This window comes from Mesorhizobium sp. MC2-1-1, assembly GCF_057597255.1.
Genome location: NZ_CP195205.1, coordinates 1 through 56602 on the forward strand (window position 1 = coordinate 1; position 56602 = coordinate 56602).

Annotated in this window: 51 protein-coding genes and 5 pseudogenes; 30 read left to right on the forward strand and 26 right to left on the reverse strand. The window is 62.6% G+C overall.

All coding sequences use genetic code 11. The features are described from left to right. The first annotated feature begins 154 nt into the window (after nucleotides 1-154). Nucleotides 155-1354, forward strand: a complete 1200-nt coding sequence (locus ACR64R_RS00005; protein WP_292591592.1) for an IS256 family transposase — start codon at nucleotides 155-157, stop codon at nucleotides 1352-1354. Between the two features lie 350 nt (nucleotides 1355-1704). On the opposite strand, the gene ACR64R_RS00010 is transcribed toward ACR64R_RS00005, so the two are convergent. Continuing rightward, nucleotides 1705-1968 carry a hypothetical protein gene (locus ACR64R_RS00010; RefSeq protein ID WP_487359662.1) on the reverse strand — a complete coding sequence of 88 codons (264 nt, stop codon included), beginning with the start codon at nucleotides 1966-1968 and terminating at the stop codon, nucleotides 1705-1707. Nucleotides 1969-2316: 348 nt separating this feature from the next. Here ACR64R_RS00010 and ACR64R_RS00015 point away from each other — a divergent pair, with 348 nt between their 5' ends. Both ACR64R_RS00015 and ACR64R_RS00020 read left to right on the forward strand, forming a co-directional pair. Beyond that, on the forward strand, nucleotides 2317-2544 hold the full coding sequence (locus ACR64R_RS00015; RefSeq protein WP_487359663.1) for a polymerase: 228 nt from the start codon (nucleotides 2317-2319) through the stop codon (nucleotides 2542-2544). 653 nt (nucleotides 2545-3197) lie between these two features. Next, the gene (locus ACR64R_RS00020; protein ID WP_487359664.1) at nucleotides 3198-3389 is read left to right on the forward strand and encodes a hypothetical protein; all 192 of its coding nucleotides are present in this window, start codon (nucleotides 3198-3200) and stop codon (nucleotides 3387-3389) included. A 1422-nt stretch (nucleotides 3390-4811) separates the two neighbouring features. Here ACR64R_RS00020 and ACR64R_RS00025 read toward each other — a convergent pair. Beyond that, a complete protein-coding gene (locus ACR64R_RS00025) occupies nucleotides 4812-6224 on the reverse strand; it encodes a helix-turn-helix domain-containing protein (RefSeq protein ID WP_487359665.1) in 1413 nt (470 codons plus the stop codon). A 119-nt stretch (nucleotides 6225-6343) separates the two neighbouring features. Between ACR64R_RS00025 and ACR64R_RS00030 the strand changes: the two genes are divergently transcribed. Genes ACR64R_RS00030 through scpA form a run of 5 tightly spaced genes read left to right on the forward strand, consistent with a single transcriptional unit; the run spans nucleotide 6344 to nucleotide 12838 of the window. Beyond that, nucleotides 6344-6919, forward strand: coding sequence for a biotin transporter BioY (locus ACR64R_RS00030; RefSeq protein WP_487359666.1), 576 nt, complete (start codon nucleotides 6344-6346; stop codon nucleotides 6917-6919). Continuing rightward, the gene (locus ACR64R_RS00035; RefSeq protein WP_487359667.1) at nucleotides 6919-8451 is read left to right on the forward strand and encodes an acyl-CoA carboxylase subunit beta; all 1533 of its coding nucleotides are present in this window, start codon (nucleotides 6919-6921) and stop codon (nucleotides 8449-8451) included. Before ACR64R_RS00030 ends, ACR64R_RS00035 begins: the two co-directional genes overlap by 1 nt. Nucleotides 8452-8457: 6 nt before the next feature. Beyond that, on the forward strand, nucleotides 8458-8700 hold the full coding sequence (locus ACR64R_RS00040) for a hypothetical protein (RefSeq protein WP_487359668.1): 243 nt from the start codon (nucleotides 8458-8460) through the stop codon (nucleotides 8698-8700). Further along, nucleotides 8700-10703 carry an acetyl-CoA carboxylase biotin carboxylase subunit gene (locus tag ACR64R_RS00045; RefSeq protein ID WP_487359669.1) on the forward strand — a complete coding sequence of 668 codons (2004 nt, stop codon included), beginning with the start codon at nucleotides 8700-8702 and terminating at the stop codon, nucleotides 10701-10703. Before ACR64R_RS00040 ends, ACR64R_RS00045 begins: the two co-directional genes overlap by 1 nt. After that, entirely contained in the window at nucleotides 10703-12838 is a 2136-nt protein-coding gene (gene scpA / locus ACR64R_RS00050) for a methylmalonyl-CoA mutase (RefSeq protein WP_487359670.1), read from the forward strand. Before ACR64R_RS00045 ends, scpA begins: the two co-directional genes overlap by 1 nt. 109 nt (nucleotides 12839-12947) lie before the next feature. Here the strand turns inward: scpA and ACR64R_RS00055 are convergent, their stop codons facing one another. Then, nucleotides 12948-13562 (reverse strand): class I SAM-dependent methyltransferase, encoded by a 615-nt coding sequence (locus ACR64R_RS00055; protein WP_487359671.1) that lies wholly within the window; start codon nucleotides 13560-13562, stop codon nucleotides 12948-12950. A gap of 275 nt (nucleotides 13563-13837) precedes the next feature. Here ACR64R_RS00055 and ACR64R_RS00060 point away from each other — a divergent pair, with 275 nt between their 5' ends. Continuing rightward, on the forward strand, nucleotides 13838-14086 hold the full coding sequence (locus ACR64R_RS00060; RefSeq protein ID WP_487359672.1) for a hypothetical protein: 249 nt from the start codon (nucleotides 13838-13840) through the stop codon (nucleotides 14084-14086). Between the two features lie 88 nt (nucleotides 14087-14174). Here the strand turns inward: ACR64R_RS00060 and ACR64R_RS00065 are convergent, their stop codons facing one another. After that, entirely contained in the window at nucleotides 14175-14492 is a 318-nt protein-coding gene (locus ACR64R_RS00065; protein WP_127234358.1) for a YMGG-like glycine zipper-containing protein, read from the reverse strand. Nucleotides 14493-14665: 173 nt separating this feature from the next. Further along, on the reverse strand, nucleotides 14666-14926 hold the full coding sequence (locus tag ACR64R_RS00070) for a type II toxin-antitoxin system HicB family antitoxin (RefSeq protein WP_487359673.1): 261 nt from the start codon (nucleotides 14924-14926) through the stop codon (nucleotides 14666-14668). Nucleotides 14927-14991: 65 nt separating this feature from the next. On the opposite strand from ACR64R_RS00070, the gene ACR64R_RS00075 reads away from it, so the two are divergent. Together ACR64R_RS00075 and ACR64R_RS00080 are read left to right on the forward strand one after the other, a co-directional pair. Next, on the forward strand, nucleotides 14992-16557 hold the full coding sequence (locus tag ACR64R_RS00075; protein ID WP_487359674.1) for a recombinase family protein: 1566 nt from the start codon (nucleotides 14992-14994) through the stop codon (nucleotides 16555-16557). Next, nucleotides 16554-17429: a plasmid partitioning protein RepB C-terminal domain-containing protein gene (locus tag ACR64R_RS00080; protein WP_487359675.1), complete on the forward strand. Its 876-nt coding sequence runs from the start codon at nucleotides 16554-16556 to the stop codon at nucleotides 17427-17429. Before ACR64R_RS00075 ends, ACR64R_RS00080 begins: the two co-directional genes overlap by 4 nt. A gap of 124 nt (nucleotides 17430-17553) precedes the next feature. On the opposite strand, the gene ACR64R_RS00085 is transcribed toward ACR64R_RS00080, so the two are convergent. From ACR64R_RS00085 to ACR64R_RS00120, 8 genes and pseudogenes are all read right to left on the reverse strand, one after another. After that, complete coding sequence (locus tag ACR64R_RS00085; RefSeq protein ID WP_487359676.1) at nucleotides 17554-18867, reverse strand: DUF2130 domain-containing protein; 1314 nt, start codon at nucleotides 18865-18867, stop codon at nucleotides 17554-17556. A gap of 394 nt (nucleotides 18868-19261) precedes the next feature. Next, nucleotides 19262-19548 (reverse strand): annotated as a pseudogene (locus ACR64R_RS00090) (prolipoprotein diacylglyceryl transferase family protein); the annotation flags it as partial. Between the two features lie 142 nt (nucleotides 19549-19690). Then, entirely contained in the window at nucleotides 19691-20242 is a 552-nt protein-coding gene (locus tag ACR64R_RS00095) for a Spy/CpxP family protein refolding chaperone (RefSeq protein WP_487359677.1), read from the reverse strand. A 1138-nt stretch (nucleotides 20243-21380) separates the two neighbouring features. Then, the gene (locus ACR64R_RS00100; protein ID WP_487359678.1) at nucleotides 21381-22646 is read right to left on the reverse strand and encodes an NAD(P)/FAD-dependent oxidoreductase; all 1266 of its coding nucleotides are present in this window, start codon (nucleotides 22644-22646) and stop codon (nucleotides 21381-21383) included. Between the two features lie 29 nt (nucleotides 22647-22675). Continuing rightward, entirely contained in the window at nucleotides 22676-23653 is a 978-nt protein-coding gene (locus ACR64R_RS00105; protein WP_487359679.1) for a branched-chain amino acid ABC transporter permease, read from the reverse strand. After that, nucleotides 23650-24558 (reverse strand): branched-chain amino acid ABC transporter permease, encoded by a 909-nt coding sequence (locus ACR64R_RS00110; RefSeq protein WP_487359680.1) that lies wholly within the window; start codon nucleotides 24556-24558, stop codon nucleotides 23650-23652. The genes ACR64R_RS00105 and ACR64R_RS00110 overlap by 4 nt, the downstream gene beginning before the upstream one ends. Beyond that, nucleotides 24555-25304, reverse strand: coding sequence for an ABC transporter ATP-binding protein (locus tag ACR64R_RS00115; protein WP_487359681.1), 750 nt, complete (start codon nucleotides 25302-25304; stop codon nucleotides 24555-24557). The genes ACR64R_RS00110 and ACR64R_RS00115 overlap by 4 nt, the downstream gene beginning before the upstream one ends. Next, the gene (locus ACR64R_RS00120) at nucleotides 25301-26101 is read right to left on the reverse strand and encodes an ABC transporter ATP-binding protein (protein WP_487359682.1); all 801 of its coding nucleotides are present in this window, start codon (nucleotides 26099-26101) and stop codon (nucleotides 25301-25303) included. Before ACR64R_RS00120 ends, ACR64R_RS00115 begins: the two co-directional genes overlap by 4 nt. A gap of 149 nt (nucleotides 26102-26250) precedes the next feature. On the opposite strand from ACR64R_RS00120, the gene ACR64R_RS00125 reads away from it, so the two are divergent. The 15 genes and pseudogenes from ACR64R_RS00125 (at nucleotide 26251) to ACR64R_RS00195 (ending at nucleotide 38675) form a co-directional block, all read left to right on the forward strand. Next, nucleotides 26251-26985 (forward strand): GntR family transcriptional regulator, encoded by a 735-nt coding sequence (locus tag ACR64R_RS00125; protein WP_487359683.1) that lies wholly within the window; start codon nucleotides 26251-26253, stop codon nucleotides 26983-26985. Next, nucleotides 26982-27470, forward strand: a complete 489-nt coding sequence (locus tag ACR64R_RS00130) for a DUF3830 family protein (protein ID WP_487359684.1) — start codon at nucleotides 26982-26984, stop codon at nucleotides 27468-27470. Before ACR64R_RS00125 ends, ACR64R_RS00130 begins: the two co-directional genes overlap by 4 nt. A 1-nt stretch (nucleotide 27471) precedes the next feature. Next, nucleotides 27472-27831, forward strand: coding sequence for a TIGR04076 family protein (locus tag ACR64R_RS00135; RefSeq protein WP_487359685.1), 360 nt, complete (start codon nucleotides 27472-27474; stop codon nucleotides 27829-27831). Beyond that, nucleotides 27828-28883 (forward strand): aldo/keto reductase, encoded by a 1056-nt coding sequence (locus tag ACR64R_RS00140; RefSeq protein WP_487359686.1) that lies wholly within the window; start codon nucleotides 27828-27830, stop codon nucleotides 28881-28883. Before ACR64R_RS00135 ends, ACR64R_RS00140 begins: the two co-directional genes overlap by 4 nt. Then, nucleotides 28880-29314: a DUF4440 domain-containing protein gene (locus ACR64R_RS00145; protein ID WP_487359687.1), complete on the forward strand. Its 435-nt coding sequence runs from the start codon at nucleotides 28880-28882 to the stop codon at nucleotides 29312-29314. The genes ACR64R_RS00140 and ACR64R_RS00145 overlap by 4 nt, the downstream gene beginning before the upstream one ends. A 49-nt stretch (nucleotides 29315-29363) precedes the next feature. Continuing rightward, nucleotides 29364-30626, forward strand: coding sequence for an ABC transporter substrate-binding protein (locus ACR64R_RS00150; RefSeq protein ID WP_487359688.1), 1263 nt, complete (start codon nucleotides 29364-29366; stop codon nucleotides 30624-30626). A gap of 375 nt (nucleotides 30627-31001) precedes the next feature. Then, a pseudogene (locus ACR64R_RS00155) lies at nucleotides 31002-31292 on the forward strand (ABC transporter substrate binding protein); the annotation flags it as partial. A 43-nt stretch (nucleotides 31293-31335) separates the two neighbouring features. Next, nucleotides 31336-31869 carry an ABC transporter substrate-binding protein gene (locus ACR64R_RS00160; protein ID WP_487359689.1) on the forward strand — a complete coding sequence of 178 codons (534 nt, stop codon included), beginning with the start codon at nucleotides 31336-31338 and terminating at the stop codon, nucleotides 31867-31869. 7 nt (nucleotides 31870-31876) lie between these two features. Then, complete coding sequence (locus ACR64R_RS00165) at nucleotides 31877-32827, forward strand: ABC transporter permease (RefSeq protein WP_487359690.1); 951 nt, start codon at nucleotides 31877-31879, stop codon at nucleotides 32825-32827. Next, nucleotides 32808-33653: an ABC transporter ATP-binding protein gene (locus ACR64R_RS00170; RefSeq protein ID WP_487359691.1), complete on the forward strand. Its 846-nt coding sequence runs from the start codon at nucleotides 32808-32810 to the stop codon at nucleotides 33651-33653. Before ACR64R_RS00165 ends, ACR64R_RS00170 begins: the two co-directional genes overlap by 20 nt. A gap of 19 nt (nucleotides 33654-33672) precedes the next feature. Further along, a complete protein-coding gene (locus tag ACR64R_RS00175) occupies nucleotides 33673-34428 on the forward strand; it encodes a TetR/AcrR family transcriptional regulator (protein ID WP_487359692.1) in 756 nt (251 codons plus the stop codon). A 19-nt stretch (nucleotides 34429-34447) separates the two neighbouring features. Beyond that, nucleotides 34448-35704 (forward strand): annotated as a pseudogene (locus tag ACR64R_RS00180) (aminotransferase family protein). Further along, nucleotides 35686-35811 (forward strand): hypothetical protein, encoded by a 126-nt coding sequence (locus ACR64R_RS00185; protein ID WP_487359693.1) that lies wholly within the window; start codon nucleotides 35686-35688, stop codon nucleotides 35809-35811. The pseudogene ACR64R_RS00180 and the gene ACR64R_RS00185 overlap by 19 nt, the downstream one beginning before the upstream one ends. Before the next feature lie 61 nt (nucleotides 35812-35872). Beyond that, entirely contained in the window at nucleotides 35873-37042 is a 1170-nt protein-coding gene (locus ACR64R_RS00190) for an acetyl-CoA acetyltransferase (RefSeq protein ID WP_487359694.1), read from the forward strand. Continuing rightward, a pseudogene (locus ACR64R_RS00195) lies at nucleotides 37039-38675 on the forward strand (acyl-CoA synthetase). The gene ACR64R_RS00190 and the pseudogene ACR64R_RS00195 overlap by 4 nt, the downstream one beginning before the upstream one ends. A gap of 446 nt (nucleotides 38676-39121) precedes the next feature. Here the strand turns inward: ACR64R_RS00195 and ACR64R_RS00200 are convergent. From ACR64R_RS00200 to ACR64R_RS00255, 12 genes and pseudogenes are all read right to left on the reverse strand, one after another. Beyond that, the gene (locus tag ACR64R_RS00200) at nucleotides 39122-40141 is read right to left on the reverse strand and encodes an ROK family protein (RefSeq protein WP_487359695.1); all 1020 of its coding nucleotides are present in this window, start codon (nucleotides 40139-40141) and stop codon (nucleotides 39122-39124) included. Next, entirely contained in the window at nucleotides 40141-40863 is a 723-nt protein-coding gene (locus tag ACR64R_RS00205; protein ID WP_487359696.1) for a ribulose-phosphate 3-epimerase, read from the reverse strand. Before ACR64R_RS00205 ends, ACR64R_RS00200 begins: the two co-directional genes overlap by 1 nt. After that, nucleotides 40860-41687 (reverse strand): alpha/beta fold hydrolase, encoded by an 828-nt coding sequence (locus ACR64R_RS00210; RefSeq protein WP_487359697.1) that lies wholly within the window; start codon nucleotides 41685-41687, stop codon nucleotides 40860-40862. Before ACR64R_RS00210 ends, ACR64R_RS00205 begins: the two co-directional genes overlap by 4 nt. Then, on the reverse strand, nucleotides 41687-42505 hold the full coding sequence (locus tag ACR64R_RS00215; RefSeq protein ID WP_487359698.1) for a sugar phosphate isomerase/epimerase family protein: 819 nt from the start codon (nucleotides 42503-42505) through the stop codon (nucleotides 41687-41689). The genes ACR64R_RS00210 and ACR64R_RS00215 overlap by 1 nt, the downstream gene beginning before the upstream one ends. After that, nucleotides 42505-43581 carry a Gfo/Idh/MocA family protein gene (locus ACR64R_RS00220; protein WP_487359699.1) on the reverse strand — a complete coding sequence of 359 codons (1077 nt, stop codon included), beginning with the start codon at nucleotides 43579-43581 and terminating at the stop codon, nucleotides 42505-42507. Before ACR64R_RS00220 ends, ACR64R_RS00215 begins: the two co-directional genes overlap by 1 nt. 4 nt (nucleotides 43582-43585) lie before the next feature. Then, nucleotides 43586-44408, reverse strand: a pseudogene (locus ACR64R_RS00225) (sugar phosphate isomerase/epimerase family protein). Nucleotides 44409-44435: 27 nt separating this feature from the next. Continuing rightward, nucleotides 44436-45278 carry a carbohydrate ABC transporter permease gene (locus ACR64R_RS00230; RefSeq protein WP_487359700.1) on the reverse strand — a complete coding sequence of 281 codons (843 nt, stop codon included), beginning with the start codon at nucleotides 45276-45278 and terminating at the stop codon, nucleotides 44436-44438. Between the two features lie 5 nt (nucleotides 45279-45283). Beyond that, on the reverse strand, nucleotides 45284-46180 hold the full coding sequence (locus ACR64R_RS00235; RefSeq protein WP_487359701.1) for a carbohydrate ABC transporter permease: 897 nt from the start codon (nucleotides 46178-46180) through the stop codon (nucleotides 45284-45286). 134 nt (nucleotides 46181-46314) lie between these two features. After that, nucleotides 46315-47562, reverse strand: coding sequence for an ABC transporter substrate-binding protein (locus ACR64R_RS00240; protein ID WP_487359702.1), 1248 nt, complete (start codon nucleotides 47560-47562; stop codon nucleotides 46315-46317). Nucleotides 47563-47673: 111 nt separating this feature from the next. After that, a complete protein-coding gene (locus ACR64R_RS00245) occupies nucleotides 47674-48819 on the reverse strand; it encodes an ABC transporter ATP-binding protein (protein WP_487359703.1) in 1146 nt (381 codons plus the stop codon). Nucleotides 48820-48908: 89 nt separating this feature from the next. Further along, entirely contained in the window at nucleotides 48909-49859 is a 951-nt protein-coding gene (locus ACR64R_RS00250) for a PfkB family carbohydrate kinase (protein ID WP_487359704.1), read from the reverse strand. 3 nt (nucleotides 49860-49862) lie between these two features. After that, nucleotides 49863-50663, reverse strand: coding sequence for an aldolase (locus ACR64R_RS00255; RefSeq protein WP_487359705.1), 801 nt, complete (start codon nucleotides 50661-50663; stop codon nucleotides 49863-49865). Nucleotides 50664-50841: 178 nt separating this feature from the next. Here ACR64R_RS00255 and ACR64R_RS00260 point away from each other — a divergent pair, with 178 nt between their 5' ends. Next, entirely contained in the window at nucleotides 50842-51990 is a 1149-nt protein-coding gene (locus tag ACR64R_RS00260) for a Gfo/Idh/MocA family protein (protein ID WP_487359706.1), read from the forward strand. 14 nt (nucleotides 51991-52004) lie between these two features. Next, nucleotides 52005-53000: an alpha/beta hydrolase gene (locus ACR64R_RS00265; RefSeq protein ID WP_487359707.1), complete on the forward strand. Its 996-nt coding sequence runs from the start codon at nucleotides 52005-52007 to the stop codon at nucleotides 52998-53000. Here ACR64R_RS00265 and ACR64R_RS00270 read toward each other — a convergent pair. Next, a complete protein-coding gene (locus tag ACR64R_RS00270; RefSeq protein ID WP_487359708.1) occupies nucleotides 52988-54010 on the reverse strand; it encodes a LacI family DNA-binding transcriptional regulator in 1023 nt (340 codons plus the stop codon). The genes ACR64R_RS00265 and ACR64R_RS00270 overlap by 13 nt on opposite strands. A gap of 223 nt (nucleotides 54011-54233) precedes the next feature. Between ACR64R_RS00270 and ACR64R_RS00275 the strand changes: the two genes are divergently transcribed. Further along, nucleotides 54234-55181 (forward strand): sugar kinase, encoded by a 948-nt coding sequence (locus ACR64R_RS00275; RefSeq protein WP_487359709.1) that lies wholly within the window; start codon nucleotides 54234-54236, stop codon nucleotides 55179-55181. Then, on the forward strand, nucleotides 55178-56464 hold the full coding sequence (locus tag ACR64R_RS00280; protein WP_487359710.1) for a D-tagatose-bisphosphate aldolase, class II, non-catalytic subunit: 1287 nt from the start codon (nucleotides 55178-55180) through the stop codon (nucleotides 56462-56464). Before ACR64R_RS00275 ends, ACR64R_RS00280 begins: the two co-directional genes overlap by 4 nt. The last annotated feature ends 138 nt before the right edge of the window (nucleotides 56465-56602 follow it).

Sequence of the window (56602 nt, forward strand, 5' to 3'; positions counted from 1 at the left end):
TCGTGTCCCATCAGGTGGTGTAGCTGAGGGTTATGAAGCCGCTCGCGAGCGCGCCGTTAGTTGTGCTGTAGCGAGTGAGCGGCCTGTCGGTGGTCATCGGCGCTTTCCGGTAGGGTTTGGTTGTTGACGCCAACCCATTTCGGAAGGACCACCGATGACCGACGACATGATGAACCTGCGCACGCTCGTGGAGAAGACCCCGGATGCCGATCTGCTGCGCGAGATGATCGGCTTTGCCGCCGAGCGGCTGATGGAGTTGGAGGTGGGCGCGGCCACCGGTGCCGGCTATGGCGAGAAGACCCCGTTGCGGCTCGCTCAACGCAACGGCTATCGCGAGCGGGATTGGGAAACGCGAGCGGGAACCGTCGAACTTCGCATTCCCAAGCTCAGGAAGGGTTCTTACTTCCCGGGCTTCCTCGAACCGCGCCGCATGGCCGAGAAGGCGCTCACCGCCGTCATCCAGGAAGCCTATGTGCAGGGCATCTCGACGCGCTCGGTCGACGACCTGGTCAAGGCGATGGGCATGAGCGGCATCTCCAAGAGCCAGGTCTCGCGGCTGTGCGAGGAGATCGACGGCAAGGTGAAAGCCTTCCTCGAGCGGCCGATCGAGGGCGATTGGCCATACTTGTGGATCGATGCCACTTACCTAAAGGTGCGCCGCGGTGGGCGCATCGTATCGGTCGCCGTCATCATCGCCGTCGGCGTCAACGCAGACGGCCGGCGCGAGGTGCTTGGCATGGAGATCGGCGCCTCGGAGGCCGAGCCGATCTGGACCGAGTTCCTGCGCAAGCTCACCCGCCGCGGCCTGCGCGGCGTCAAGCTCGTCGTCTCAGACGCACATGAAGGTCTCAAGGCGGCCGTCACCAAGGTGCTGTGCGCCACTTGGCAGAGATGCCGCGTCCACTTCATGAGGAACGTGCTGGCGCACGCCGGCAAGAGCGGCCGCAGGGTCGTCTCGGCCTTCATCGCCACCGCCTTCGCCCAGGAAACGCCCGAGGCCGCGAGCACCCAATGGCGCGCCGTCGCTGATCAGATCCGGCCCAAGGTCCCTAAGCTGGCGACAATCATGGATGACGCCGAGCCCGACGTGCTGGCCTATATGACCTTCCCGAAGGAACATCGCGCCAAGCTCCACTCGACGAATCCGATCGAGCGTCTCAACGGCGAGATCAAGCGACGCACCGAGGTCGTCGGAATCTTCCCGAACGACGATGCGATCGTGCGCCTCGTCGGGGCGCTGCTGCTCGAACAGAATGATGAGTGGGCCGTCCAGCGAGCCCGCTATATGACCCTTGAGACGATCAGCCAGATGAGTGATGATCCCCTCATCAGCCTGCCAGCCGTGGCGCGCTGATCAGCCCGGCCCATGCCGGAGAGCTCGGCGACCAATGCCGCCAGCTACACCACAGCCCGGGACATGATCCGGTATCCCTCTGTCAGGAAATTTCGAACTGAGACACCCCGACGGCAGGTCGGTTGTTAGATCGTGACAAAGTGCTAAGGTCGGCGATGTCCGCTTTGACGACGCCCTTAATTCGAAAGCTCGAAAGCCTGGGTCCGCTGTCACAGGTTACCTCAACCTGCGAGACTCGCCTTACCTGGATTTGACGCCAGCAGCCGGCCGTTAGCCGACCCCAGGTGCAACGGAAATGGATGCGTCCGCCGACCTGCCAGACGTCCCTGACCGTCTCGCCATGTCATCAATCAGCTTCTCTTGAAAGTTTGGGGCGGCACGAGGCCTGAGATCGGTGCGGCGTGCGGTCGCTGATAGTCGATCGGCCGGTCTCTCAACAGGTTCACCGCCTCGCGCATCTGCTGCTTGAGCACGCCGATGGCGTCATAGTGCGGGCGAAACGGCGTCAGCGACAGGCTGGCGGCATCGAGGGCCATGTCGAGGCTGTGCATCTTTTGCTCGATGGCCCAAAGATGGCCTTCCGAAATGTCGTCGTGACGCCGCCGACGGGGCATGGATTTCGTTCTCCCTTTTGGAGAACGAAATGAGAACAAATTCCTTGCCCGTCAAGCCGGTCCGTGGAATCTTTTTGATTTGAGTAGATGTCGGGCCGCCGCTGCGACATGGCGGAGCGTTCAAACCAGCTCGTCGCGTTCGGTCCGGGTGGCTGCCCAAAGCGCGGTTCACAGAGCCGCTTTCGGACGAAAGTCGGGCGAGAGCGCGCATTGGTCCCAATGCTGAAAACATACCGCCTTATATCCCATTTGAAATCGAAGGCTGGCGAGCATCGTCCCTCTTGTCGGCAATTTCAAACAAGCGCCCGCCGCAACCTGCGAGGCGGCGGCTCATCCGGAAAGCGCCGCATGCAGCTTGGCGAAATAATTGCAAATGTGTTCGCCGCCCTGCTCCTGTTTTTCGTGCTTGCGGCCGTCATCGTCGTTGCTAACGAGCCACTTTGGCCGGAGCATCATAAGGGAAGGATGGTCATTCTGATTCCTCGCGATGCAATCACCACAGGATCGGTCAAGGCAACTGCGCATGCCCATTTGCCGAACGTGGTCGACGGAAGTCTTGTACAGCCGAGACCTTAGCGGCATTGAGCTGCCACCGATTTACCACTCGTTCACGATATTAGCCCATCCTAAACCAAGGTCATGCTTGTACCGATTACATGCCCAAGCCCTGGCGCCGATCCCCCTCAGCGCCGGGGCTTTTTGCGAATGATCCATTCGACGATGCTGTGGTCAACGTCGCCGGTCATGAGGCGGACAAGCTTAGTCGCTCGCGGTCGCCACCGGTCTTCAGGGGCTTAATCTTCGTCTACCCAGCGCTGAAATGCGGCGCGCATAGGGCTATTTCATACCGCTGCTTCGATTTTTTTGTGTGAATGTCGTCTGCGGTGAAACAGATCTTAACGACGCGCTGGTCTTCGACCCGCACGCCGTCGCTTTGTAGCGGACCTGAGAATATTCACTTCGACGCGCCTCGCACAGGTTGAAAAAATGGATTAGCTGGAAAGCGAAAAAGAAAGCCCGTCGCAGCTAATAAGCGTAAGCGACGGGCTTCCCGCGATTATTTGCGGCTGACATCTCTAGGACCGACCGCGACTAAACAACTAAAGCAAGCTGAGTTGGTTGCATACAATTTTAAAGGAAGCAGGCTCAAAGGCTTTCAGCCCCGGTCCCGAGCCGGAACAAGCCTTTGTGATCCTCGTTGGGTTCCGTGACCCAAAGGGACGTCGTGCATGAAGAAATACGAGGTAGAAGAGATGGCTGGCGACACGCCAGTGTCCCGTATCACCGTAATCGCCAATACGCCGTGGGAGGCTGCGACCATCGCCACAAGGAAAGAGGTTCAGGTGCGTAGAGATGAACCATCTTGGGTTCGCGTCACCGAGGAAAGCAGCCGCGGGGTCTATAAGTACGCGTTCAAGTAGACGTGGTGGGTAACACTCCCCTTATCAGGCGCGCAACTTTCCCAACTCCAAGCATGGCACAACCTACCACGGCTTTTGCAGAAGGTGGGAACGTACCTCTCGTGCTGCCTGTCAATGCGTGCCTTTCATGAAACGCGCTTCTCTCACGAGCGAGCTCCAATCGGCTGTCCGAGAAGCTTGATCAGCTCGCGGGCCTCATTTTCCGGGATGTTGGCCTCTTTAGCCAACCGAGGCACCAACAGGTCGGCTTGCCCCTCATTGTGGTCTATGCCGTCGCGGCCCACCACACCGACTCCGTGATCCTTCGGATTAACTCACGGTTGAGGGTCAAGGTCTCGCTGGAGCGTCGGCTGAACAGAACGTAAAAAACCCGCCAGCCGAAGCCGGAGGCCAAGCAGGGGTCTCGGCCCCGCCAGGACCGACCCCATGATCGCCCACAAGTCGGGCAAGACGCCTTTACAAATGTTAAGGCGCCATTTTTTTGGGGCTTCAACATGTGGACGGCGGGCGGAACAAAGGCCTCTCGAAAACGGGCGTACAGAGTATTATTTCACGCCGCGCGGGGAATGCTTTCGCCCCCGCCTAGGGTGAGGGAAGAACCATGGCGAATTCGACTTTGTCGGCAGTGGATGCCGAAATCCTGAAATCTGTTTTCCGAAACGAGATACGCGACAACAGACGCCGGAAAGCGAATGGCGCGCGTTGGCAACGAAGCTGATCCAGTCGTACAGCGGCTCCCAGTCGGTCGATCCAAATTTGCTCGAATGGATCGTGCGGAGGTGAGCGGATCCGGCCCGTTATGGCGATGCTTGTTTATCCCGCAGTTCGTGTATCTGGCGTCATCCAGGACATGAAGCGCCACTCGTTGCGAGTGACCGCCCCTGTGCGCAGGTCGATGATCGCGCCTTCCATTCGCTAGCGGTCCTCGACCCCACGCTGAGCCCGCCAATCCATTTCCTGCCTGGATACCTTGTTCGCGGCGAGTTGCTGAATCGCCTTGCTGGTTTGCGCTGAGGCTGGATAAGTCGACCTGTCTCGATATACTGGGCCTTGAGATCGTTGGTGCTCTCACGGATTGGCCAGTAAACTAACCCGCCAAAGCACGACCTCGACCCGACAGCGCTCCAGCCAAAGCATGTCACTCAATGGCTACTCCCTATAAGTTGATCTGCAAGGTCTTGGCCTTTCGGCCTGAAAGTTCTCGGCCACTGACGCCGCTTGCCCTCGACTCTACAGGAGAGCGCAGCTCTTCTGGGCGATTGGAAGGCTAGGTGTAGAGACCCGCCCTCGGCACGTCGAGCCGAGCTCCATGCGGAACTTGGCCTATTGATCATTCTTTGATCGGGAAGAGAAGGATGGTTCAATAAATCAGAGAAAAAACTATTGAGGTTTGTAACGTCATCAGTTCGACTTCAAACAGCTTCAGACGATTGAATAAGGCAAGACGGCGCGCATGTCGGGGTGGATCCGCAATCGCCGCTTAAGGGGTGGCACTGCGCGTTGACCGCAGTCAGCCCGTTCACAGATACGGCAGGAGATTCCGATGGGCTGGAAGCCTGCGCGGTTGGTCAGGTTAAGGCCGTCGGCATAGACGAAGTCGTCCGCATGCGAGATATCGCAGCCAAGCGCGATGGCATAGCGCCGTTGCGGCGCCGCAAAGCCGCCGCTGCGCTTGGAAATCTCGGTGGCAATCGACAGATAGCGCGCTCCGTCCGGCATCTCGGCGAGTTGGCGCACGAAGCGCCCGGGGGTCTCGAAGGCTTCATAGGCATTCCACAACGGGCAGGCCGCGCCATAGCGGGCGAACTGCAGTTTCGCGGCGCTATGGCGCTTGGTGATGTTGCCGGCCCTGTCGATGCGGGCGAAGAAGACCGGCACGCCTTTCTGCCCAGGCCGCTGCAAGGTAGAGAGCCGGTGGGCCACCTGTTCGAGACTGGCGCCGAAGCGCGCCGCCAGCAATTCTACGTCGTGGCGCACTTCCTTCGCGGCGCCAACAAAGCGGGCATAGGGCAGCACCAGCGCCCCGGCGAAATAGTTGCGCAGCCCGATGCGGCATATGTCGCCCGCCTCGGCCGTGCGGAAGCCGGCGCGCGCGATGATCGCGTCGACCTCCGTCCGTCGCTCAAGCGTGGCGATCTGGAAAGCGATCTGGAAAGCGCGCGAGGCGCTGTCGAGATAGGGACTGAGATAGAGCACCCTGGCCTTGCCGTCATAGCGGCGCAACGTCTCGCTGTCCTCGCCCGAACTGGCAACGCGCACGCCGTGCCGTTTATCCAGGTGCTCCGTCATGGCGGCGATGGCGTCCTGCTCGCCGATCCGCAGATCGCCCGCGAGCTGCTCTGCCGCCTGGTCCAGATCGTCGATGTAGTTGTCGACGAAATGGAAGAAGTCGCGCACCTCCTCATAAGGAGTCGGCTCGGAGAAGCTGTCGGTGCGTACCATCTGGTCGTCGAGGCTGGCGAGCTGCTCGCTGTTGCGCCGGTAGGCCTGATGGCAGGCGAGCAGCGCGTGTGCGAAGGCGGGCGCGCTCTGCGCCACCAGCTTCAGCTCCTGCGATCCGGGCGACAGCACGTCGAACAGCGGATCGGCCAACGCCTCGCTGAGCGCCGTAAGCAGCCGGTCGCTGTCGCTGCCGGAAAAGGCGGACAGGTCGACCCGGAATTTCTCCGCCAGCGAAAGCAGCACCGAGGCCGAAACGGCGCGCTGGTTGTTTTCGATCTGGTTGAGATAGCTGGTCGAGATCCCCAGCCGCTCGGCAAAGACGGCCTGGGTCGCCTTGTTCGCCTCGCGCAGTTCGCGGATCTTGCGGCCGATAAAGAGCTTCGAGGGCGCCATTTGCAAATTCGCATTTTTCTATTTGCAAAACCGCTTGCATAGCTTTTGCACCTTTTCAACCGTTTTCTCAGCGCCGGGTTGGGGCTAGCAGTCCGCCTATCACTCGATGGGAGAACACGATGACTGCCCTTACCGCCATGCAGTTGCGTCTTCAGGCCGCAGCGCTGAATTTGGTGCTCCCGCTAGCGGCTACGCTGTTGCTGACGGCCTCAGCCAAGATTTCTGTGCCTTTCTATCCGGTGCCGATGACGCTGCAGACCTTCGTTGTCATCGGGTTAGGCTTTGTGCTCGGCTCGCGTCGGGCAGCCGTCGCAATGCTACTCTATCTGGCGGAAGGGGCGGCCGGCCTGCCGGTCTTCTCCGGCACGCCGGAGAAAGGCATTGGCCTTGACTACATGCTGGGACCAACGGGCGGTTATCTGCTCGGATATCTTGCGGCCGTTCTGCTCGCCGGTTGGACCGTCTCACGCGGCTGGGCAGTCAACGCGCTCGCGGCATCTTTATCGGCGTTGCTTGCCGGCGCCATTGTCTACCTACCCGGCCTTCTGTGGCTGGGCGCGGTGATCGGCTTCGACAAGCCGGTGCTGCAGTATGGCCTCTATCCGTTCATTCTGGGCGACGTCACGAAAGCTATCCTTGCGGCGCTGCTGTTCATCGCTGGCCGGGGGGGAATCAAGGGCAGGGCGGGCCGCTGATGCGCGCCGTGCTGGAACAATTGGAGGCCAGGCGTGTCGAAGCGCGCCTCGGCGGCGGTCAGAAGCGCATCGACGCCCAGCACGCCAAGGGCAAGCTGACAGCGCGCGAACGGCTCGACGTCCTTCTCGACGAGGGCTCCTTCGAGGAATACGACATGTACGTCACCCACCGGGCGACCGAGTTCGGGATGGCTGCTCAAAAGATCGCCGGCGACGGGGTCGTCACCGGCTGGGGCACCATCAACGGCCGCATGGTCTATGTCTTCAGCCAGGACTTCACCGTGCTCGGCGGCTCGCTGTCGGAGACGCATGCCAGGAAGATCTGCAAGATCATGGACATGGCGGCCAGGAACGGCGCGCCTGTCATCGGCCTCAACGATTCCGGCGGCGCACGCATCCAGGAAGGCGTGGATTCGCTCGCCGGCTATGCCGACGTCTTCAAGCGCAACGTGGACGCCTCCGGCGTGGTGCCGCAGATCTCCGTGATCATGGGGCCGTGCGCCGGCGGCGCCGTCTATTCGCCGGCCATGACCGACTTCATCTTCATGGTGCGCGACACCTCCTACATGTTCGTCACCGGACCGGATGTGGTGAAGACCGTCACCAACGAGATCGTCACGGCGGAGGAGCTCGGCGGCGCCAGCACGCACACGCAAAAATCCTCCGTGGCCGACGGCGCTTTCGAGAATGATGTCGAGGCGCTGGAGGCGATCCGCAGACTGTTCGACTTCCTGCCGCTCAACAATCGCGACAAGCCGCCGGTCAGACCCTTCCACGACGACCCCGCGCGCCTCGACATGCGGCTCGACACGCTGGTGCCCGACAGCGCCAACAAGCCCTATGATATGAAGGAACTGATCCTGTCCATCGCCGATGAGGGCGATTTCTTCGAGATCCAGGACGCCTATGCCAGGAACATCATCACCGGCTTTCTGCGGCTCGAAGGCCAGACCGTGGGCGTCGTCGCCAACCAGCCGATGGTGCTGGCGGGATGCCTCGACATCGATTCCAGCCGCAAGGCAGCCCGCTTCGTGCGCTTCTGCGATGCTTTCAACATCCCGCTCCTGACGCTGGTCGACGTGCCCGGTTTCCTGCCCGGCACGAGCCAGGAATATGGCGGCGTGATCAAGCACGGCGCCAAGCTTCTGTTCGCCTACGCGCAGGCGACGGTGCCGATGGTGACGCTGATCACGCGCAAGGCCTATGGCGGCGCCTATGACGTGATGGCCTCCAAGCATATCGGCGCCGACGTGAACTATGCCTGGCCGACGGCCGAGATCGCGGTGATGGGGGCCAAGGGCGCGACCGAGATCCTCTATCGCTCGGAACTCGCGGACGCTGGCAAGATCGCGGCGCGGACCAGGGAGTACGAGGCACGCTTCGCCAATCCGTTCGTGGCGGCCGAACGCGGCTTCATCGACGAGGTGATCATGCCGCATTCGTCGCGCAAGCGCATAGCGCGCGCCTTCGCCGCGCTGCGCGGCAAGAACCTCGAGCCGCGCTGGAAGAAGCACGACACCATGCCCCTGTGAGGTTTCATGTGCACGCAGGTCCAGATTGACGGAATTCTCTGCTCGACCCCGCGGCAGCTGGCCGCCCGGCTTGCCCCCGGAGGACTTGGTCCCGAAAGACCTGGCCCCGAGAGGCTTCTCGAATGGGTGGACCGCCATGGCGAGATGGACTGGTGCCTGTGCGTGATCGACGTGCCGGGGACGTTGGAGCGTTCCGCGCTGAAATGGACGCGCAAAGACGAGTCGGAAACTTTTGTGGTCGAGCGATAATGTTCAGGAAGATCCTCATTGCCAACCGGGGCGAGATCGCCTGCCGCGTCATCAAGACAGCGAGGAAGCTTGGCATTGCAACGGTGGCGGTCTATTCGGATGCCGATCGCGACGCGCTGCATGTGAAGATGGCGGATGAGGCAATCCACATCGGGCCACCGCCTTCCAGCCAGTCCTACATCGTTATCGGCAGGATCGTGGACGCGGCGAAGGCCGTGGGCGCCGATGCGGTGCATCCGGGCTACGGCTTCCTGTCGGAGAACGCCAATTTCGCCGATGCGCTCAAGGATGCCGGCATCGCCTTCATCGGCCCTCCGGTGGCGGCGATCGAGGCGATGGGTGACAAGATCACCTCCAAACGCATCGCCGTCGCGGCCGGCGTCTCCACCGTGCCCGGCCATATGGACCTGATCGAGGATGCGGACGAAGCCGTGCGCATCGCAGCATTGATCGGCTATCCGGTGATGATCAAGGCCTCCGCCGGCGGCGGCGGCAAGGGCATGCGCATCGCCTGGAACGACCGCGAGGCGCGTGAGGGATTTAAGTCGTCGAGGAACGAAGCCAAGGCCTCCTTCGGCGACGACCGCATCTTCATCGAGAAGTTCGTCACCGAGCCGCGCCATATCGAGATCCAGGTGCTGGGCGACCAGCATGGCAACATCGTCTATCTGGGCGAGCGCGAATGCTCGATCCAGCGGCGCAACCAGAAGGTCATCGAGGAAGCCCCATCGCCCTTCCTCGATGCGGCTACCCGCAAGGCCATGGGCGAGCAGGCCGTCGCGCTGGCGCGTGAGGTCGGCTACTTCTCGGCCGGCACGGTCGAGTTCATCGTAGACGGCAAGAAGAACTTCTACTTCCTGGAAATGAACACCCGGCTTCAGGTCGAGCATCCTGTGACGGAGCTGGTCACCGGTCTCGACCTCGTCGCGGAGATGATCCGGATCGCCGCCGGCGAAAAGCTGCGCTTCGGCCAGGGCGATGTGAAGCTGGACGGTTGGGCGATCGAGACCCGGCTCTATGCCGAGGACCCCTATCGCAACTTCCTGCCCTCCATCGGGCGCCTGACACGCTACCGGCCGCCGGTCGAGGGGTCGCGCGACAACGGCACGATCGTGCGCAACGACACCGGCGTGTTCGAGGGCGGCGAGATCTCGATGTATTACGATCCGATGATCGCAAAGCTCTGCACCTGGGCGCCGGACCGTGCCGGAGCGATCAACGCGATGGCGCGGGCGCTCGACGACTTCGAGGTGGAAGGCATCGGCCACAACCTTCCCTTCCTGTCGGCTGTGATGGCGCAGCCGCGCTTCCGCGAGGGCCGGCTGACCACGGCTTATATCGCGGAGGAGTTCCCGGACGGTTTCCAGGGCGTCGACCCGGACGATGCCCAGGCGCGCCTGCTCGCGGCCGTCGCCGCCTTCATCAATGCGAGGATCGTTCGCCGGTCGGCACGGATATCGGGCGCCCTCGCCAACCATCCGCGCAGCATTGGCAAGGACTGGGTCGTGACGGTGGCCGAACGTGAATTCGCGCTCGTCATCGCTCAGGACGCAGCCGGCGACACCATCGCCTTTGCCGATGGTCCGAGCCTCACGGTGTCCAGCGATTGGCTGCCGGGAGACAGCCATGCGGCCTTCGCCGTGAATGACGAATCGGCAGGCGTCAAGGTGTCGCTTAATGGCTCCGGGCTGCACCTGCGCTGGCGGGGCATCGACGTCACGGCATTCGTGCGCTCGCCGCGCGTGGCCGAGCTTGCCCGGCTGATGCCGGTGAAGACGCCGCCCGACACGTCGAAGATGCTGCTGTGTCCGATGCCCGGCGTCATTACCTCGCTGGCGGTCCAGGTGGGCGACACGGTCGAGGCCGGGCAGACGCTTGCGACCGTGGAGGCCATGAAGATGGAAAACGTGCTGCGCGCCGAACGCCGGGCGGTGGTCAAGGCGATCGCGGCAAGAGCCGGCGCCAGCCTCGCGGTCGACGAGCTCATCATGGAGTTCGAGTGATGGCCGACGAGCTCGAACAGTGGCGCACGCTCGCCGAAAGGGAGATCAAGGCCGACCCGGACGCGCTCACCTGGCGCACGCCGGAGGGCATCGACGTCAAGCCTCTCTACACGGCACGGGATCTCGAGGGGAATGGCTATCTCGACAGCCTGCCGGGGCAAAAACCGTTCCTGCGCGGGCCGCGCGCCACCATGTATGCCGGCCGCCCGTGGACCATCCGGCAATATGCCGGCTTCTCGACCGCGGAGGCCTCCAACGCCTTCTACCGCAAGGCGCTCGCCGCTGGCCAACAGGGCGTGTCGGTGGCCTTCGATCTCGCCACCCATCGCGGCTATGACAGCGACCATCCGCGCGTCGAGGGCGATGTCGGCAAGGCGGGCGTCGCCATCGATTCCGTCGAGGACATGAAGGTCCTGTTCGACGGCATCCCGCTCGACAAGGTCTCAGTGTCGATGACCATGAACGGCGCGGTGATCCCGATCCTCGCCAGCTTCATCGTGGCGGGTGAGGAGCAAGGCGTGCCGCGCGCTCAGCTCTCAGGCACGATCCAGAACGACATCCTCAAGGAGTTCATGGTCCGCAATACCTACATCTACCCGCCGGAACCCTCGATGCGGATCGTCGCCGACATCATCGAGTACACGGCGAAGGAGATGCCGAAGTTCAACTCGATCTCGATTTCCGGCTATCACATGCAGGAGGCCGGGGCGACGCTGGTGCAAGAGCTTGCCTTCACGCTGGCCGACGGGCGCGAATATGTCCGCGCGGCGCTGAAGAAAGGGCTCGATGTCGACGACTTCGCCGGCCGGCTGTCCTTCTTCTTCGCGATCGGCATGAACTTCTTCATGGAGTCGGCCAAGCTACGCGCGGCGCGGCTTCTGTGGACCCGCATCATGGAGGAGTTCCAGCCGAAGAAGGCCTCGTCACTGATGCTGCGCACCCACTGCCAGACATCCGGCGTGTCGCTGCAGGAGCAGGATCCCTACAACAATATCGTACGCACCGCCTTCGAGGCGATGAGCGCGGCGCTGGGCGGCACGCAGAGCCTGCACACCAACTCCTTCGACGAGGCGATCGCGCTGCCGACAGAGTTCTCGGCCCGCATCGCGCGCAACACGCAGCTCATCCTCCAGCACGAGACGGGCGTGACCAGGGTGGTCGATCCGCTGGCCGGCTCCTATTATGTCGAGAGCCTGACCAAGGAACTCGCCGATGCGGCATGGGCGTTGATCGAGGAGGTTGAGGCAAGAGGCGGCATGACCAAGGCCGTCATCGAGGGGCTGCCCAAGCGCCTGATCGAAGAGGCCGCGACCCGCAGGCAGGCTGCAGTCGACCGCGGCGACGAGGTGATCGTCAGCGTCAACAAGTATCGTCTGGAGAGCGAGGACCAGATCGAAATCCGTCACATCGACAACAAGGTCGTGAGCGAGGCGCAGGTGAAACGCCTGGAGCAGACGCGCCGACAGCGGGATTCCAACCGGGTCGAAGCCGCGCTCGCCCTGCTGGAAAAGGTCGCGCATACCTGCAGGGGCAACATCCTTGCCGCCGCCGTCGATGCCGCCCGAGCGCGCGCCAGCGTCGGCGAGATTTCCGATGCCTTGCGCCGGGCCTTTGGCGACCACGCCGCGACGCCCAAGGTGGTGCGCGGCGTCTACGGCCGGTCCTATGCGGGGGAGCCCGAATACGAGACGCTGGTTTCGCGGTTGAACGGCTTCAGTGCCGAACTCGGCGAAAGGCCGCGCCTCATGGTCGCCAAACTCGGCCAGGACGGCCACGATCGCGGCGCCAAGGTCATTGCGTCGGCGTTCGGCGATATCGGTTTCGACGTGATCGCCGGCCCCCTGTTCCAGACGCCGCAGGAAGCCGCCGAAATGGCGGCAGTGTCGAAAGTCCATGTGGTTGGCATGTCCTCACTCGCCGCGGGCCACAAGACCCTTGCGCCTCTGCTGGTCGAGGCGCTTAAGGAAAAGGGCGCTTCGGAAATCATAGTGGTGGTTGGCGGCGTCATACCAAAACAGGATTACCAGTTTTTGTTCGACCATGGTGTTTCAGCCGTCTTCGGACCCGGAACGAACATCCTCGAAGCCGCTCGGAGCGTGTTGGACCTCCTCGAAGGTCGCCGGCGGAACGTTTAGCACCTCACCTGCGGAAACCGTTCTGGTGCCGCAAATGTGGCTTGCCAGCGAGAATCCTGAATGTAGCGACCAGCGACGCAGTCGGCCTCGCCCGGCTTTGTCACGCTATTCAGGTCGCCTTTTTTGCAAAGGCCCATACCATCAGCGGGTATTCCTCGTCGTTGCTCAAATCCCGCCATACGCCATAGGCCCGAACCGGCCCGCCGATGTGTGCTTTGGCGCAGGCCTTGTTGCCCCAGCCGAAGGCCTGCACGTCATCCTCGGCGAAACCGCCCTCGACCATCAACTGCTTCAGGCCCGCGGGTGTCCAGCGGTTGTAGTCGTGCGGGCGGGCGTGTACGCGAAAAAGAAAGGGCGTCGCCACCATCGCCCAGCCGCCAGGCTTCACCATGGAATGGATGTTGGCGGCGGCCGCTTGCGGGCGCTGGACGTGTTCAAGCACCTGGTCGGCGATGACGATGGAATATTGCTCCTCGGTGCGGTCCCGGCAGATGTCGAACTCCGGGAATTCGACCGAGCGATAGTTGGGGCACAGCGCCCGCCAATAGCGGTTCCAGCCCGGCGAAATCTCGATCACGTCGCGCGACTTGCGGTTCGCCGCTTCGAGGAACGTGGTGAAGGCTTCGATCTGGCGGATGCGCAGCCAGTTGCGGCTGTCGTAGCGCAGCAACCGCTTCGCTGCTTGTTTGCCGCGATTTTTCAGCGCGACGGCAAGGCTTGTCATTTTTCGACCTCCTCCTGCCCGTCCGCACCTGGTGTGTAGCATCGAGAAGGTGCGCAAAAGATGACGGCACGGAAGTTTCCCCAGCCCGTGGGGCAGGGAGAGTGGCGTGGAGAAACCGCGCCGAAACCATGATTTGCGTTGGCGCTTGGACTGCAACCGAAGGTCGATTGCTTCCGGCCGCGATCCGGAGCCGACATGCGACCTATACTGAAACTGCTTCCTCTGGCTCTCATAGGGGCTGGCGCGCCGATGCGATCACATCGGCCGAGGCCAGGATGCGCAGCCTGGTCAACGATCCGGCGGCGACCTTCTCGCATGTGGACCTGACCGGCGATAGCGCGACCGGTCAGACCTGCGGCATCGTCACCAGCAAGGTCGGGATCTTCACCAAGGAAGCGCGATTCATCGTCTATATCGACGGCGCCGGTCCCTATGTTGAACCAGGCCTCGGCTTATCCATGTCGCAGGCCGATTTCGACTGGGCCCGGAAGAACGACTGCGTGAATGAAGGATATAGGGCCTAGAGCCGCTTGGGGCCTGATCACCAGCGCGCGGAGTGCGCGCTGGTGAAGTGTGACGCCCCTCCTTCCTCAGTCGGAGAGGCGACAAAGGTCAATAGTTGCCGTTGTAGTAGCGGTCATCGCAGGGCGCGGTGTAGATGCGGCCGTAGCGGTCCTGGTAGCGGCAGAGCTGGTCGCCGCGGCGCTGCGGCGTCGTGGCTGAGCCGACGACGGCACCGAGCAGCGCGCCGCTGGCCGCGCCGATCACCGTGCTCTTGGTGTTGCCACCGATCGCCTGGCCGACCAGGGCGCCGCCGGCGCCGCCGATCAGTGCACCGGTGGTGGCTCGCTGCTGGCCTTCGGTCTGCGTCTCGCAGCCGGCAAGTGCGGCGGTCATCAGCACCGCCAGAATAGCCTTCTTGATGATCATCACTAGAACTCCTCTGAAGCCCCAGGGACTGACGACGGGGGCGAACAGCGCTGAACTGCGGTCGCATTGCGGCGGAACGGCGGCGCGCCGGCTCACGAAGTAATTCACGGTTTCCCGGCAGTTGACCACCATGGTTGCCAAACGGGAAAAGCCACCCTCCCGGCAGTAACCTTTCACTGGATCGTCAATGGAACCATGATGGTTGCATGTTCCTGATGGTCGGTGTCTGCCAAGACATTCTCAAGAAAAGTGGGATCAGGAACAGCCTCGCCGTCGTCGATCATACCTTCAACGTGGAAGGCGAGAGCCTGTTCGGCGAGCTCGCGCGCCTCTTCGAGACTTGCGCCGGCCGTGACCACGCCCGGAAAGTCGGGAAAAGATACTCCGTAGTCGCTGGCGCCTTCCTTGTGGATCAGCCCGACGTATTTGCGCATTTGCTTCCTCTTGCCGCGAAGCCACTGACCCCTAGTTTAAAACACCGGAACGACGGTGCAAGGCGATGGACAAGGTTGCTGGGACCCGCGACCCTCATGTGGGGAGGCGAAGGGTTCGTGCTGCTCAGTACTTGCGGATGTCCACCGATCAGCAGACCTATTCCATCCAGAACCAGAGGGATGCAATCCTCAGTTATGCTGATGTCATGGGGTATGACATCGTTGCCACATATGAAGACCCAGGCCGGAGTGGACTACACATCGAGGGGCGGCCCGGTCTGCAGAAGTTGCTGTTCGATATTGAGCACGGGGATGCCGATTTTGAGACGGTTGTCGTCTATGACGTCAGCCGATGGGGCAGATTTCAGAACATCGATGAAAGCGCCTCCTACGAGTATCGATGCCAGATGGCTGGCGTACGGATTGAGTTTTGCGCCGAGCAATTCGCAAATGACGGCACCGTCGGATCGGATGTGCTTAAGGCCATTAAGCGCAGTATGGCCGCAGAACACAGCCGTATGCTGTCGCAAAAGGTCTTCATGGGCCAAGTGAGGCTGGCCCGGATGGGGTTCCACGTGGGCGGCGTGCCGGGCCTTGGACTAAGGCGTCTGATGATTGACCAGTCTGGTCGCCCGAAAGTCATCCTCGCGCGCCACGAATACAAAAGCCTTCAAACGGACAGGATCATTCTCGTACCGGGACCACCGGAGGAGATAGCGACTGTGCGATTGATCTTTCGCCTGTTCGTCGGATCACACAAAACCGAACTCGAAATCGCAAATTACCTGAATGACCGCGGGATCGTGAACGACTTCGGTCGCCCATGGCAACGCGAAGCCGTGCGCCATGTTCTCACCAACGAGCAATATATCGGCAACAATGTCTGGAACCGTCGTTCCACGAAACTCAAAGGCAAGATGGTGTGGAATTCCGAGGACCAATGGGTCAGGGCAGACAACGCTTTTGAGCCGATAGTTAACCGCAGAGTGTTCGAAAAGGCGCAAGCAATAGTCAAATCCCTCTACCTTCGTATGAGCGACGATGAGATGTTGACGGCTCTACGGAAGCTACACAAACGTCATGGGAAAATATCTGGCGCGATTATAGACGCTGCGCCCGAATGCCCTCCAAGCAGCCGCTACCGATCGCATTTCGGTAGTCTGCTCGATGTATACAGGCTCATCGATTGCCAGCCACCAAACAATTGTCAGTTCATAAATACCAACAAGCGCCTCGAGGCTACCCGCTACCGGGTCATGGCTGATCTACTGGTCGCGATAAAAAAGGTGGGCGGGCAAGTATCCTATGACCCTGGAACGGACCTCATCCGGATCAATGACGAGTTTACCGTAGTGGTCGCCATCGCACGTTGCCGCGTTTCGCACTATGCCTATCCCCGCTGGTCTTCACGGGCTAGGCGAGAGACTACGGCGGACATCTTTGTTCTCATCCGAATGCATCCGGGCGATCAGGTCATTCGTGACTACCTGATCGCCCCCACGCACGAAATCGTTGACATCAGGGGGGAGCTCCATGTCAACAATGGGATGAAGCTGGATGCGTTTCTCTTCCGATCCCTAAATCCGCTTGTTGCCCTGGCCGAGCGAGCATTCGTGGGGAGCGCCACATGAGAGTCCGCGATCCGGGCTTAAGCCGGGACGTTGCCTACCGCGTCTTGCAGAATAGCCGCACCAGACACGCTGCGCTGCTGGAGAAGATGCACGAGCCCGGCAGGTGGTTTACCGGCAGCATGCTGCTCAGGACATATAAGGCTGAATGCGAGAGAACTCGCAAAAAGACGGCTGATGCGAAGGTCCCTCGCCATCGGCTGGAAACGATAGCTGGAGCTTTGCGAGATCCTTTGAAGCAGGAACAGTTCCGCCGCCTGCTATCGGCCGAAGACCTCGCGCTGGTGCCAAAGGCGCTGGCTGAGCGGGTCGGTGCCCGGCAACCTGCGCAAAGCGCGTGTGCATCTATTGAACCGAAGCCGCTGGTCACCGGAATTCTGCCCGAGGTTCTAGATCTCCTGCAGGATTGGTACGTGCCGCCCCAGGTCTTCGCATCCTTGCGCAAGATGGTGCCGGAAAGGCAGCTAAAAGCGGCAAGGCTAATGATCGCCCTGAAGCGGGTGAATTTCAAATACGTGAAGCTTCTCATCACACTTACACAGTCGTCGCAGTTGGCCGATCCATGCGAGCCGAGAAAGAAGTTTGTCGGTGTTACAGCCGATCAACTGGCTGCCATGGAAGCTGAGTTTGACGCGCTGAATGAAGAATTCCTGTATTGCGCCAACTTTCGCGGCATCTGGGCGCTTGAGCTCATGGCAGCAAGGTCCTATCTCGATCGGTTGATGGAGAACGCGCGGGCGGTTAGATACCTTGCGCAAAATTTCCCGGAGCAGCTCGCTGCGTTTCAAGCGATCTTGGATCTTCCAACGAATCAGGAAGCGTTGACGCGCCACCCGAAAAAACCCGGACCAAAGCCCAAGCACCTTGTCTTTTGACTAGTCGCCTTCGGGCAAGCTACCAACCGTGCGCTACTCCTTCTCCATTGCCTCACAGCGCACAACCGCAAGCGGTCAAGGCAGATATGCCATCATAGCCGTGAAGCTTAGCGCGGCGATTATCTCAGCCGGGAAGGGGGCTCTCAACAGCCAGCACTTCAAGGCCCTCAATCTCTTGCATTACCTTTCCGGCGATCCCCTGCAAGTCGCCATACATCCCCACTGTCGATTCGATCACTCCTTGAATTTGCGCCTCTCGCTTGGCCCACAGCCGGATCGTGGCCTTTCGTTCACGTGCGAGGTCATCCTGCATGTCAGCGAACTTCTCTACGATTGCCTCGATACGCTGTCTGAAACGCGGGCCGGTCAAATACCCATAGACCAGTTCCATTTTCGAGGCCTGCCCGACCTGCACGAGCCTTGAATTACTCAACTCGATCAGCGACTGCCGCAGCATAACAGCGATTGGAATGGCGCACTTCGGATGGGCGACATATACGCCGTCAACAAGGTCGAATGTCTCAACGCCAGCGGGCAGGGCTTCAGTAATCAGCAAAGCGATGTCTGCCTTCGCTGCTCGCTGATCAGTCCTCAGCTTAGCGAGCCAGCCCTGGCTCCAATTCTTGGTGCGCTTTGACTCCCAAAGTATCGCCCCGCATGGCTGACCTGCCGGACCGACAACCCGCTGAAGGACGTCACCACCAAACTCGCCCTTCGCCACCGGCTCGATCACGTCAACCGGGAAGCGACCGCTAATCAGCCCTTCCAGTTCCAACTCCAGAGCTTCACCCTGTAACTGCTGGGAGCCCTGTTCAGCGCGTCGCTTCAGATCCTCGATCTGGCGCTGCATGCCGGCGATTTGTTCCTCTTTCTCCACGATTTTCATTTTGAGGCCGTCTTCGGCATCAGACCTGGCCTTTGTGCGAACAGCGTCCAGTCCTTCCTGGACCTTTCGCTCGATTGTCAGAGCCATTTCTCTCCGCTCGTCCTCCAGCGCGCGCTGCTTCGTGAGGAATTCTGCTTGCTGCTTCTGCGCCTGTACGAGCTTGTCATCGCGAGCCTTCAGCGTTTCCTCCAACTCGGCCACCTTACGGTCGCGTTCCTCCAAGTCTGCCGAGAGCAAAAGTTTGGCCTTACGAGCCTCATCGGCAACAATGTGAGCTCGCTCGACTCTGACCTTTTCGGCAACGACACGTTCGACGCCTTCCTTAGCCTCAGCAACTTCATGGCGCTGGCGCTCGAGCTCTTCTTCTCTAATGGCGATGGCTGCATTGGTCTGGGCAATGCGTTGCTCGTACTCCTCGCGCGTAGCAGCGATCAGGGGCCCCGCGAGAGATTCGTTGAGCTTGATGTCAGTCCTGCAACTGGGGCAGGTGATCGTCGGCTCGTTGAAGAGCTTATCGCCGTGCAGAGTCTTGCTGACAGGTTGAATGGTCATTGGAATTCGCCTCGGAAGAATCGGTTTCCCATGGCGATAGTATAGGGGATGCCGCCCGCCTCGAATAGAACAAAGGAAGAACGTCACTGCAATCACACGACTAGTTCGGACTAAGGCCGCGAAGATGATTTACGCGAAGCCGGACGGTTGCCGGCGTCGCCGTATTGAGTCGCACTGGATCGGAGATCAATCTAACGCCATGCCCGCTCGCCGAAAAATCGACCCGACTTCAAAGCTTATCGCAGAGTGGCCGCTCTCTCCGACGGCAACTCTTGGATCGTCAGTCTGGGTATAGGGCATTTCCTTGGATCGCCTAACTGTCATACGCGGTACTCATTCCAAGGGAAATCGGCTAATCGGCCAGGGAACTTACGGCAAGCGCTATAGGCAGTTACAAAACCATACCCATGGTTAGCCAGCCGCCCAGCAGATAACCCAGATGCGCATCCGGTTCCCGGAAAAATTCCACTAAGATCCGCGAAACGCCATAAGCGATGAAGAAGGCACACCGACGACCCCCGTCGTCTTTAACTTCAACTGCGAATGGGTGAGGGCGCGCAGGAAAACAAACAAGACCAAGCCTTCGAGCAACGCTTCGTAAATCTGACTTGGATGGCGCAAAAAGGGGCGCCCATTCGGAAATTCAACTGCCCACGGAACGCTTGTCACCTCGCCCCAGAGAGCGCAACGCGCTCACTGGGGCGAGCAAATTAGATACGATGCGCCTGCTGGCGCGGCTGCCGCCTCCAACATCGTACACGCCGTGTCCATTGCTGTTGCGCCTCATTGCACGCGCGGACACTGACGGACGGGCAATGGAGGCTTATCTCGACATCATTCCAGGACCGATACCGCCGGAGCGCCCAATGCCCATGCCCATCATCGGCAGGACAATGTCGTCAGCAGCCTGCTTTTGCTCATCACTCAGCTTTGCGTACAGTTTTTCGACTGCCGCCCTGACAGTTTTAGTTTGCTCCAGACGCGCTTCGAGATGGGTTTGCTGGTAGGCCAGCCGCTCAGGCAGGGGCTTCTTCAGGAATTCACCGTCGTGAAATTCCTTGAGCATTCCCTGCATCTCCGCATTGTGGGACTCGGCTGTGCTCCGGATGACACCAGCAAATTCATTCCAAGAGGGCGTCTGCTGGTCGGTGATTTTCAGTTCTGTCTTGAGGAAGGCGAGGCGCCCGTCGATCCGGCCGAGCATCTGGTCTGAATCATACCCGCCCATAGGACCGCCCCATTGCCCCATCATCATTCGACCCATTCCCCAACGAGGCCACCAACCGGAATCGTTGTCCTGAGCTCCAGCCATTACAGGCATCGCGACAACACCCAGCATCAGGCCTGCGGCAAAAACACTGCGCAAATTGAACATGGACCGTCTCCTTCAGAGAACACCAAATGGCGAGAAGATCAGAAGGTGATGATGACGGCATTGATTTGCATCAACGAGCGCCTGCCTTCCTCCACGCGACATCCAAGGACGCACTCGTGGTGGCAGTCGCATTGGATCGGACTGCGACTACCCGACGTGCAGCGAGATTCTGTCGCGATACGCGCAAATTTCCTGTGCTGTGTTGGGATATAAAGGAATAGGGAAGCCGTTGCGGCTCTGCGCCAGCGAAAGCTGGCGCAGAGCCAGCCATCATGACGGTAGCGTTCCGGCGCCGGAGGTTGGCCTTAATGGTGGCGTATGCGCCGCGCGTCACACATGCCGCTTGCGGCTATCACCACAATGGAGACTATGATGCGATGATAGCCTTGCCTTTGGTCCACTGTCTCTGTGAAGCGCATTTCGGCCGAAGATAACGCCGGATGCAGCGCGTCGCCTTGTTCAATTTCGCCCGGTGGCAGCAAGCAACACCGAGAACGTGTTACATATTGTGATACCTATTGTGCTACAAATCCGCGGTTTTGTTTGAAAAAGCTCAATAAAATCAATACATTGAGCGAGGTTTTGATCCAAGCCAACGGTACCATCGGCCTTCGCTGTAAACATTTGAAATTTTTAAATAAATTGCAACCTGACCGCTTCTTACGATTGGGAGCCAGTCACTTTCACTAATACCGACGCGTTCCAAAGGAACTTAGGGACGTTGACGAACGTGGCGAGCATGTCCGGCGTGCTCGTGCCGCCGATCCGCTACGAACCAGCGGACGGCGTCCCAACGCGGCGGCACGACTGCTCCCTGACGTCAAGGCAGAGTCGCTTCTGCTACCTGGACAATGACCGCCTGGACAATGACCGCGCTATTGGCCGCGCGCGACGAGGAGCAGATTGTCGATCGTGACGCCGCTCAAATGGCGCGAGCTCCTCGTCGACCACCTCTGAAATCAAATCCCAGCCCGCCCAGAATTTCGACTTCGTTCGTTGTGGGTATTTTTTGACGCAAGTGCCCAGGAGCAACTCCCCGACGCGAGCCGTTTCGGGAACGATATTCGTGCTTGATTGATGGATGGTCTGGCTCTGTCCGATAGTGGACGCCAACGTGAACCGTTGCTCGGCACTTGTCCTAACCAGCCTGATCCAGCCAATCGCGCAGAATGCTCCAGGGAAGAAGCACGTTCGGCGCATAGCGCAGCAGGCCATGGAACGGGATTGGCGCCGGCGGCGCGAGCGGCAGCGGGAGATCGTGGCCTTCCGTCCCAGCCGCCCAATCGGCCAGCACCTCGCCCATGGCCGTGGTCATGGCGATGCCGCGTCCGTTGCATGCCCGAGCCGCCATCAGACCTGGGCCGAGGTCGATCAGATGCGGCAGGAAATCCGGCTCGACGGCGGCCATCCCCGACCAGCTGTATTCCAGCGGCGGCAGGTCAGGCAGTTCGAGACGCTTCGCCAGCCGCCGCCAGATTGCCTGCGGCACCCGCCTGTCGGCGCCCGCGCCTACCACATGCATGCCGCCGCTTATCAGCCGGTTCCGTGCATCGAAGCGGAAGGTGAATAGATTGCGTCTGGTGTCAGAGAAGCTCTGGCCGTCGGGCAGCAGGCGCCGGCGCATATGCGGCTGCAGCGGCGCCGTCGCGATCTGGAAAACCTTTAGCGGAAAATAGGTCCGCCGCAGCGTTGGGGGAAGCGCTCCGCAATAGGCGTTGGTGGCGATCAGCACTTTGCCAGCACGCAGTGAGCCGGACGGCGTCTTCAGCATCCATCCGTCGGACGAACGGTCGATCGATGTGACACGCGTGTGCTCGAAAATCCGCGTGCCGGCTTTTTCGGCTGCATCGGCCAGCCCGCGCGCGAATTCGACTGGATTGAGCACGCCGCCCGAGCGGTCCATCCAGCCGCCGGCATAGAAGCGGGCGCCGGTCAACGCCTCGGTCTGCTGCCGATCCAGTATGACTGCCGGCCTGCCGCGCTCCGCCCACTGCCTGGCGCGGGATCGAATTTTTTCGAGAGCAGTCTCGGAGTGTGCCGCCTGTATCCAGCCTTTCTGCACGGCGTCGCAGGCAATTCCATGCCGCTCGATCAGATTGAAGACGAGCTCGGCGCTGCCGGCGGCAAACCCGATCAACCGCTCGCCGCGCTCCGAGCCGAGATGCGCCACTATGGCGTCCGGATCCATCTTGGCGAAGTTCGGCACGACGAAGCCTGCATTGCGGCCGGTGGCGCCCCAGGCGATGATCTCGGCTTCGAGGACAGCCACCGAAAGGCCTTTGCCGGCGGCGTGAAGGGCGGTCGACAGGCCGGTGAAGCCGCCGCCGACGACGGCAAGGTCGACATCGAACCTATCTTCCAGCACGGGCCGGGGATGGGAAACGCGGCTGACCGCATGCCACATTGAAAACGCTTCCTGCGGCGCCATCGCGTTCAGGCCTTGCTTTCGCCAGCGGTGGCCTTCACCTGCTTGCGGAAAAGCGCCCGCCTCGGCCTGTCGCCGAACAGGCCGTTCGGCCGCAGCAGCAGGATGAGGCAGAGCATGACGCCGATGGCGACGATCTGCAGCGAAGCCGCGCGGGCCTGCTGCTCGGGCGAGAAAAGGATGCTGGTCATGGCGCCCGAGCCAGCCCAGATCGCCCAGACCAGCACGCTGCCGACAACGGCGCCCGCATTGCTGCCTGAGCCGCCGACGATCAGCATGACCCAAACCTGGAAGGTCAGGATGGGCAAGTAGTTGTCGGGTGCGATGAAGCCGATGAAATGCGCCTGCAGCGCACCGGCAAGCGCCATGATCGCGCCGCCGACGGCAAAGGCCTGGACGCGGTAGAAGCGCGCGCTCTTGCCGAGCGAGACCGCCGCGCGTTCGTCCTCGCGCAGCGCCTTCAGCACCCGGCCCCATGGGCTGCGCGAGAGATGTTCCAGAGCAAGATATGCGGCCAGAGTCACAGCCAGAACAATCCCCAGATTCGACAGATTGAAGAGCAGCGGTGTTTCGGCGAGGCCACCGAACGGGCGTGGAATGAAGCCGATGCCGAAAGGTCCGCCGGTCAACACCTGCGCATTGAGCGCCACGAGTTGCACGACCACCGCGACGCCGAAGGTGGTGATGGCCAGGTAATCCGACTTCAGCCGCAGCGTGGCGAAGCCGGTGAGGGCCGCGGCCAGAGCGCCGACGACCATCGCGCCTAGCCACCCCAAGACGATCGGCAGGCCAAGACCGCCTAGTCGCGCAGGATCGCCGGGCGTGGTCAAGAGCGCGGATGTGTAAGCGCCGATCGCCACGAATCCGGCAAGCCCGACATTGAACAGGCCGGTCAGGCCCCATTGCAGATTGAGCCCCAACGTGATCAGCGAAAAGATCAGCGCTGTCGTCAGAAAGAAGGCGCCGTAGCCGATCAGATCCATCATCTTTCCCTCACGCCAAAGAGCCCGATCGGCCGCACGAACAGCACCGCCATCAGGATGATGAAAGACACCGCGGCGCGCCATTCGGCGCCGATCAATTGCACCGCGCCGGCCTCGGCGAGGCCGATGATGAGCCCGCCGAGCACCGCGCCCGGAATGCTGCCGATGCCGCCGAGGATCGCGGCTGCGAACATCGGCAACAGCATGTCGAAGCCCATGAAGGGCCGGATCTGGACGAGGATGCCGATCATCACGCCGGCGACGCAGGCGAGTGCTGCGCCAATGATCCAGGTGACGCGCACGACGCTGGCGACGTCGATGCCGACGACGCGCGCAAGGGCCGGGTTCTGGCTCATCGCCTGCATGGCGCGGCCGGTCTGGGTGCGTGTCGTCAAAAGATGCACGCCAAGCACCAGCACCGCGGTCAAAAGCAGCAATGCGATCTGGTCCGGGGTGATGCGGATCCCGAAGCCGACCGGCATGGCGATCTGGATGGCGCGGCTGAAATAGGTCGGGCGCGAGGTGAAGATGAATTCGAGCAGGCTTCTGAGAGACATCGAGGCGCCGAAGCTTCCCATCACCACGATGATTGCCTGTTCCTGCCTGCGCAGCCGCGAGAACAGCACCTTGTCGAGCAGCAGCGCGAGCAGGGCCGTAAACGCCATGCCGGCGGCCAGCGCGACGATGAGCGGCCAGCCGAACGACAAAGGCGCAATGGGCGCCACCTTGCCGAACATGGCGGTGATGGCGCCGACGGCGGCCAGTGTCGCATAGGTGCCCCAGGCCATGAAATCGCCATGGGCGAAGTTCGAAAAACGCAGGATGGAATAGGTCAGCGTCACGCCGATGGCGCCGAGGCCGATCATCGAGCCGGTCAACATGCCGTCGACGATGAATTGCAGGCTCATGCCGCGCCTCCCGCTTCCCGCTTGAGCGGTCGCTGGCCAAGATAGAGCTCGGCGACAACCGGATCGTCCCACAGCGTCGAGGCGACGCCTTCATGCCGCTCCTTGCCCTCGACCAGCACATAGGCCCGATCGCCAATGGCAAGCGCTGCCTTGGCATTCTGCTCGACCAAAAGGATGGTAACGCCGGACTTGCGGATGGCGGACAGCATCTCGAACACCATCGACACGAATTTCGGTGACAGCCCGGCCGACGGCTCATCGAGCACCAGAACCTTGGGGTGGACGATCAGCGCCCGCGCCACGGCCAGCATCTGGCGCTGGCCGCCCGACAGGTTGCCGGCAGCGCTCCGCTTCTGGCGCGCGAGGTCGGGGAACATCGCATACATCTCCTCGATGCGGGTGGGCGCCTCGCGCCGTTCGAGAATGCCGCAGGCAACCTTCAGATTGTCCTCGACCGACATCAGCGGAAAGACGTTCTCGGTCTGCGGCACGAAGGCGAGGCCGAGGCGAACCATGGTGTGCGCGGGCACCGCGGTGATGTCGTTGCCGTCGAGCAGCACGCTGCCCCGGCTGATCGGGACGAGGCCGGCGATGGCCTTGATCAGGCTCGACTTGCCGGCGCCGTTCGGCCCGAGCACGACGACGATTTCGCCCTTGTTGACGGCGATCGAAGCGCCACGGACGATCGGCACGCCGGGTTCGTAACCGGCCTCGAGATCGCGCACGTCAAGCACGGCCTCGCTCATGCCGTGCCTCCGAGATAGGCCTCGATGACGCGCGGGTCGCGCGCCACCTCGTCGGCGGTGCCCTCGCACAGCAGCTCGCCGCTCGCCATCACGAGAACGCGGTGGCAAAGCCGCGTCACCATGTCGATGTTGTGCTCGATCAGAAGGAAAGTGATGCCGCTCCGGTTAATGTCGCGGATGCGCTCGATGATGACTTCGAGCAGAGTGGAGTTGACGCCGGCAGCCGGCTCGTCGAGCAGGATGATCGCCGGATCGGCCATCATCACGCGGGCGAGCTCGAGCAGCTTGCGCTGACCGCCGGAAAGCACGCGCGCCGGTTCATGCGCCAGCCGGGTCAGCGAGACGAGCTCCAGCAGATCGGCCGCTTTCTTCACCGCGGCCTTCTCCTCGGCGGCGACCCGCCACGGCGTGAGAAAATTGGCGAGCAGTCGCTCGCCGGTCTGCCCTTGCGCGGCAAGCATGACGTTCTCGATCAGCGTGAGGTTGGGGAGCGGCCGGGGGATCTGGAACGTGCGCCCGAGGCCACGTCCGATGCGCAGGTGCGCGGCCTCGCCCGACACCAGCGCGCCATTGAGTCGTATCTCGCCGCTGGTCGGCAGGATGCTGCCGGCGAGCAGGTCGAACATCGTCGTCTTGCCGGCGCCGTTGGGGCCGATCAGCCCGAGGATCTCGCCCGCCCTTACCTCGAACGACACGTCGTTGACCGCGACCAGGCCGCCGAAGCGCCTGACGACGTTCGTCGCTGTCAGCACCGGCGCATGAGTTTCCGACCCATGCTGTCTCGCCGTCTCGCCCATAAGTCCCTCTGGCCGAAAGCGATCATTGCCGCTTCCTGATTATTGATATGTGATCACACTTGCCTTGATCACGCTATTCGGCTTTACTTTGTTCTGCAAGGCCGAAAACGGCCCGACCCACCGCACCAAGGGTCGAGAATGGGAGCGCCATGCAGAAGGCCGCTATCGAGCGCAACAATGATGCGATCGCCGCGCAGCTCGCGCCGGTCGGCCGCGAGACTGTGCAGGATCGCGTCTATTCCGAATTGCGCCGCGCTCTGATCGGCGGCCTGTTCGAGCCAAGCCAGGTGCTGACCATTCGCGGCCTTGCCGACGCTCTGGTCACCTCGACCATGCCGGTGCGAGAGGCGATCGGGCGGCTGATCACGGAAAAGGCGCTTGAGGCGCTGCCCAACCGCTCGGTGCGCGTGCCGCCGATCACGCTTGAGCGCATCGACGACCTGCTGCGCGCCCGCATCCTGATTGAGGGCGAGGCGATCTCGCTCGCGGCCTCGCGAATGGGGTCGCGCCAGATTGCGACGGTCGACGGTCTGTTGCGCGAATGGGACGAAATCCGGGCGTTGAAGCACAAGAAGGACGTCGACCGCGAGGTGACGCTGAACCAGAGCTTCCATTTTGAGATCTATCGCGCCTGCGGGTCGGCGGTGCTGATCCCGATGATCGAAAGCCTCTGGCTGCAATCGGGGCCTTGCATCCGTGTCGCCATCTACGCCTTTTCGGAAGCCGGCGAGGTCGACACCGCACACTACCACCGAAGCATCGTCGCAGCGCTCTCGGCGCAGGACGCCCGGGCTGCGCGCGAGGCGCTGGTCGCCGACATCAGTCGGCCCTTCGCCTTCCTGCGTGACAAGCTGAAATCCGCTGCCGGGACACACGCGACATGACAAGACGCGCCATAAAAATCAGCGAGCCGCGCTCCGGCCTGTCCGCCACCGCGCTGCTGCTCCCGGAAAAGGCGCCCGAGAACGCCGCCTTCCTGTGGGCTTACCTGGCAGAGCCGCGTGTTGTCGCCGGCATCCACGCGATGTGGACAGGTCCGGAGATTTCCTGCCCTGTGCCACCGGCGCATCTCGATGGACAGAGCTACGCCCGGCCGCTGCCGGCCGAGAACGCGACCCTGACCCCGCAGCCCGGTGACATTGTGCTCTCCTATGTGCCGCCACGCATGTGGGGCGGCAATCCGAACGCAATTTTCGACATCGGCCTGTTTTACGGACAGGGCGCACGCCTCTTCTTTCCGATCGGCTGGCTGGCCGGAAGCGTGGTCGCGCAGGTGCCACCCGAGCAGCGCGAGCCGCTTGCGGCCGCCTGCGGCATCATCCGGCGCAACGGCGCATGCGACGTTACCTTCTCCCGGGCGGAGATTTGAGATGACGGAACGAGACGACAGTTTCGAGCTCTTCGACCTTCGCGTCGAGGCAGTCATCCCCGAGGGCAAGCCGATCTATTGCGGCGCCAGGGCCGGCGACTATTTCGAGCTAAAGGGCGAGATGCTGTCGCTGCCGGCGGGGCAGGGCTTCTCGATCTATTCGATCGCGGCCGTGCTGCCGCTGCTGGCCGCCAAGCAGCGCCCGACGCACAGGAACGACTGGATGACGTCGGACGCCGAGATCGCCTGTCCCGACCCGAACTGCGCCAGCCGGCTCAGGATCGTCAGGGTGGCCAAGCGGCAGTTCAGTCACGCCGCAACGACGGCAGTGCCTTTGCCAGAGGAGACGGAGCGCAAATGACCGGGAAGACCTTCGACCTCGCCCCCGGCTACACCATCTCGCGCATCATTCGCGGCGGCTGGCAGCTGGCCGGCGGCCATGGAGCGATCGACCGCCAACAGGCGGTGGCCGACCTGATCGCTACTTTCGACGCCGGCATCTTCACCTATGACTGCGCCGATATCTACACCGGCGTCGAGGAACTGATCGGCGCTGCGCGCCTGCGGCTGGCCAACGAACATGGGCTCGACGTCGCTGCCAGGATGAAGGTTCACACCAAGCTGGTGCCTGACCTCGAACGGCTGGCCACCGTGAGCCGCGACTATATCAGGGGCATCGTCGACCAGTCGCTGCGCAGGCTGAAGACCGAGCGGATCGACCTCGTACAGTTCCACTGGTGGGACTATGCGCAGCCTCGCTATGTCGAGGCCATGGTCTGGCTGGATGAGCTGCGCCGCGAGGGTAAGGTGCGCAATCTCGGCACCACCAACTTCGACACGCCGCGGCTTGCCGAAATCCTGGCGGCCGGCATTCCGCTGGTCAGTCAGCAGCTGCAATATTCCGTGCTCGACCAACGCCCGGCCCGAGGCCTTGCCTCGCTGGCGAAACAGCACGACATGCATTTCCTTTGCTACGGTTCCGTCGCCGGCGGCTTCCTCAGCGATCGATGGCTCGGCGCTGCCGAGCCGGCAACGCCGCTCGAGAACCGCTCGCTGGTCAAATACAAGCTGATCATCGATGATTTCGGCGGCTGGGACCTGTTCCAGCATTTGCTGCGGGCATTGAAGACCGTCGGCGACCGCCACGGCGTCGACATCGCCACCATCGCCAGCGCCTGGGTGCTGGAACAGCCGCGGGTCGCAGCCGTCATCGTTGGCGCCCGCAACCAGGCGCATGCGCTCGCCAATGCCAGGATCATGGACGTCGTGCTGTCGGCCGAGGATCGCGCCGCGATCGGCGCCGTGATCGCCCGAAGTCCAGGCCTCGAAGGCGACGTCTACATGCTGGAGCGCGATCGCCACGGCCGCCACGGTTCGATCATGCACTACAATTTGAACGCAGGCCGGGTATGAGCGCGGCGATGGGCACCTCGCTGCTTTCCCGCGCCAGCGCCGAGGTGGTCGACCTGCATCGCTTCTTCGTCGACTGGTTCGACAAGAGGCGTTGCGAGGCGGCGGATTTCAGCCGCTTCGAACGCGTCATGGGCGAGGACTTCACCATGGTCGTGCCGACCGGCCAACTGCTCGATCGCGCTGCGGTGCTCGGCTATGTCAAGGCAAGCCGCGGAACGTTCGACGGCGACTTCGCCATTTCGATCGAGGACATCCGGCCAGGATGGCAGTCCGGCGATGTCATCGTCCTCACCTATGTCGAGGCGCAGCAACGCGCCGGCCAGGCGAGCCGGCGCCGGTCCAGCACCATCTTCACCGTCAGTTCATCGGCGCCCAATGGCGTTGAATGGCGGCATCTGCATGAGACCTGGCTGCAGGTGCCGGGAAGCTGATCAGGCCAAGCATGAAAACAAGAGTCGAGTAACGAAAAGGGGAACAGCAATGCGTAAAACGATATTCCAGATCACCACCGCGCTCGGCCTGCTTATGGCCGCAAGCGCGGCGCACGCCGCCGACTGCAAGATCACCGTCGGCCTCGTCATGGAACTTACCGGTCCGGCCGGCGAATACGGCCAGGCGGGCGCCAAATCGGTCGAGATGGCCTTCCGCGACATCAATGCCGCGGGCGGCGTGCGCGGCTGCGATCTCGCGACCGACACGCGCGACAGCCAGAGCCAGGGCAACGTGGCGGTCGACGCCGCGACCCAGCTCGTGCAGGTCAAGAAAGTGCCGGTGATCATCGGTGGCATCATCTCGTCGGTGTCGATCCCGATCCTGACGTCGGTCACCGCTCCGGCCAAGATTGTCCAGGTCTCGCCCGCGTCGTCCTCGCCGACGCTGACCGCGCTGGGCCGCGACGGCAAGACCAACGGCATCTTCTTCCGCACCATCACCTCGGATGCGCTGCAGGGGGTGGCAGCTGCCAAATACGCCATCGACAAGGGCTTCAAGAAGCTCTCGATCATCCACGTCAACAACGACTTCGGCGTCAACATGGTCGCCGAATTTTCGCGCGCCTACAAAGCATTGGGCGGCACCATCGTCTCCGACACGCCTTACAATGAGAAGCAGTCAAGCTATGCCTCGGAAGTCACGGCGGCGATGGCGGGCGAACCGGATGGGCTCTATCTCGTCAGCACGCCGGTCGACGGCGCCACGGTTGCCCGCACCTGGATCTCGCAGGGCGGCGTGCAGAAGTTCCTGCTCAATGACGGCATGAACAGCCCCGACTTCATCGACTCCGTCGGCGCCGAGTATCTCAAGGATGCCTATGGCACCTCCTCCGGCACCAGCCCGACCGCGTCGACCGACTATTTCAACAAGAACTACAAGGAATTCTCCGGCATCGAGCCATCGAACCCGGCCGCGGATCGCTCCTATGATGCCGGTGCCATCGTCGGGCTCGCCATCGCCATCGCTGGCTCCGACGACCCGGCCAAGATCAAGGACGCCATGTATAAGGCGGTCGATCCAGCAGGCACGCCGATCTTCGCCGGCAAGGAGGAATTCGCCAAGGCCCTCGGCCTGATCAAGGATGGCAAGCCGATCCGCTACGAAGGCGTAATCGGTCCGGTCGCCTTCGACAAATACGGCGACATCACTGGCCCGTTCCGTCTGTGGAAGATCGTCGACGGTAAGGTGACGACCGACGGCGAAATGACCACGGACGACGTCAACGCTCTGCAGGCGAAGTTGAACAAATGAAGCGCCGACACGCGCATGGACCCCGGATCGTCGATCCGGGGTCCATACGCCCCTCATAAATTGAAGGACCGTCTAAGGGGGCTTTCGTCTCCGACGAGCACGGGTCGGTTCTCAAGCATACCATCAAGTACCGTCGCTCTCGGCTGAGGTGCCGTCTTTATTGACGATCAAATCGTCCTCCCATGCAGGATTCTCGCTTGACAAAAAATGAAACTGAATTCATTTTCATATTATGGTTTAGAAACGACGCTTAAGTCGCGCAAAAGGGGAAGCAGAAATGAAGACCTTGATAGCATTTTCGTTGGCCGGCGGCACAGTTCTAGGGTTAACCGCCAACGCCCGGGCTGAGGACTCCGCACTGTCTGGGAAGACCGTTTGTGTGAACAGATACGCTTCCGCTCCGGTGATCGACGATATCCTCAAGGGCATGGACGCCGAGTTCAAGGCTGTCGGCGGCGAGAAGATCGTTCAGAACATCCAAACCCCGAGGCGGATGCCGCTACACAGCAGACGATCGCCCAGCAATTCGCCAGTGGCGGGTGCGACGTCATCGTCGTGGTTGGTACTGCAGCCGCCCAATCGATCCAGCAGGCTACCAAGACCGTTCCGGTCGTGTTCGCCGGCGTTTCCACGCCGGTGGAAGCGGGATTGATCAAGGCGCTAGAAAAGCCGGGCGCCAACATGACCGGGGTGTCCGATCCGCTCCCGGTTGAATCCGAGATCGACGGCATGCTTAGCGATCCTGCCGTCGATTCAGACCATTGGCCTGATCTACAAGGTCGGCGATCCCGCAGGCGACCCCCTCGCTGCCCGTGCGACGGCGCATATCGAAGGCAAGGGGCTCAAATATGTCACCGCCGGCATCGCCAATGCGGGCGAGACCACGCAGGCGGCACAGTCGCTGGTCGGTCGCGTGCAGGCGATAGAATTTCCGTGCGACACGACCACGATCTCTGGCATGGCTGGCGCGCTGAAAGTGGCGAAGGACGCGAAGCTGCCCGTATTCGGCTGCACCTCGGACGCGGTCAAGGGGGGCGCCATCCTCGCGGGAAGCTATAGCTATGTGGATGTCGGCACCGAAACGGCCAAGCAGGTTGTCGCGGTGCTCAAAGGGGGTGACACGGCCACAATGCCTGTCATTGTTCCGAAGATCGCCGGCTATGAGATCAACAAGACCGAGGCTGCGGCGCTCGGGCTGACGATCCCGGAGGACATGCTCTCTTCCGCGGTCAAGACCTATTGAGGCGACCATGATTTTGGACGTGCTTTTGATCGGTACGCAGATCGGGCTGCTCTATGCTCCGTTGGCGTTGGGAATCTACCTCGCAATCAACGTCCTTAGCCTGCCGGACCTGACGCTTGAAGGCTCGTTCGGCATTGGCGGGGCTGCTGCCGCCAGCAGCCTCATGATGGGCTTCGACCCGCTGTCTTCGCTGGCGATCGGCATGTGCGCTGGCGCGCTCGCTGGGCTGATCACCGCTCTGCTCCATGTCGTGCTCCAGATGAACGTGTTGCTCGCCGGCATTCTGATGACCACCGCGGCCTGGTCCGTCAGCATCGCGGTGATGGGAACAGGCAATGTTTCGCTCGTCCGTTTCGAGACCTTGTTCACCTGGCTCGAAAATGTCGGAATCGGAAACCAGCAGGCGACCATTGTTGCCGCCGGGACTGTCACACTGTTTCTCGCGCTCTTCCTGGTCTGGCTGCTCCACACCGGATACGGCCTTGCCACGCGCGCGACAGGACTGAACATCCAGACCGCTCGCGGGATGGGCATCCGAACTGAGAAGCATCAGATCTTCGGCCTGATGATGGCCAATGCGCTGGCGGCCGCCTCGGGAGCGCTGGTGGCCCAGAGCCAGGGGTTCATGGACGTCTCCTTCCAGGGCGGCGTCATCGTCGTCGGCCTGGCGGCGCTGACGATCGGCACGAGCATGATCCGCTCGGACAAGGTTGCCGTCGGCATCGCCGCCGTCATAGTCGGCGTTGTCATCTATCGGTGCATCGTTGCGCTCAGCCTCAGGCTCGGCGTGCCGCCGAATTCCGTGCGCCTGATCACCGCCATGCTCGTCTTTGCCTTCATCGCCGCGCGTATCCACGCCAAAGGCAGTTTCAGCCGGTCCGGCTTCGAAGGCTGGCGCAGCCGCCGCCGTAGACACCTGCAATTTCTGGAGAATGACCGTGTCTCAAGCCTTCTTTGATGCGCGATCACATATTCCCGCAATCCGACTCTCGAACGCGACAAAGCGCTTCGACGGGCTAGGCAAGCGGGAAGTCTTCACGGCGCTTGATGCTCTGAACCTCAACGTGGCGCCCGGCAGTTGCGTGGCCCTGATCGGTTCCAACGGCGCCGGCAAATCGACGCTGCTATCGATCCTGATGGGCACCCAGCTGCTCGACGAGGGATCGCTGCACATCGACGGCGAGGACGTCAGCGAACAGCCCTCCTGGAAGCGCGCTTCCCGTGTTGCCCTGGTGCGCCAGAATCCCGAGCACAACGTTCTTTCGTCGCTCAGCATCGAGGAGAATTTCGCCTTGGCGATCATGGGTCGCGAGCGCGCTTTCGGCTTGCGCCGCTACGACCGGGCAGCGGTGCGAGAAGCGGGTGTCCAGGCATTGCGCAAATTCGGCATGGGGTTGGAGGACAGGCTGGCGGAATCCACCGGAACGCTCTCCGGAGGCCAACGCCAGGCCGTTGCGATGGCAATGGCGGCGGTCCGCAATCCGCGTGTGTTGTTGCTCGACGAACACGTCTCGGCGCTCGACCCGAAGCGCGCGAAGCTTGTCGCCGAGGTGACCGAGGACATCATACGGGCGCAGGCCATTACGACGATCATGGTCACCCACGATCTCGGTCACGCCCTGGCGCACTCGGACAGGGTTTTGATGATGCACAGGGGCAAGGTGGTCATGGACCTGTCCGGCAAGCAGAAGACCGACCTCGACCTGGCCGGGCTTGCCGCGAGTTTCGAAGCGCTGGTCGGAGAGGCGCTTCCCGACCGCACGCTGCTTGCGGCCGCGTCCTGAATCGATGAAGCGAGCGACCATGGACACGCAACATCCATCGAACCCAGCGGTCACTTCGATGGCGCTCGGCGACCGCTACGTGGCGCAACTGAACGCCCAGATCAGAGGCAATAATGGCGAGGGCAAAAGCGCTCGGACCCGAGCCAAGCTCAAGCGCGCCGCGGTCGACTGCCTGACCGAGAGCGATCTCTCCAACCTGACCATCAGTGCGGTGACGGGCAAGGCCAAGGTAGCTGCGGGAACCTTCTACCTGCATTTTGCAGGCATCCGCGAGCTCGCGATCGAGGTCTTCTCGGAATTCGCCGCGGTAGACATCGCTCCCGCTATCCCGGAGGGCAACGAATTCGATGACTTGTTCTCGCGGATGAAGGCGACTTTTCTCGAGATCGTCGGCGCGTTTCGCCGTCGTAGAAAGCTGTTCCGCTCGCTGTTCCAGATGCGCAGGCAAGATCAGGAAGCCAATGAAGTCTGGCTACGATTGACGGCGCAGTGGGCCGACGTCCTGTCCGAAATCGCGATGAAGCACACGAAGCGTCCGGTGCCGGCCGCATTCGACCGGTTCGTGGGGCATGCCACCAGCGCATTCGCCGACGAGATCATGACGCGCATTTACGTCGACGAGATCTTCGGCAGCGCGTTTCCGGAAGACCCCGGCAATGACGAGCATGTCGCCGAGCTGCTCGCCTTCACCCGCCACCGCATGCTCTTCGGCATCGATCCCGATCCGGCACTTCTGAAGGCGACTTCGTCTTTGCGCCCGGTCGGCACGGCATGACGACTGAGAGGAACCAGCCATGACACTGCGCTATCAGCATTTCATCACTCCTGAGGGCAGCAAGGAGTTTCCCAAAGTCGTTCGTGGCGAGGGGGTTTATATCTGGGACAGCACCGGCCGGCGCCTTCTCGACGGGTCGTCCGGCGCGATCTCGGTCAATATCGGCCATGCGCATCCGAGGGTCCTTGAGGCCATGCGCGACCAGATGGGCCGCATCATCTATGCCCACAGCATGCGCTGGGACAACGATCCGAACGAGCGGCTGGCGGCGCGCCTGGAGCGGATGAGCGACTGGGGCTACGGCGCGGCGTTCTTCGTCTCGGGCGGATCCGAGGCCAATGAGGCGGCGATAAAGTTCGCGCGGCAGGTCGCGGTCGCTCGCGGCCAGTCATCGCGCTACAAGATCATCAGCCGTATCCCCTCCTACCACGGCGCCACCACGGCTTTGCTGGGCATTACCGGCGACCCGGACTATGCCGCCGCCTACAAGCCGATGTTCGTAGACATGCCGAAGGTCGATGCCCCGCTCACCTACCGACGGCCCGCGGGCCAATCCGAACAGGATGTCGTAGATCGCTGCGTGCGACAGTTGGAGGACACGATCCTTCGCGAAGGGCCGGAGACCGTCCTCGCCTTCATGATCGAGCCCGTTGGCGGCGTGTCGACCGGCGCGCTGGTGTCGCCGGACAGCTACTCCACCCGGATACGCCAGATTTGCGACTGCTACGGCATCATGCTGATCTATGACGAGACCATGAGCGGGGCCGGCCGCACCGGCAAGTTCCTGGCTGGGCATCATTGGCCCGACTGCCGTCCCGACATCGTCACCCTGGCCAAGGGCGTCAGCGGCTCTTACGCGCCGCTGGGGGTCGTGCTGGCGTCCACGGATATGGTCCAGGACGTCCGCCGCAGCGGCGGCTTCAAGCACGGTCACACCTATTCGGCCAACCCGGTCAGCTGCGCGGCCTCTGACATGGTCCTGCGTGTCGTGGAGTAAGACGGTCTGATGGAGCGCGCGACCAGGCTTGGCGCCTTCATCCGATCGAGGCTGGAGGCGCTGAAGCAAAAGACAGGCGTCATCGGCGACGTCCGCGGGCTGGGGCTGCATATGGCGGTGGAGATCGTCGCCGACCGCATCACCAAGGAGCCGTTCCCGGCGCACGTCAAGGCTGGCGAGCGCATCGGGATGATCTGCCGCGAGCACGGGCTGCTGCTTTTCTCCCGCCGCACCGCCGGGGGGCGTTCGGGGAATGGCTTATGCTGTGCCCACCGCTGACGATCAACGAAGCGGAGATCGAGGAGATGCTGGAATCGTTCGAGGCAGGCATCCGCGCCTTCGAGAACGAGGTGGCGCAGGAACCGGTCCTGCGCGCGACGGCATAGCCTGACAAGACTTTCCTTGAAGCTTTTAGCGGCGCCGGATGCGGCGGCCGGAGGACCAACCATGACCAAGGCACAGATTGTCGGCTGGGCTCATTCGGTTTTCGGAAAGTCGGCCGCGCCCGATACCGAAACGCTGATGGCTCAGGTCGCGGGGCCGGCTCTGGACCATGCTGGTATCGATGCCGCCGATGTCGATGCCGTCTTCGTCGGTGTCTACAACAACGGCTTCACGCGCCAGGACTTCCAGGCAGCACTTGTCGGAATGGGCCACCCGGCGCTCGGCTCGGTACCAGCCACTCGGTTTGAGAACGCTTGCGCGACGGGTTCGGCGGCCTTGTTCGGCGCGCTCGACTTCGTGGAGGCCGGGCGTGGACGCGTCGCGCTGGTCATTGGCGCAGAGAAGATGACCGGCCTGCCGCCCAGCCAGGTCGGCGATGTGTTGATGTCCGGCTGCTATCGCAAGGAGGAAGCCGCAATCGAAGGCGGCTTTGCCGGAGTCTTCGGGCGCATCGCCCAAGCCTATTTCCAGCGATACGGCGACCAATCGGAGGCGCTGGCGGCCATCGCCGCCAAGAACCACCGCAACGCCGTGGACAATCCGGTCGCGCACATGCGCGCGGACCTTGGATTTGAGTTCTGCAACACGGTTTCAGAGCGAAATCCGCTGGTTGCGCCGCCGCTTCGGCGAACGGACTGCTCCCTTGTGTCGGACGGTGCCGCCGCGCTGGTAATTGTCGATCAGGACACGGCGATGACCCTGCAACGAAGTCTGTCGTTTCGAGGACGGTCGCAGGCCAACGACTTCATGGCTTTGAGCCGCCGCGATCCCGTCGATTTTGCAGGCGCTAGGCGCGCCTGGGCGAAGGCGCTGAGCGAGGCAGGCCTGTGCCTCGAAGATCTTGACCTAGCCGAAACGCACGATTGCTTCACCATCGCCGAATTGATCGAGTACGAAGCCATGGGATTGGCCGAGCGCGGCCAGGGCCACCGGGTCATCCACGATGGCGTGTCCGAAAGATCGGGCCGGCTTCCGGTCAATCCTTCCGGCGGGCTGAAGGCCCGGGGCCATCCGCTCGGCGCCACCGGCGTTTCCATGCACGTGATGCCGGCGCAGCAGATCACCGGCGAAGCGGGCGCCATGCAGATCCCCGGTGCAACCTTGGCCGGCGTCTTCAACATGGGCGGGGCGGCCGTGACCAACTACGTCTCGATCCTGGAACGCGCACGATGAGAGAAGACCCCGTCCCCACCGTCACGCCTGTCTCCACGCGGGTCATGAATCTGGCGCATTTCGTCACCCAGGCCGCACGCCGCCATCCCAAGCGCGTCGCGTTCGCAAGCCGGGCGCTGACCCTGACCTGGAAGGAGCTGGACCAGCGCATCGACGCCATGGCTTCAGCCCTGGTCGATCGGTTTGGCGTCGGCAAAGGGGATCGCGTGCTTGTGCAGTCGCAGAACTGCAACCAGATGTTCGAGTCGATGTTCGCGTGTTTCCGGATCGGCGCGGTGTGGGTCCCCACCAATTTCCGCCAGACGCCGGCGGAGGTTGCCTATCAGGCTCGCGCGAGCGGCGCCGCGGGAATGATCTGCAATGCCGATTTTGCCGATCATCAGGCTGCCTGCGCGGCCGCATCGGATTCGCTGCGTTTCCACATAAGCATCGGCAAGGCTTCGTTCGGCCCGGATTATGACGCCATTGTCGCCGAGCATCTCGGAAAGAAGATCGAACCGGCGTGCGTCGACCGCGACGATCCATGCTGGTTCCTGTTCACGTCGGGAACGACCGGTCATCCGAAGGCCGCCGTGCTGACGCACGGCCAGATGGCGTTCGTCATCACGAATCACCTGTGCGATCTCATGCCGGGCACGACGGCTGAAGACGCCTCGCTTGTGGTGGCGCCGCTCTCCCATGGAGCGGGTGTCCACCAATTGACGCAGGTGGCGCGCGGCGCGGCCACGATCCTTCTCGATACGGATCGCTTCGATGCCGAGGCGGCCTGGGCTCTGATAGAGAAATGGCGCATCACCAACATCTTCACCGTGCCCACCATCTTGAAACTGCTCGTCGAGCATCCTTCCGTCGATCGCTACGACCATTCCTCGCTGCGCCATGTCGTTTATGCCGGCGCGCCAATGTATCGCGCCGACCAGAAGGTTGCGCTTGCCAAGCTCGGCCCGGTCTTGGTGCAGTATTTCGGCCTGGGCGAGGTGACGGGCAACATAACCGTGCTGCCACCGAACCATCACTCTGTCGACGACGATGCCGGCGCCCGTATCGGCACCTGCGGGTTCGAACGCACCGCCATGCAGGTTTCCATCAGGACGCCGGAAGGGCATGAGGTTGCAACTGGACAGACCGGCGAGATATGCGTCATCGGACCGGCCGTTTTCGCGGGCTACTACAACAATCCGGAGGCCAACCTCAAGGCGTTCCGCGACGGCTGGTTCAGAACCGGCGATCTCGGTCACCTGGACAGCGAGGCTTTCTTTACATCACCGGCCGGGCGTCCGACATGTACATATCGGGCGGATCGAACATCTATCCTCGCGAAATCGAGGAAAAGATACTTGCCCATCCCGACATTCACGAGGTCGCCGTCGTCGGCATGCCCGATCCCGTCTGGGGCGAAGTAGGCGTCGCTGTCTGCGTCGCAAAGGCAAATGCGTCCATCACGGCCGCAGAACTGGATAGCTGGTTGAGGGACAAGATTGCCCGATATAAACAACCCAAGCTTATCCAGTTTTGGGACGCCCTTCCTAAGTCCGGCTACGGCAAGGTTGCCAAGAAGGACATCAAGGAAAGGTTGGCAGACGCCGAACCGGACAGGGTGGACAAGTTGCCGGTTGCAATTCTTTCGAGATGAGAGAGCTGGACGCGGACGACTTCAGTTTTCGCGGACTGTCGCCAAAAGCCGACCTTCCGCCGTCGGCCCAAAAGCTGGCCGTCAGAAATGCGCCACATCCCAGTCGTTCTGCTTCAGTTTGCCGTCGCTTGAAGCCGACATTGCGGCGACCAGGCTGGCTGTCGCGGTGGCGCTATGAATTAAAGTGGTGTGCAGTGGATTTTGACGTGCTGCGATGCGGTAGGGAGCTGGGGCCCCCGTCGCGGATGACGCACCTTTCGAGAGCTGAGACGGTGCGGACCTTCAGCCGCTGGCGGATAATCGCGCGCCTCTGTCCTGCCGGGCCTCTCCTCAACAGGGACGATCGGCCGTCACCTTGGCTTCGCCAATCGTCGTCGTCGCAGGAAGAGCCGGCAACGGTGCTGCCAATCTTCTCCTCCATAGGATTTGCGCAGCGCAGCTTGAGATCAGACCTGGCTTGCCTCCCTTGCGCCGGTTGTCGTCTGATCGTTCTGCACCATCGCAAGCGCCGTGCCGGACTCGCCCTCCCACAGGATCAGGCTGGCCGCGCCGACAAGGCCCGCCCGGTCGCCGAGCTCGGCCGGCACGATCGGCACGTCGCGATAGGCAGGCATCGCCCGCTCGTCGATCGTTGCCCGGATTGTCGGCGAAAGCAGGTCGAAGCCGTTGGCAAGGCCGCCGCCCATGACGATCAGTTCCGGCGAATAGAGATGCAGGAGGTTGGTAAAGCCTATGCCCAGCCACTTCGCCTCCGCTTCGACCAATTGCAAAGCCGCTGCATCACCCGTCCGAGCGGCCTCGACGACATGCCGTGCCGACACGTCGCCATTGTTGGAAAGGCGCCTGAGCAGCGACCCGTCGCCCGGTGCCGTGAGCGCAGTCGCCCGGCGACCGAGGGCGGTGCCAGAGGCGACAGCCTCGAAACAGCCCACTGCGCCGCAGAAACAGCGGTCGCCTTCGCCCGTGATCGTCATGTGGCCGATCTCGGCCGCCAGTCCGCGCCGGCCGTGATAGATATGGCCATCGGCAATCACGCCGCCGCCGATGCCTGTCGATACCGTGACGAACACCAGCGATCCGGTGCCACGCCCGGCGCCGAAGCGCCATTCGCCAAGCGCCGCCGCATTGGCGTCGTTCTCCAGCCGCACCGGCAGGCCGAACTGCCGGCTGAGGATGTCGATCAGCGGCACATTGTGCCAGCCGGCCAGGGTCGGAGGCCCGATGACGATGCCGGCCTTGGGGTCTAGCGGACCCGGCGCGCACATGCCGATGCCGGTGACTTTCGCCTGTGGGTGCTCCTTGAGCAACGTGTCCGCCAGCGTGATGATCTGACCGATCACCGCCTCAGGTCCTGCGCCGGCAAGCGTCGGCGCCGAGACACGGGCGACCACGTCGCCACCGCGCTCTACCAGCGCGCCGCGCAGCTCCGTGCCGCCCAGATCGAAGGCAAGCGCAAGCGTGCTCATCAGGCGGCTGCCGTCAGCCCGTGCAGCCAGGCCATGCGCTGCGCAAGGTCAGGATCGCCGAAGGCGAGCGAGCCCAGCACAACGGTGTCGGCGCCGGCGGCACGCAGCAACGGCACCGTCTCATGGCGGATGCCGCCATCGGCGGCGAGCACGATGTTGGCCTCGCGGCCGGCTTTCCGGATCAGCGCCCGCGCCTCCATGAGCCGCGGGCAGGCTTGCTCGGACAGGCTCTGGCCCTTGACGCCGATCGAGGTGCCGAGAAGCGTCACAAAGGCAACTTCGGGCAGGAAGGGCACGATGGCCGCGACCGGCGTCTCCAACCTGAGCACGACGCCGGCCTCGGCGCCGAGCTCATGCGCCAGCTTGACAGCGCGCAAGCCCGCCTCGCCATTCTCGGCATGGATGGTGACGAGATCGGCGCCGGCTTCGATGAACTGCCGCGTCTGCGCCTCGACGATTTCCGCCTCGACCATCAGATGCACATGGATCGGCTTCGCGGTCAGCCTGGCGATGCGCGCCACCAGGTCGGGAAAGAACAGGAAGCCGGGCGTGAAGCGGGCGTCCGCCACGTCGATATGGTGCAGATCGGCATAGGCTTCGATGCGCCTCAGGTCGCGTTCCATATTGGCGAGATCCGCCGACCAGAGCGAGAATTCGCCCAGCAGCCGGTTGCGCGGCAAGGCGGCGATGGCGGCGGGGCCGGAGAGGGATTTACTGGTCATGACGGAATGAGACTCCGGACGTTCGAGTGGGATTGCAGGAAGGTTGCGATCTGACTGTGCAGCTCGCTGAAATGCTTGGCGCTGTCGCGCGCCTTGGGCGTGATGTCGGCAAAGATCGCGTTAGGGATCGCGGCGGCCAGCGCGTAGGCGGCAGAAAGTGGGTGCACGGCATCGACCGCATTGCCGACAACCAGCGTCGGAATGCGCAAGCCGGCGGCGTCCCGTTCGGAAATGCCTGGTCCATCGGCGGCGATGTTTGCCAGCACCTGCGCAAAGGCGCGGGCGTCCGGCCGGTCGAAATAGCCGAGCAGCGAGGTGAGATTGTCAGGCGCATCGCGGTAGAGATGCAGCGCCGTTTTCGACTGCGCGAAGATCGTCTTCGCCCTTTCGGGGCCGTGTTCCAGGATCAGCTCTGCCACCTCGGCGATCGGCCGCATGTTGTCGGGCGCCTCGGTGAACGTCCAGGCCGGCCTTACCAGCACCAGACCCGTCACGCGGTGAGGGTAACGGCAAGCAAGGCGCATGGCGATCGCCGCGCCCATCGAGACGCCGCCGGCGACGAAGCTGTCGACGCCGGCCTGGTCGGCGACGGCGAGCACATCGTCGGCGAACATCTCGAAGGAGAAGGGCCGCCGATCGCCAAGGCCGGAGCCGCCATGGCCGCGGCATTCCAGCGTGATGCGGTGAAAGCCGGCGGGGAAGGTCTGCGCGACCTGCGCCTCGCCGCCGCCCAGCCCGTGCTGAAAGACGACCGCCAGACCTTCGCCGGTGTCGGTGACGCCGAGCATGGCGCCGTCGCGGAACAGCTTTGTCTCGCCCGACATCAGACCAACTCCTTGAGGAAGCGTGCGACACCGGGCGCCTCTTCGGCCGAGAGCCCGTGCGTCACCAGCGGTCCGTCGAACTCCGTCGCCTTTAGCCGGGCGATGAAGTCGGCGAAATCGACGATGCCTTGCCCGGCGGTGGCGAAGCGGCCGTCCGCGAAACGGTCCTTGGCATGGGCCATGGCGACGTGCCCCCCCGTTCGTTCGACTGCGGCAGCAACGATGGCGCGCGCTTGCGCGGCATCCGCCTGTTCGAACAGGTTTGCCGGATCGAGCACGATGCGCAGCCGCTTCGAGCGCATCTGGGCGATCAACCGCATGGCGTCACCGGCGGAGGTGACGATGTTGGCCTGTTCGGGCTCGATGCCAAGATCGACACCATGGCGCTCGGCGATCAGCAGGGCCTTTTCCATCTCGCGCGCCATATCGGCCCAGGCCGAAGGATCGGCATTGTCCGGGTGGTACGCCCATTGGTCGTCACGGTTGCGCGTTCCGGTGCAGAGCGTGACGAGCTTGGTGGAAAGCCTTGCGGCGGCTTCGATCACCACCGCCAGCCGGCGCAAGCCATTACCGCGTACCTGCTTGTCCGGATGCGCCATGTTGTAGGTTCCAGACAGCGCCACGAGGCCGACACCCGAAGCGTCGACGGCTTCATTGATGGCCTGGATCGCCTCTGCGGGAACCTCATCCGGCATCGACGGCAGGCCCGCGCAGGCGAGGTTGAACTGAGTGACCGCGAAGCCCGTGTCGCGCACGGCAGCCAAAACGCCGGCCGGCTCGCTGCCCGGGAAGGTCTTGGCGAACACCCCGATCTGCATCAGACCGCTCCCGTGACGCCGGCTATCTCGACGCGTTCGCCGCTTTCGACCGAACGCGCGATCGCCACCATGGCGCGGATCGAGGCCAGGCCGTCATCCACATTGGCGCCGCGCATCGGCTTGCCGTCGAGCACAGTCTCGGCCAAGCCTTCGAGCTGGCGGCGGAAGAAATGGCCGTCGGCGCCGAGCGGCTTGCGCGATGTCGCGTCCTTCTCGTGAAAAATGTCGACCTCGCTGGCGCGGAAGTACCAGGGATTGAAGGTCTTCGCGATCACCGAGCCGTTCTCGCCGTAGAGCTGGAACCCTTCGTGCCAGTCCATGCGCACGGCGACGGTGAGATCGAGATGGCCGAGCGCGCCATTGGCGAACTCGGTCTCGACGAACCAGCAATAGGCGCCAAAGCGTTCATTGAGCCTGGCGCGAACGGCGGTGATCTCGCCACACAGGAAGCGCGCCGTGTCGACGAGATGCGAGCCATGCGCCAGCATGAAATATTGCCTGAGATCGGCCTTCGGATTGCCTGCCGGCTTTCTCGCCAGCTTGCTTGTGACGGGCAGCGGCTGGATCGCGTCGGTGTTGGTGTAGCGATGGGTGGAATCGCAATACCACGCCTTCAGCGCCAGGATATCGCCGATCTCGTCGCGGATGAAATCGCGCGCCGCTTCCAGTGCCGGATCGAAGCGTTTCATGTGTCCGACCTGAAGCACCTTGCCTGAGCGCTTGACCGCGTCGGCGAGTTTCTGGCCTTCCTCGACCGACACGCCTATCGGCTTTTCGCACAGCACGTGCTTGCCGGCCTCGAGTGCCTTGACCGACATCGGCACGTGATAGGCATCCGACGTGGCGATGATCACCGCCTCGAGCTCAGGGTCGGCCAGCATTTCATCAAAGTCGTCATACATCTTCTGCGGCTCATAGGTGGCGCCCATGCGCGCGAGCAGGTCAGGCGCGGCGTCGCAGATCGCATAGAGGTCGGCATTGCTTGCCTTCACGCAGGATTCCAGATGCGCGAACTGGGCGATCGGCCCGCAGCCGAGCACACCAACACGTAGACGACGGTCTTTCTTGCGGATCATCGTCTCAGGCTCCGTAGCCGCGCATGGTCTGGCGGTTGGCCTTGACCGCGCCGGCCGGATTGGCGGCGGCGGTCTCAGAACTCTTCCTCCAGCACCAGCCAGCCGTTGAAGTTGGGTGCCGCACTGGCGATCTCGATCACCCTCGCCGTGTCGCAGACGCCCTTGCCCAGCATCGCCCACGTGCCGCTCGCATCGACATCCTTGAGGTGCACGTAGCGGATGCGGTCGCGATAGGTGGTGAGTGTATCGGCCATGTCCTTGTGGCCTCGCAAGATGTGGCCAGTGTCCGGCACCCAGCCGACCAGCGCAGCGTCGAGCAGGGAGAAGATGCGGTCGTAGTCGGCGCGGTCGAAGAGCAGCGTGTTGTGGTGCGAGCTAGGGTGCACCGCGACCTGCACGCCGGCCTTGCGGCCGAGCTCGCCGGCCTTGTTGTAGACTTCCGCGGCGATCGCGAATTTGTCATCGCGAGGCCCGTCGGAGACGACGGTGGCCGAGCCCATCGAAACCAGCGCGCCCGGAAAGGCGGCGGCGAAGTCGATCCAGCGCTCGGCTGTCTCGAGGTCGGCGCCGATCTTGTCCTTGAGGGTGAAGCCGCTCTTTGAGCCGAACGCGAAGGAGACCAGCGTCAGGCCGCGTGACTTCAGCGCCGCGGCGAATTCGGCCGGCTTGCCGGCATAGCGGCCGATCATCGTGTCGGTGATCTCGATGCCGGCATAACCGCCATCGGCGATCGCCTTGATGAGGTCATCGGGGCCGCCGGTGAACCGGTCTCCCAGCATTTCCCAGGTGAAGGTCTGGCAGCCGACTTTAAGGTCTTTCACGTTCATCCTTTCATTCCTTGGTGCGGCAGGTCCCTATTTGACCGAGCCCGCGGTCATGCCGGCGAGGAAGAACCTCTGGGCAATGAGGTAGATGAGCAAGAGCGGCAGCGAGCCGAGCACGCTCATCGCCATCATCTGGTTCCACTCGAAGGCGTGCTGTCCCATCAACAGCTGGATGCCGATCGGGACGGTGCGCATCGAGGTCGACTTCGTCAGCGTCAGCGCAAAGAGAAATTCGTTCCAGCACAGGAGGAAGGTGTAGACCGACGTTGCCACGATACCTGGCAATGAGATCGGCACGATCACCCGCCAGAGCGCCGTCCAGCTGCTGCCGCCATCGACAGCCACCGCTTCATCGAGATCGCGGGGCAAGGTGTTCAGATATCCCGTCATCAACAGGATCGCGTAGGGTAGCGTGAACACCAGGTAGGTCAGGATCAGCGCGACATAGGTGTCGAAGATGCCATAGGAGACGACAAGCCCGAAGAAGGGGATCAGAAGCGTGATCGGCGGGATCGTCTGCGTGCTGATGATCAGTGTGTTCAAGCTGCCCTTACCGCGGAAGTTAAAGCGGCTGAACCCATAGGCCGCCAGCAGGGCGATCAGCACCGTCAGCACGGTCACCGCTCCGGCGACGAAATAGCTGTTGAAGAAGAAGCGCAGCTTCACCGGGTCGCCAAGGATGGCTTCATACGCTTCCAGCGTGAAGGCCTTCGGCAGTATGGTTGGCGGCAAGGCGAAGATTTCGGTATTCGACTTGAACGAGCTGCTGAGCATCCAGTAGATCGGAAAGGCCGCGAAGAACAGTCCCGCTGCAAGACCAACATGCAGCGCGACGGTGATCAGCCTGTCTTTCGGCGAGTGTCTTTTCCTCATGGCGACTACCGGGCCTTTTGATAACGGATATAGAATAGCGTCAGGCCGAGAGAGATCAGCAGGATGACCACGGCGCTCGCCGACGCCTGAGACAGGTTGTAGCTCGAGAACGCCAGCTTGTAGGTGTAGGTGCTGAGCACCTCGGTCGAGTAGATCGGACCGCCGCCAGTCGTTATCCAGATCAACGGGAATACCTGCATGGTCCAGATGAAGTCGAGCAGCGAGATGCTGATGATGATAGGCATCAGTTGCGGGATGGTGATGAAAATCAGCTTCTGGTAGCCCTTCGCCCCGTCGATGTCGGCGGCCTCGTAGAAATCCTTGGGAATGCCCTGCAGGCCGGCGAGCAGGCTGACCATGAAGAGCGGGTAGCCCGCCCAGATATTGGCGAAGGTGACGGCATGCAGCGCGGTCTCGGGCGAGGAAAACCACTCGACCTTGGAACCGATGATGCCCAGCTGCATGAGGATGCTGTTGACCACGCCGTTCGGCTCGAGCAGGAGGCGCCATATCACGGCGATGATCACCGCGGTGAACAGCCAGGGCAATATGTAGAGCACGCGCAGGATATTGCGCAGCGTCGGATTGATGCGGTCGCTGTTCAGCATGAGCGCGAAGATCATGCCGATGGTCATGTGGAAAACGACGCTCATGCAGGTGAAGTAGAGCGTGTGCCACAGCGAGGCCCAGAACACCGGATCGTCGTAGATCGCCTGGTAGTGTTTCAGTCCGGCAAAGGACGGGTCGCGACGCAGCACCGCGCTGTTCTGGAACGAGTAAGCGACCACCGTCACCATCGGCAGCAGCATCAGAAGGCCGATGATGATGAGCGAGGGCGACAGGTAGAGATAGGGTGCGACCGCTCGTTTCAGCTTGTGGTGGGAGCGCTTCTGCCGGGTCATGTGCCAACCTTGGGATACGCCTTCAAGAGAAGGTGAGCGTCAAAAACAAATTCATCTCAGATTGCCGATCCGTTGTTGCCGGGTGGCCGGCCGAAGTCAGGCCACCCGGTCGAAAATAGCAAACGGGAACAGGATCAGAATTTCGCCATCCAGCCCTTTTGAGCATTGGCCGCGGCTTGTTCCGGAGACTGCTCGCCCGCAAGCATCTTCTGGGCTTGCACGTCGAACTGGGTCATCAGGTCCTCAGCCACCGGCAGACCCGTGAACTCGTTGGCGAGATAACCGGTCTTGAAGATTTCGAAAGCCTTGCCGAAAGCCTTGTCGGAGGTCACGAAATCGGGCTTGGCGTTGACATTGCCCGGGAAGGCATTCGCAAGCGATACGAGCTTGGCGTTCACCTTTTCACTCATCAGATATTGCACGAGTTTCCAGGCTTCCTCCTGATGCTTCGAGCCGGCGGAGATGCCGATGCCCCATGAGGCATAGGGAAGGCCGCGCTTGCCGGTGTAGCCGTCCACCACCGGGACCGGGATCAAGTCGAAGTTCAGCTTGGGATTGCGCTTGCGGATGAGATTCACATGCGCGAGCGAGTCGATCATCATCCCGACGCGGTCGTTGACGAATTCCTCGACCTTTTCCTGTTCGGTCTTGGTGGCGATGCCGGGCGAGATGGTGCCGGCGTCGTTGAGCGATTTGACGAAAGTAAGCATATCGACGACCGGCTTGGCCTCGAGAGCCGGCTTGCCGTTCGCCATCATCGACTGACCCGAAGCCCAGACCCAAGACATCATGTCGTTCTGGACCCCGGACGGCGTTTGCAACGAGAGCGGCAACACCCAGCCATACTGGTTCTTGTCGGCATGGGTCATCTTTTTGGCGGCTTCGAGAAACTCCGCCCGGGTGGACGGCAGCTTGGTCACGCCGGCCTGGGCGGCGAGGTCCAAATTCACGAAGACCGGATAGACGAACGAAGCGACCGGGAACATCACCGCCTTGCCGTCCACCTTGATGATATCGGCGACCTGGGTTTTGTCGAACTTGCTCGCATCCATCATCGGGTTCATGTCGGCGAGCGCATTCTGCGCGTTCAGATTGTTCACCCAGGCGCCGTCGAGACCGACGACGTCGCTGAGCGTTCCGGTCGCGGCGCCAACCGAGATCTGATCTCGCGTGGTCGCATAGGGGCCGCTTACCAGCGTCACCTTGATTCCGGGATTCGCAGCCTCGAAATCATCCATGATCTTCCGCAAGGAGCCTGCGGGCAGCTCTGGCTCCCACCATTGGGTGAATTCCAGCGTCGTGTCCGCCATCGCGCCGGTTGCGCCAAGCAACCATGCGGCCGCGGCTATTTTCAGCATCGCGGGTCTTATTCGAAACGTCATCTTCTCCTCCTTCTTTAAGATCGGCCGCACAATGCGGACGATCGTCTGGTTTATTCAGAAGCCTTCTTTCGCAGGCGCCTCGCTCCCGCCTGCGGGCCTTGCCGCAAATCTTCAGATCGCCAGATGCGTCTCGGGATCGAAGAAATGAAGCTTGGTATCATCCAGGGCCAACCGGATTTCCGAGCCGGACCGGACTTCGCTGACCGGTTCGAATTTCGCCACCGCGTTCGACGCCAAGCCGAAATCCTTGACCGCGTCCGGGTCGCCGGAGTCCACCTGGACCGCGTCGATGTTGAGATGGACGATATGTTCGGACCCGAGTTCTTCGATCGAGGTCACCTTTGCCGGTATCGTCTGGTATTTGCGGCCGGATTCGAGGCTGCTGTCGTAGAGGTCCTCCGGCCGGATTCCGAACACGACCTTGCGCCCGACATACGATTTCAAGCTTGGCCTGCGCACGAAAGCCGCATCCTGAAGCCGGATGGCGAAGGCGCCGGACATCAACTCGGTGCCCGCCAGCGTTGCCTCGAAAAGGTTCATCGATGGAGAGCCGATGAAGCCGGCGACGAAGGCGTTCACCGGTGATTCATAGAGCCGCTTGGGTGTGTCGACCTGCTGCAGCACGCCCCCCTTCAACACCGCGACTCTGTCGCCCATCGTCATAGCTTCAGTCTGGTCGTGAGTGACGTAGATGGTTGTGACGCCCAGCTGCTTTTGCAGGCTGGTGATTTCGGCGCGCATTTGCACGCGCAGCTTCGCGTCCAGGTTGGAAAGCGGCTCGTCCATCAGAAAGGCGGCCGGCTCGCGCACCATGGCGCGTCCCATGGCAACCCGTTGACGCTGTCCGCCTGACAGGTTGGCTGGCTTGCTGTCCAGCAGCGACGTCAGCTGAAGCGTCTTGGCGATCTCGTCCACGCGCTTCTTGCGCTCGGCCTTCGGCTTGCCGGCCAACCGCATCGAAAAGGCGATGTTTTCGAATACCGTCATATGCGGGTAGAGCGCGTAGCTCTGGAACACCATCGCGATGTCGCGGTCCTTGGGCGGCATGTCGACGACGTCTACGCCGCCGATCCGGAGGCTGCCGCTTGTGACGTCCTCCAATCCCGCGATCATTCGCAACGCGGTGGATTTGCCGCACCCGGACGGCCCGACGAGGATCAGGAACTCGCCGTCCTCGACCGACAGGTTCAACTGGTCGATCGCGTGAAAATTGTTCCCGTAGGTCTTGCAGATATTCTCAAGAACGACTTCTGCCATCTTCCTCCCTCCACAAGTCTAAGCCGCTGATTTTGTCGTTGTTCTCGGCCTGTATACGCTTGCGAATGTTTCCTCGGACAAGGTCCGCTCTAGGTTCCGGTATCGAGCCGCGCATGCTTCAGTTCGGCTGCCGACGGAGCGTTCGCCGAAGCCAGGAGTTGCATGACCTGATTTTCGTTCGGAAGCGCCTCGCGCCCGCCATGACCCGTAACCGACAAGGCTGCGGCCGCAGCCGCGAATGCGACCCGTCCCGCGGTGTCGGCGCCGCGCGTCAGTGCATGGGCATAAGCGCCGTGGAAGCAGTCGCCCGCGCCGGTCGAGTCGACGACGGCAACCCGGTGCGAAGGTAGGTGCCAGAGCCCCGTCTCGTCGCGTCCGCGATAATAGACGCCCCTGCCGCTATCGGTCAGAACCACGGCGGACCGGGACGGCGACCACAATGCGTCGAGCATCTCGGCGGGCGAGCGGCACCCCGTGGCGGTCCGCGCAAAGCCGAGCGGAAGAATGAGATGGTCGCAAAGCGCGATCAGTCTCTCCGTGGACGGGCCGCCGCTCCATTCGATATCGCCGAGGATCGCCAGGCCGAGCTCGCGACCCCGGGCCACGACATCCAGCGACCGGATCGCATAGCCGTCGACAATCAGCACGGCCGCGCGGCTGAGGACCTCGTCCGGAAAGTCCGGCGCGGTGCCCAGCATCGCGTCGTCGTCATAGGCTATGAACCGGTCCCCATCCGAACCGACGGTGATCCGCGAGCGCACCGGGCGGGCATCCGGGTGGCGTGGCGCGAATGCGGTTTCGACACCGCTCTCAATGAGATCGCACAGCACTGCGTCGTCCGCGGCATCGCTAAGCCAGCCAATGAATCCGGCGTTTCCGCCGAGCCGCGCGACGGCGGCAAGAGCCGTCGCAACATTTCCGCCGAAAGCGCGCGTGCTTTGCAGAACCTTCCCCTTGCCCGCCGACAACGGCCGGTCGACATAGGCGATGTCGTCGATCGCAATGGCGCCGAAGCCGAGGATGGAGGGGACGGCGGGCATCGTTCAGGCGCCTGCCTTTGCAAGCGCTTCCTGCGCCGAAAGGCCGTCATGGATGACACCTCGGAAAGCAAGCGCCGCCTTCTGAGGATCGCCATGTCCCCAGAGATTGCGACCTACCACGGCGCCGCGCGCGCCGGCACGGATGGCATCCGCCGTCTGCTGAAGCGCGCCGAGCAGCGTATCGGTCTTCGGCCCGCCCGCGATCACGACCGGCACCGGGCAGGTCCGAACGGTCTCCCGGAACGACTCGAAGTCGCCCGTGTAGCCGATCTTGATGACGTCGACGCCGGACTCGTAGCCGATCCGCGCCGCATACGCGATCTCGTCGGGGGTAAAGACGATCTTCGCCCCGTCGGTGAAATCGCGCGGATAGATATGCGCCACCACTGGCATGCCGTAGCGGGAAGCCGCATTCACCGAATCGGTCAGCCAGCGTATGTATTTGCCCTCGGTCGCGCCGCGCACCGGAATGGCCACGGCCAACGCGTCGGCGCCAGCCCGCACCGCGTCCTCTGGCGTTGCGATCAACTCGCTGATGCGATCGTCCGGAGTGAAGCAGCCCGCCTGAATCACCAGACAAGCCTTGCCCGCATATTGCGGCCACAGATGGCGCGCGGTGCCGGGCTGGATGCTGACATAGTCGGGTTTGCCCGCCATGACGCGTGCGAGCGCGCCCGGCAGGTCGGCAAGACCACCTTTGCGCACGTCGCCATAGCCGACGAAGTGGTCGACCGCGCCGCCAAAAAGATTCCCCGATGGATGCGAGAAGAGGCGCGCAAGACGAACTTTGGTTCCTAGGCTCATCAGGTCAAAATCCCGTTCGTTTGTTTTTCAAGATCCCGGTGCTCAGCGTTTTCACATGCTCTATAAAAAATTTACGCGCGTCAAGAATTAAAATGTTGTATAGCGGCTTCCGGCTGTGATCCATTGCTGGCGCAACGGGGCGGCCGGGCCATGGCCGCGTTGGGAGGTAAGATCTGAAATGCACGGAAAATCAAAGACGAAGCTGGGCATCGGCGTCATCGGATGCGGCAACATCTCGATGACCTATCTGCGCAATGCGAGCCTATTCGGCGGGGTCGAGCTGCGCGCCTGTGCCGACATTTCAGCCGACATGGCCGCGCTCCGTGCCAAGGAATATGGCATCCGTGCACTCGGCGTCGACGCGCTGCTGGCCGATCCCGACATCGACCTCGTTCTCAATTTGACGATACCGGCGGCGCATTTCGACATCTCGTTTTCGGCGCTGTCAGCCGGCAAGCACGTATTCACCGAAAAGCCTCTGGCGACGTCCGCCGCCGATGGCCGCCGGCTGGTCGACGAGGCGGCAAAGCGTGGGTTGTTGCTCGGTTCGGCCCCTGACACCTTCCTCGGCGCTGCCGGACGAAGGGCGCGCCGGCTGATGGACGAGGGCGCGATCGGCCGCGCCGTGACCGGCACCGCCTTCATGATGGGCCGCGGCATGGAGCACTGGCATCCCAATCCGCAATTCTACTACCAGCCTGGCGGTGGGCCGGTCTTCGACATGGGCCCCTATTACCTGACCACGCTCGTCAACCTGCTCGGCCCGGTCGCCCGCGTCATGGCGATGACGTCGCGCGGCCAGGACGAGCGCCTGATCACTGCTGAGGGACCCTACAAGAACACCAGCTTCAAGGTCGGCACGCCCACCAACATCCTGTCGCTCCTGGAATTCCGCTCCGGCGCCACCGTCACCTTCGGCGCCTCCTGGGACGTTTTCAGACACTCGAACCATCCGATCGAATTGCACGGCACCGAGGGCTCGCTCAGGTTGCCCGACCCGGACACGTTTGGCGGCACGGTCTCGCTCTCGGCGCGTGGCGCCGACTGGAAAGACTTCGAAAGCGAGAGAGAACTCTACGGCGCGCGCAATTGGCCCTTTGCTGCGCCCGACCGCGCCAACTACCGCATGCTCGGTGTGGCGGACCTGGCACGCTCGGCGTCGGAAGGCAGGAAGCCGCGGGCGTCGGGCGAACTCGCGCTGCACGTGCTGGAGATCATGGAAGCGATCCTTGTCTCGGGCGAAAGCCGCGGTTCCGTCGCGATCAACGGCACGGTCGACCAGCCGCCGCTGCTCGGCGAGGACGAGGCGGCGAGTTTGCTGGCCTGACAGGAGGTCCGCCAATGACGACATCGCCACGGATGGAACCACAATCCTCGACCACGCTTGATCCGCAGGCGCGGCGTGTTCTCGATGTCGGCCGCCGGGCGAACGGGCCGGCCTTCGAGGCCGGCACGCCGGAACAGGCGCGCCGTGCCTATGTAGACGGTCTTCCAGATATGCAAGGCGATCGCGAGCCGGTGGCCTCGGTCACCGAGCGCACAATCGCCGGACCGGGTGGCCCGCTGACGCTGAGGATCTATCGCGGGCAGGGCGCGCCTGATGCCGTTGCTCCAGCACTGCTCTATCTGCATGGCGGGGGCTGGGTAATCGGCAATCTCGATTCGCATGACGAGATCTGCCGATGGTTCGCCAACATCGCGGCTTGCCTGGTCGTGTCGCCTGATTACCGGCTGGCGCCGGATCACAAATTTCCGGCTGCCGTGGAAGACTGCCGCGCCGTGCTGTCATTCATGCAGGATCATGCCGCCGATCTCGGTGTCAGCGTGAAACGCATCGCCGTCGCCGGCGACAGCGCCGGCGGCAATCTGGCCGCTGTGGTCAGCCTGCTCGCGCGCGACGACGACCATCCGCTGACGGCGCAACTGCTGCTCTATCCCAACACCGATGCCGCACAGACGGCCGACAGTTACCGTCGCTTCGCCGAAGGCTTTGGCCTGACCGCCACGACCATGGCCTGGTTCCGCGATCACTATATCCGCAAGGCGGCCGACATCGGCGATTGGCGCGTCTCGCCGCTCAAGGCGGCAAACCTTGCAGGCGCTGCTCCCGCCTTTATCGCCATCGCCGGTCATGACATCCTCGCCGACGAGGGCGAAGCGTATGCCGGGCGCCTACAGGACGCCGGAGTGCCGGTCGTGCTCAGGCGCTGGCCGGGCCAGATCCATGGCTTCGTCTCGATGGGCCGCCACGGGCCGGCATCACGACAGGCGGTCGAGGCGGCGGTTGCCGCATGGCGTGGCTTCGATCGCACCTTCGCCAAAGATCAGGCCGACTGACGCATCACCAGCGTCGCGTCGAGTTTGACCTTGGGCGCGACCACCGTCCCGTCTTCGTTGAGCAGGGCAAGCAGCGTTTCGACGCTGCGGCCGGCCATGGCCGCGAAATCCTGCGCCATGGTGGTGAGGCCAGGGCATGCGTAGCGGCTCAGCGGATGGTCGTCATGGGCGGCGACGCGCAGGTCGCAATCCGCCTTGCGGCCGACCTTGAGCCCCCGGGAGAAGGCCGCCGCCATCAGGCCGAAGGCCAGGCGATCGTTGTTGCAAAGGATGGTTTTGCCCGGCAGGTCGCCATTGCCAAGCATTCTTTCCGTCTGCTCGTAGCCGATCCGCTCGAAATCCCAAGTGTAGTCCTTGGTGTTGCCGATGACGATGGGTTCATGCCCGAGTCGTTTCATCGAGGCGACATAGCTGCTCAGCCGTTCGGGCGAATTGTGGTTGACGTGCGGGATGTCGAAATAGACCGGCGCGTCGCCAGAGCGGCAGAGATAGTCGACGATGGTCGCGACGCTCTGCGTGTTGTTGTTGCCGACGAAGGGCGTGTGGCCCTCAAGATAGCTGTCGAAATAGACTATCGGGATCGCCTGCGTCAGCTTTTCCAGCGTGCGATGGTCGGAACGCCGCCCGAGCGGCGCAACGAGCGCGCCCGAGACCTTCAGGGACAGGATGGTCCGCGTCGCCTCGACCTCGAGCTCGGTGGAGCCATGCGAGGAGATGACGATCGGCCAATAGCCTTCGTCGCGCAGCCGGAGCTCGATGCGGCTGACCATCTCCGAATAGAACGGATCGGTCAAAGTCGGCACGACAATGCCGATGCTGCGCGTGCGCTTGCGGTTGAGGTTCCGCGCAAACAGATTAGGCTGGTAATCGGACGAGCGCAGCGCTTCTTCGATGCGCTTGCGCGTGGCCGGCTTGACGCTGGTCGGATCGTCGAAATATTTGGAGAGCGTTGGCCGGGACACGCCGCACGAACGGGCGAAATCCTCCATCGTCTTGTGCGTCATCGCCATTCAAACCCTCGCAGCATGGATTATGGGCCCATGAGCTGTCCCGACGCTTTCCTTACGGTGCGCCGGAGCGTGACTGCAAGTTCAAATTTTACAGGAAGCCCTGCGAGTTATCAACGCGTCGACAAAAATTATTGCATGCGTAAATTTATTAATTGACGTGAAGAATCACAGATCGTATCCGTCTTGAAGATCATACGCCGCGCGCTTGAATGCGGGGACATAGATGAAGAAGCTCGTCTGCGCCGGCGAAATCCTGGTCGAGATCATGGCAGAACGCATCGGCCAGAGCTTTCTCGAGCCTGGACCGCTGGCTGGCCCTTTTCCGTCCGGCGCGCCGGCGATCTTCGTTGGCCAGGCAGCCGCGCTTGGCCAGCCGGCAGGCCTCATCGGCGCCGTCGGCGAGGACGATTTTGGCCAGCTCAACATTGACCGGCTGCGAGCGCTCGGCGCCGACGTTTCGGCGATCGCGTCCCACAAGGGCCATGCCACCGGAACTGCCTTCGTCACTTATCGGGCCGATGCCTCCAGGCATTTCGTCTTCAACATCCGCAACAGCGCCGCCGGCCTTCTGGAGATCGACGACGCGGCGACGCGTCTGCTTGCCGGCGCCGATCATGTCCATGTCATGGGCTCGTCGCTGTTTTCCGAGCGCGCCATCGACGTCGCGCTGGCCGCTGTCACCGCATTGAAAGCGCGCGGGGGAACAGTGTCCTTCGACCCCAACATCCGCCGCGAGATCCTGCAGGCCTCCGGCATGCGCGCCGCGCTCGACAAGGTGCTGGCAGAAACCGACGTCTTCCTGCCCAGCGGGAACGAATTGTTCCTGTTCTCTTCGGCAGGTGACGAGAGCGGCGCAGTCGATGATCTGCTGGGCCGAGGGATTTCCTGCATCGTGTTGAAGAAGGGCGCAGATGGCGCCGCCTATCACGACCGGCAGGGCGCGGTCGCTTTGCCCGCTTTTCCGGTCGAGGAAGTCGACCCGACTGGAGCCGGGGACTGCTTCGGCGCCGCTTTCGTTTCGATGTGGTTGCGTGGCGCTGCACCTGTCGACGCCCTGCGTGTCGCCAACGCCTGCGGCGCACTTGCCGTTACCCGCAAGGGACCGATGGAAGGCATTCATCGGCTCGCCGATGTCGAGGCCTTCATCGCCAACTCCGGGGCGCACGCATGAGCGGCGCCACCGCACGTTTTGCCAACATCGCCGCGCGCCGCGCCGCTGGTGGCAAGGGCGGCATTACCTCGATCTGTTCGGCGCATCCGCTGGTAATCGAGGCGACGCTGCGCCACGGCGCGGTGCATGGCGCCGATGTGCTGATCGAGGCGACCTGCAATCAGGTCAACCACGAAGGCGGCTATACCGGCATGACGCCGGCCGCTTTCCGTGCCTTCGTCGAAAAACACGCCGCCAACACCGGCTTTCCGCTCGACCGGTTGATACTCGGTGGCGATCATCTCGGCCCTAATCCCTGGAAGCATCTGCCCGCCAACGACGCGATGCAAAAGGCGAAGGCGATGATCGGTGCCTATGCCGAGGCCGGCTTCGCCAAGCTGCATCTCGACACCAGCATGGCCTGTTGCGGCGATCCTCTTACGCTCCCCGATGAAACGATCGCCGCCCGCGCCGCCGAGCTTGCTGCGATTGCCGAGGCGGCGGCCGCGCGTACCGGCGGTGAAAGGCCGGTCTACATCATCGGTACCGAGGTGCCGGTGCCCGGCGGCGCGCTCGAAGCGCTCGAGCACATGCGTGTCACCGACCCCGCCGATGCACTCCGCATGGTCGAGGTCCACAGCCGGGCCTTTTCCCGCCTCGGCCTCGATCGGGCCTTCGCCCGCGCCATCGGCGTGGTCGTCCAGCCCGGCGTCGAATTCGGCAATGCCGACATCATCGCCTATGAGGCGGAGAAGGCAACCAAGCTGGTCGCGGTGCTGGAACGCATGCCGCAATTCGTCTTCGAAGCGCACTCGACCGATTACCAATCGGCGGAAGCGCTGGGCACGCTGGTGCGCGATGGTTTCGCCATCCTCAAGGTCGGCCCCTGGCTGACCTTCGCGCTGCGCGAGGCGCTCTATGGCCTGAGCCACATCGCCGACGAACTGGCGCCCGATCCGTCGCGCGAAACCCTGCCGGCGGCGATGGAGCGCGTGATGCTCGCCTCACCCGGCAACTGGCAAAAATACTACCCTGGCACGCCCGACGAGCAGCGTCTGCAGAGGCATTTTTCCTTCAGCGACCGCATCCGCTACTACTGGCGGGCGCCGGAAGCGCGGCGCGCCAGCGAGGCGCTGCTTGGCGCGCTTGGCGAGCGCGAAATCACACGCCCCCTGATCAGCCAGTATCTCGGCCACTTCGAAGATGGTGTCGCCGCCGGCCGGTTCAGGCCGACCGCGCACGAGCTTCTCATAGGCAGCGTCACGCGCATCCTCGACATCTACCGCGGCGCAACGAGCGCGTAGCGAAAGAGAGTCCAGTTCGGCCGGGTTTCTGGAAGCTTTTCGAACTTTCTGGATCGCGCCCCAGCCTCAATTGCAGCTGCTTATGGGTAAAGCGCGCCAATACATACGGCTTTAAGCCGACTTGGGAGTATCGAATGT

Coding starts and splice junctions, on each gene's coding strand:
- ACR64R_RS00005 (WP_292591592.1), top strand. CDS start 155: ATGACCGACGACATGATGAACCTGCGCACGCTCGTGGAGAAGACCCCG.
- ACR64R_RS00010 (WP_487359662.1), bottom strand. CDS start 1,968: ATGCCCCGTCGGCGGCGTCACGACGACATTTCGGAAGGCCATCTTTGG.
- ACR64R_RS00015 (WP_487359663.1), top strand. CDS start 2,317: ATGCAGCTTGGCGAAATAATTGCAAATGTGTTCGCCGCCCTGCTCCTG.
- ACR64R_RS00020 (WP_487359664.1), top strand. CDS start 3,198: ATGAAGAAATACGAGGTAGAAGAGATGGCTGGCGACACGCCAGTGTCC.
- ACR64R_RS00025 (WP_487359665.1), bottom strand. CDS start 6,224: ATGGCGCCCTCGAAGCTCTTTATCGGCCGCAAGATCCGCGAACTGCGC.
- ACR64R_RS00030 (WP_487359666.1), top strand. CDS start 6,344: ATGACTGCCCTTACCGCCATGCAGTTGCGTCTTCAGGCCGCAGCGCTG.
- ACR64R_RS00035 (WP_487359667.1), top strand. CDS start 6,919: ATGCGCGCCGTGCTGGAACAATTGGAGGCCAGGCGTGTCGAAGCGCGC.
- ACR64R_RS00040 (WP_487359668.1), top strand. CDS start 8,458: ATGTGCACGCAGGTCCAGATTGACGGAATTCTCTGCTCGACCCCGCGG.
- ACR64R_RS00045 (WP_487359669.1), top strand. CDS start 8,700: ATGTTCAGGAAGATCCTCATTGCCAACCGGGGCGAGATCGCCTGCCGC.
- scpA (WP_487359670.1), top strand. CDS start 10,703: ATGGCCGACGAGCTCGAACAGTGGCGCACGCTCGCCGAAAGGGAGATC.
- ACR64R_RS00055 (WP_487359671.1), bottom strand. CDS start 13,562: ATGACAAGCCTTGCCGTCGCGCTGAAAAATCGCGGCAAACAAGCAGCG.
- ACR64R_RS00060 (WP_487359672.1), top strand. CDS start 13,838: ATGCGCAGCCTGGTCAACGATCCGGCGGCGACCTTCTCGCATGTGGAC.
- ACR64R_RS00065 (WP_127234358.1), bottom strand. CDS start 14,492: ATGATCATCAAGAAGGCTATTCTGGCGGTGCTGATGACCGCCGCACTT.
- ACR64R_RS00070 (WP_487359673.1), bottom strand. CDS start 14,926: ATGCGCAAATACGTCGGGCTGATCCACAAGGAAGGCGCCAGCGACTAC.
- ACR64R_RS00075 (WP_487359674.1), top strand. CDS start 14,992: ATGGACAAGGTTGCTGGGACCCGCGACCCTCATGTGGGGAGGCGAAGG.
- ACR64R_RS00080 (WP_487359675.1), top strand. CDS start 16,554: ATGAGAGTCCGCGATCCGGGCTTAAGCCGGGACGTTGCCTACCGCGTC.
- ACR64R_RS00085 (WP_487359676.1), bottom strand. CDS start 18,867: ATGACCATTCAACCTGTCAGCAAGACTCTGCACGGCGATAAGCTCTTC.
- ACR64R_RS00095 (WP_487359677.1), bottom strand. CDS start 20,242: ATGTTCAATTTGCGCAGTGTTTTTGCCGCAGGCCTGATGCTGGGTGTT.
- ACR64R_RS00100 (WP_487359678.1), bottom strand. CDS start 22,646: ATGTGGCATGCGGTCAGCCGCGTTTCCCATCCCCGGCCCGTGCTGGAA.
- ACR64R_RS00105 (WP_487359679.1), bottom strand. CDS start 23,653: ATGATGGATCTGATCGGCTACGGCGCCTTCTTTCTGACGACAGCGCTG.
- ACR64R_RS00110 (WP_487359680.1), bottom strand. CDS start 24,558: ATGAGCCTGCAATTCATCGTCGACGGCATGTTGACCGGCTCGATGATC.
- ACR64R_RS00115 (WP_487359681.1), bottom strand. CDS start 25,304: ATGAGCGAGGCCGTGCTTGACGTGCGCGATCTCGAGGCCGGTTACGAA.
- ACR64R_RS00120 (WP_487359682.1), bottom strand. CDS start 26,101: ATGGGCGAGACGGCGAGACAGCATGGGTCGGAAACTCATGCGCCGGTG.
- ACR64R_RS00125 (WP_487359683.1), top strand. CDS start 26,251: ATGCAGAAGGCCGCTATCGAGCGCAACAATGATGCGATCGCCGCGCAG.
- ACR64R_RS00130 (WP_487359684.1), top strand. CDS start 26,982: ATGACAAGACGCGCCATAAAAATCAGCGAGCCGCGCTCCGGCCTGTCC.
- ACR64R_RS00135 (WP_487359685.1), top strand. CDS start 27,472: ATGACGGAACGAGACGACAGTTTCGAGCTCTTCGACCTTCGCGTCGAG.
- ACR64R_RS00140 (WP_487359686.1), top strand. CDS start 27,828: ATGACCGGGAAGACCTTCGACCTCGCCCCCGGCTACACCATCTCGCGC.
- ACR64R_RS00145 (WP_487359687.1), top strand. CDS start 28,880: ATGAGCGCGGCGATGGGCACCTCGCTGCTTTCCCGCGCCAGCGCCGAG.
- ACR64R_RS00150 (WP_487359688.1), top strand. CDS start 29,364: ATGCGTAAAACGATATTCCAGATCACCACCGCGCTCGGCCTGCTTATG.
- ACR64R_RS00165 (WP_487359690.1), top strand. CDS start 31,877: ATGATTTTGGACGTGCTTTTGATCGGTACGCAGATCGGGCTGCTCTAT.
- ACR64R_RS00175 (WP_487359692.1), top strand. CDS start 33,673: ATGGACACGCAACATCCATCGAACCCAGCGGTCACTTCGATGGCGCTC.
- ACR64R_RS00185 (WP_487359693.1), top strand. CDS start 35,686: ATGCTGTGCCCACCGCTGACGATCAACGAAGCGGAGATCGAGGAGATG.
- ACR64R_RS00190 (WP_487359694.1), top strand. CDS start 35,873: ATGACCAAGGCACAGATTGTCGGCTGGGCTCATTCGGTTTTCGGAAAG.
- ACR64R_RS00200 (WP_487359695.1), bottom strand. CDS start 40,141: ATGAGCACGCTTGCGCTTGCCTTCGATCTGGGCGGCACGGAGCTGCGC.
- ACR64R_RS00205 (WP_487359696.1), bottom strand. CDS start 40,863: ATGACCAGTAAATCCCTCTCCGGCCCCGCCGCCATCGCCGCCTTGCCG.
- ACR64R_RS00210 (WP_487359697.1), bottom strand. CDS start 41,687: ATGTCGGGCGAGACAAAGCTGTTCCGCGACGGCGCCATGCTCGGCGTC.
- ACR64R_RS00215 (WP_487359698.1), bottom strand. CDS start 42,505: ATGCAGATCGGGGTGTTCGCCAAGACCTTCCCGGGCAGCGAGCCGGCC.
- ACR64R_RS00220 (WP_487359699.1), bottom strand. CDS start 43,581: ATGATCCGCAAGAAAGACCGTCGTCTACGTGTTGGTGTGCTCGGCTGC.
- ACR64R_RS00230 (WP_487359700.1), bottom strand. CDS start 45,278: ATGAGGAAAAGACACTCGCCGAAAGACAGGCTGATCACCGTCGCGCTG.
- ACR64R_RS00235 (WP_487359701.1), bottom strand. CDS start 46,180: ATGACCCGGCAGAAGCGCTCCCACCACAAGCTGAAACGAGCGGTCGCA.
- ACR64R_RS00240 (WP_487359702.1), bottom strand. CDS start 47,562: ATGACGTTTCGAATAAGACCCGCGATGCTGAAAATAGCCGCGGCCGCA.
- ACR64R_RS00245 (WP_487359703.1), bottom strand. CDS start 48,819: ATGGCAGAAGTCGTTCTTGAGAATATCTGCAAGACCTACGGGAACAAT.
- ACR64R_RS00250 (WP_487359704.1), bottom strand. CDS start 49,859: ATGCCCGCCGTCCCCTCCATCCTCGGCTTCGGCGCCATTGCGATCGAC.
- ACR64R_RS00255 (WP_487359705.1), bottom strand. CDS start 50,663: ATGAGCCTAGGAACCAAAGTTCGTCTTGCGCGCCTCTTCTCGCATCCA.
- ACR64R_RS00260 (WP_487359706.1), top strand. CDS start 50,842: ATGCACGGAAAATCAAAGACGAAGCTGGGCATCGGCGTCATCGGATGC.
- ACR64R_RS00265 (WP_487359707.1), top strand. CDS start 52,005: ATGACGACATCGCCACGGATGGAACCACAATCCTCGACCACGCTTGAT.
- ACR64R_RS00270 (WP_487359708.1), bottom strand. CDS start 54,010: ATGGCGATGACGCACAAGACGATGGAGGATTTCGCCCGTTCGTGCGGC.
- ACR64R_RS00275 (WP_487359709.1), top strand. CDS start 54,234: ATGAAGAAGCTCGTCTGCGCCGGCGAAATCCTGGTCGAGATCATGGCA.
- ACR64R_RS00280 (WP_487359710.1), top strand. CDS start 55,178: ATGAGCGGCGCCACCGCACGTTTTGCCAACATCGCCGCGCGCCGCGCC.